Source organism: Bradyrhizobium sp. ARR65, assembly GCF_000472385.1.
Classification (GTDB): Bacteria; Pseudomonadota; Alphaproteobacteria; order Rhizobiales; family Xanthobacteraceae; genus Bradyrhizobium.
Genome location: NZ_AWZU01000055.1, coordinates 1 through 48,221, shown reverse-complemented (window position 1 = coordinate 48,221; position 48,221 = coordinate 1). Strand labels below are relative to the sequence as shown.

General features: G+C 59.0%; 30 protein-coding genes and 6 pseudogenes. 11 read left to right on the top strand and 25 right to left on the bottom strand.

The window, feature by feature from the left end:
- The 4 genes from F758_RS0136745 to dctA form a co-directional block, all read right to left on the bottom strand.
- On the bottom strand, positions 1 to 526 hold a 526-nt coding region (locus F758_RS0136745; protein WP_198026650.1), incomplete at its 3' end, for an LptA/OstA family protein.
- Positions 527 to 1,867: 1,341 nt separating this feature from the next.
- Positions 1,868 to 2,791 (bottom strand): hypothetical protein, encoded by a 924-nt coding sequence (locus F758_RS0136735; protein ID WP_024512524.1) that lies wholly within the window; start codon positions 2,789 to 2,791, stop codon positions 1,868 to 1,870.
- 208 nt (positions 2,792 to 2,999) lie between these two features.
- A complete protein-coding gene (locus F758_RS0136730) occupies positions 3,000 to 4,343 on the bottom strand; it encodes a TlpA disulfide reductase family protein (RefSeq protein WP_502689206.1) in 1,344 nt (447 codons plus the stop codon).
- A gap of 547 nt (positions 4,344 to 4,890) precedes the next feature.
- A complete protein-coding gene (gene dctA / locus F758_RS0136725) occupies positions 4,891 to 6,243 on the bottom strand; it encodes a C4-dicarboxylate transporter DctA (protein ID WP_024512522.1) in 1,353 nt (450 codons plus the stop codon).
- Between the two features lie 1,736 nt (positions 6,244 to 7,979).
- Between dctA and modB the strand changes: the two genes are divergently transcribed.
- From modB to F758_RS45410, 4 genes and pseudogenes are all read left to right on the top strand, one after another.
- Positions 7,980 to 8,666 carry a molybdate ABC transporter permease subunit gene (modB, locus tag F758_RS0136715; protein WP_024512520.1) on the top strand — a complete coding sequence of 229 codons (687 nt, stop codon included), beginning with the start codon at positions 7,980 to 7,982 and terminating at the stop codon, positions 8,664 to 8,666.
- Positions 8,642 to 9,826, top strand: coding sequence for a molybdenum ABC transporter ATP-binding protein (modC, locus tag F758_RS0136710; RefSeq protein ID WP_063614989.1), 1,185 nt, complete (start codon positions 8,642 to 8,644; stop codon positions 9,824 to 9,826). The genes modB and modC overlap by 25 nt, the downstream gene beginning before the upstream one ends.
- 353 nt (positions 9,827 to 10,179) lie before the next feature.
- The gene (locus F758_RS0136705; RefSeq protein ID WP_024512518.1) at positions 10,180 to 10,734 is read left to right on the top strand and encodes a peroxiredoxin; all 555 of its coding nucleotides are present in this window, start codon (positions 10,180 to 10,182) and stop codon (positions 10,732 to 10,734) included.
- 6 nt (positions 10,735 to 10,740) lie between these two features.
- Positions 10,741 to 11,288, top strand: a pseudogene (locus tag F758_RS45410) (carboxymuconolactone decarboxylase family protein).
- A gap of 899 nt (positions 11,289 to 12,187) precedes the next feature.
- Here the strand turns inward: F758_RS45410 and F758_RS0136690 are convergent.
- The 3 genes from F758_RS0136690 to F758_RS0136680 all read right to left on the bottom strand — a co-directional run bounded on the left by F758_RS0136690 (position 12,188) and on the right by F758_RS0136680 (position 21,569).
- Entirely contained in the window at positions 12,188 to 12,916 is a 729-nt protein-coding gene (locus F758_RS0136690; RefSeq protein ID WP_024512517.1) for a metallophosphoesterase family protein, read from the bottom strand.
- A 750-nt stretch (positions 12,917 to 13,666) separates the two neighbouring features.
- The gene (locus F758_RS0136685; protein WP_024512516.1) at positions 13,667 to 15,097 is read right to left on the bottom strand and encodes an MATE family efflux transporter; all 1,431 of its coding nucleotides are present in this window, start codon (positions 15,095 to 15,097) and stop codon (positions 13,667 to 13,669) included.
- Positions 15,090 to 21,569: a non-ribosomal peptide synthetase gene (locus F758_RS0136680; protein WP_024512515.1), complete on the bottom strand. Its 6,480-nt coding sequence runs from the start codon at positions 21,567 to 21,569 to the stop codon at positions 15,090 to 15,092. Before F758_RS0136680 ends, F758_RS0136685 begins: the two co-directional genes overlap by 8 nt.
- A gap of 1,778 nt (positions 21,570 to 23,347) precedes the next feature.
- Here F758_RS0136680 and F758_RS52345 point away from each other — a divergent pair.
- The 3 genes and pseudogenes from F758_RS52345 to F758_RS52890 all read left to right on the top strand — a co-directional run.
- Positions 23,348 to 23,881 (top strand): annotated as a pseudogene (locus tag F758_RS52345) (transposase); the annotation flags it as partial.
- A gap of 67 nt (positions 23,882 to 23,948) precedes the next feature.
- Positions 23,949 to 24,341, top strand: a complete 393-nt coding sequence (gene speD / locus F758_RS0136660) for an adenosylmethionine decarboxylase (protein ID WP_024512511.1) — start codon at positions 23,949 to 23,951, stop codon at positions 24,339 to 24,341.
- A 75-nt stretch (positions 24,342 to 24,416) separates the two neighbouring features.
- Positions 24,417 to 25,160, top strand: a complete 744-nt coding sequence (locus tag F758_RS52890) for a 4'-phosphopantetheinyl transferase family protein (protein ID WP_084305954.1) — start codon at positions 24,417 to 24,419, stop codon at positions 25,158 to 25,160.
- 381 nt (positions 25,161 to 25,541) lie between these two features.
- Here the strand turns inward: F758_RS52890 and F758_RS45405 are convergent.
- From F758_RS45405 to F758_RS0136625, 4 genes and pseudogenes are all read right to left on the bottom strand, one after another.
- Positions 25,542 to 26,655, bottom strand: a pseudogene (locus F758_RS45405) (IS110 family RNA-guided transposase).
- Positions 26,656 to 27,008: 353 nt separating this feature from the next.
- Positions 27,009 to 27,971, bottom strand: a complete 963-nt coding sequence (gene noeE, locus F758_RS45400) for a nodulation protein NoeE (protein ID WP_283805898.1) — start codon at positions 27,969 to 27,971, stop codon at positions 27,009 to 27,011.
- A 302-nt stretch (positions 27,972 to 28,273) separates the two neighbouring features.
- Positions 28,274 to 28,720, bottom strand: a complete 447-nt coding sequence (locus F758_RS0136630; protein ID WP_024512507.1) for a hypothetical protein — start codon at positions 28,718 to 28,720, stop codon at positions 28,274 to 28,276.
- Between the two features lie 29 nt (positions 28,721 to 28,749).
- A complete protein-coding gene (locus tag F758_RS0136625; RefSeq protein WP_245286699.1) occupies positions 28,750 to 29,118 on the bottom strand; it encodes an antibiotic biosynthesis monooxygenase family protein in 369 nt (122 codons plus the stop codon).
- Positions 29,119 to 29,215: 97 nt separating this feature from the next.
- Here F758_RS0136625 and F758_RS0136620 point away from each other — a divergent pair, with 97 nt between their 5' ends.
- On the top strand, positions 29,216 to 29,686 hold the full coding sequence (locus tag F758_RS0136620) for a MarR family winged helix-turn-helix transcriptional regulator (RefSeq protein ID WP_024512505.1): 471 nt from the start codon (positions 29,216 to 29,218) through the stop codon (positions 29,684 to 29,686).
- A gap of 71 nt (positions 29,687 to 29,757) precedes the next feature.
- Positions 29,758 to 30,084: pseudogene (locus F758_RS48635) on the top strand (IS5 family transposase); the annotation flags it as partial.
- Here F758_RS48635 and F758_RS0136615 read toward each other — a convergent pair.
- From F758_RS0136615 to F758_RS51190, 4 genes are read right to left on the bottom strand one after another with little or no spacing between them, the layout of a single operon-like run.
- Entirely contained in the window at positions 30,068 to 31,291 is a 1,224-nt protein-coding gene (locus tag F758_RS0136615; protein ID WP_024512504.1) for a Wadjet anti-phage system protein JetD domain-containing protein, read from the bottom strand. The pseudogene F758_RS48635 and the gene F758_RS0136615 sit on opposite strands and share 17 nt — an antisense overlap.
- The gene (locus F758_RS0136610) at positions 31,288 to 34,788 is read right to left on the bottom strand and encodes an SbcC/MukB-like Walker B domain-containing protein (RefSeq protein ID WP_024512503.1); all 3,501 of its coding nucleotides are present in this window, start codon (positions 34,786 to 34,788) and stop codon (positions 31,288 to 31,290) included. The genes F758_RS0136615 and F758_RS0136610 overlap by 4 nt, the downstream gene beginning before the upstream one ends.
- The gene (locus F758_RS0136605; RefSeq protein WP_024512502.1) at positions 34,785 to 35,426 is read right to left on the bottom strand and encodes a DUF4194 domain-containing protein; all 642 of its coding nucleotides are present in this window, start codon (positions 35,424 to 35,426) and stop codon (positions 34,785 to 34,787) included. Before F758_RS0136605 ends, F758_RS0136610 begins: the two co-directional genes overlap by 4 nt.
- A 36-nt stretch (positions 35,427 to 35,462) precedes the next feature.
- Complete coding sequence (locus F758_RS51190) at positions 35,463 to 36,830, bottom strand: Wadjet anti-phage system protein JetA family protein (protein ID WP_024512501.1); 1,368 nt, start codon at positions 36,828 to 36,830, stop codon at positions 35,463 to 35,465.
- Between the two features lie 1,191 nt (positions 36,831 to 38,021).
- Here F758_RS51190 and F758_RS0136585 point away from each other — a divergent pair.
- Both F758_RS0136585 and F758_RS0136580 read left to right on the top strand, forming a co-directional pair.
- Positions 38,022 to 38,249: pseudogene (locus F758_RS0136585) on the top strand (ATP-binding protein); the annotation flags it as partial.
- A 93-nt stretch (positions 38,250 to 38,342) separates the two neighbouring features.
- Positions 38,343 to 38,687, top strand: a complete 345-nt coding sequence (locus F758_RS0136580; RefSeq protein ID WP_024512497.1) for a hypothetical protein — start codon at positions 38,343 to 38,345, stop codon at positions 38,685 to 38,687.
- 680 nt (positions 38,688 to 39,367) lie between these two features.
- Here the strand turns inward: F758_RS0136580 and F758_RS45395 are convergent.
- The 10 genes and pseudogenes from F758_RS45395 to F758_RS0136525 form a co-directional block, all read right to left on the bottom strand.
- Complete coding sequence (locus F758_RS45395; protein ID WP_245286700.1) at positions 39,368 to 40,678, bottom strand: M16 family metallopeptidase; 1,311 nt, start codon at positions 40,676 to 40,678, stop codon at positions 39,368 to 39,370.
- A gap of 45 nt (positions 40,679 to 40,723) precedes the next feature.
- Positions 40,724 to 42,022, bottom strand: a pseudogene (locus F758_RS48625) (M16 family metallopeptidase); the annotation flags it as partial.
- A 363-nt stretch (positions 42,023 to 42,385) separates the two neighbouring features.
- On the bottom strand, positions 42,386 to 42,682 hold the full coding sequence (locus F758_RS0136560; protein ID WP_024512496.1) for a ferredoxin family protein: 297 nt from the start codon (positions 42,680 to 42,682) through the stop codon (positions 42,386 to 42,388).
- A 35-nt stretch (positions 42,683 to 42,717) separates the two neighbouring features.
- Entirely contained in the window at positions 42,718 to 44,025 is a 1,308-nt protein-coding gene (locus tag F758_RS0136555) for an FAD-dependent oxidoreductase (protein ID WP_024512495.1), read from the bottom strand.
- 11 nt (positions 44,026 to 44,036) lie between these two features.
- A complete protein-coding gene (locus F758_RS0136550; protein WP_024512494.1) occupies positions 44,037 to 44,231 on the bottom strand; it encodes a hypothetical protein in 195 nt (64 codons plus the stop codon).
- Complete coding sequence (locus F758_RS52885) at positions 44,221 to 44,355, bottom strand: hypothetical protein (protein ID WP_283805897.1); 135 nt, start codon at positions 44,353 to 44,355, stop codon at positions 44,221 to 44,223. The genes F758_RS0136550 and F758_RS52885 overlap by 11 nt, the downstream gene beginning before the upstream one ends.
- A 258-nt stretch (positions 44,356 to 44,613) precedes the next feature.
- Positions 44,614 to 44,955: a nitrogenase stabilizing/protective protein NifW gene (nifW, locus tag F758_RS0136540; protein ID WP_024512492.1), complete on the bottom strand. Its 342-nt coding sequence runs from the start codon at positions 44,953 to 44,955 to the stop codon at positions 44,614 to 44,616.
- A 181-nt stretch (positions 44,956 to 45,136) separates the two neighbouring features.
- Positions 45,137 to 46,258: a homocitrate synthase gene (nifV, locus tag F758_RS0136535; protein WP_024512491.1), complete on the bottom strand. Its 1,122-nt coding sequence runs from the start codon at positions 46,256 to 46,258 to the stop codon at positions 45,137 to 45,139.
- A gap of 687 nt (positions 46,259 to 46,945) precedes the next feature.
- Positions 46,946 to 47,611: a nitrogen fixation protein NifQ gene (locus tag F758_RS45385; RefSeq protein WP_245286698.1), complete on the bottom strand. Its 666-nt coding sequence runs from the start codon at positions 47,609 to 47,611 to the stop codon at positions 46,946 to 46,948.
- 152 nt (positions 47,612 to 47,763) lie between these two features.
- Positions 47,764 to 48,221, bottom strand: a 458-nt coding sequence (locus F758_RS0136525; RefSeq protein WP_024512490.1) for a nitrogenase reductase, incomplete at its 5' end; no start/stop codon positions are given.

Below are 48,221 nucleotides of genomic sequence, written 5' to 3'. Positions count from 1 at the left end.
GATCGGCGCGGGTCGCCGCCATCCGGGTCTGGTCCGCGGTGTCGACGCGCAGCGAATCGACAAAGCCGTCGCGATAGTCGTCGCTCAGATCCATGATGTTGGCATAGGTGATCTTGCCGTCGGCATCCGTCATGCGGATGTTGCCTTCGGCATGCAGCCGCTTGGTCTTCTGATCGTAGATGACCTTGTCGGCCTCGACGCTGGTGCCGTTGTAGAACAACTGCACGTTGCCGACCGCCGACACCCGCGAATTGTTGTAGTCGTAGTCCACCTCGTTGGCCTGGACCAGCATCTGGTTGTCGTTGGCAATGCGCGGCGGCACGGGCCGCGCCGGGCGCGGATTGTAGGTGAAGCTTTGCGCGGCGGCAGCCGTGGTGAGGCCGAGCCCGATCGCTCCGGTGAGAATGAACCCCAAGATCAGTCTGGCGAGGAGGCTGCAGCGGGCCATGCGGACCGGATGACGGAGCACGCGACTGCGCCGCCTGAGCGCAGGCGACCTCAACTGGCGGGCGGCAACAACGGCCACTAGCCGTTCTCCTGATACAGCAAGGCCAAAAGCCGGCGAGACCGCCCACCAATGCCGGCAGCAACATCGCAACTATGAGACCTAACGACGGCCACGCACGACCTACGCGACAGCACCAGTATGGCACTGATTGGAGTTGATCGAGCAAGTTTCATCTAAACTCTTAGACGGGGCTGCGAGACCCGTCATCGACATAACGAAAGGCCAGCATCTCAAGCAGCCGACGTGCCAATGGCGTTTACCTGCTTTCCTTAAGAAACACTGTGGCTCTCGCGCTGGAATACAGCCGTCGTACTGTCCGGTCTGGGACATTGACGTCTCAGACCGGACACGGCTCAACGCAACAACATGGACGGCCAATGGCGACGATCCCCCAAACAGCAACCGAGAAATCAGCGTTGCTGGCCCGCATGCTCTCGTGCAGATGCCCGACCGCAACGCGACGTGCCTGCACAGCCACATACGCCAACGCAACTGAGGTCTTCAGAGATTGACGCCTCTCCTTATGATCATGAGCTTCAGAGCGATGGCCGCATGTATGACTCAGACCGTACAACCTGACGCTACGTAGAGTTCAAGCCCCCATGACCGTCGCGTCGGGCCTGGTTGGCTTCCACACACCCCGTTTCAGGTACGGCAAATCCTCGCAGTTTGGGATCTAGCGCCGCTCCAAGGGTATTAATGCGCGAGGCGCCACCGCCCATCATTACCAACGATGTATTTGGCAGTGGCGACGATCTGTGGCCTTATTCCAGCGCGATCAAGATCGTCACGGCAACGGCCGCTCTGGATTGCGCCAGATTCCTCAAAACTCCGCGGCTTCGTCAGGTTCTGTTTCCCCATAGAGGACCAGCGTAGGAACCCAACGGCAAGCGGAGTCCGCATAAGGCTGTCCACCATTCAAGCTCCGGAGGGAGGCCCTGGCTGCAGATCTTCCAGAACTTGGCGTGATCGACTGCCCCAAGCGCGCGAGCATCGCTCCCATACACGCAGCCTGATTGGACAGGAGATTCAATCGAACGATGGATCTGCAGCCAAGCCGCTGGGTGTCGTAGCTAGGACAATCGGCATCCGGCTTGTTTCACCAGTGGGGTGTAGGCGGTTCTCTGTCCGACCTTGTCGGATGCGAGCTGACCGGCAAGATACGAGCCGTGACATACAGTACGGCTCGCGCATATGGTTGACGATATAGTTGACGCTTCAAAGCCGTGGGCGCGGGTGGATATCCAGGTCGGTGGGCGACATTGCTTGAAGACTCTCGCTGGAACTGGCTGTTCCGGATGGCGGCCCGAGCCGATGAATATTGAGACCTTCTCGTTCGGGTGGTGAGGTCGATCGTTACTATACTGCTGGATCCCTCCTATCATTGTTCACAACCATACAACGGGCCATAATGCTATTCATTGCGCTAACGGCCCAGTCGTCCGCGATCGATTGGTCGACGTTCACGCTAGGAAGTCCTCGACCGGGATCCGCAGCCTCTTGAATGAAAGCGTCAGCTAATGAGTTCCGGAATGCGGAGATTGTTTCGGTGTCCGTCTGCGAAATCGCGCACACCATTCCTTGGTTGTGCACGTCCATATACACGCGAGGACCAAAGGCCTTGCCGCTGGCATTTGGCGCCATGATTAGCGTGTATGTAATTGTCCTGCGCTTCGATGATGTAAAACTACGGAGGCCCACAGAAAGTAGTTTGGGGATCAGGACCGAGTTGACAAGCCCATCCATATGGAGCTCCGGACGACCCTGCCTGAAAGCTCCAGCCGCAGTGAACGCGGCAACTTGATCTGCTCGGTTGTCCGCCCCCTTTTGCGAGATGTGCTTGACGTAACTTGGCTGCTCATCGCTGCTCCGCCCCGTTCGACAGCGGAGACGCGACAGAGCTGGAAAGGTCGCGGTGGCCAGATGAGGATTGGCCGTTCCATCAGCCTTGGCCCGATTGACACAGAACAAGTCCACAACCCGTTCGGTCAGCACAGGACCTCGTTGCGACTGTTCGACACCCAAAAGATAGAGCGCACGGAACTTCACTCGAAAATCATCGGCACGAATCTTAGGATGAGCAATTAAACCGTCCAAATAATCAGGCCGATCATTCGAATCGTCTGCCGTGGCTCCAGGTATGCCGACCACCAATACAGACGAGGCCGCGAGCAACATGAATCCCATGAGATACAAGTGCCGCAAACATTCGGCTAGTTGACTCGGTCGACGTGTCACGATGGAAATGGCTCCACAAAGGGCAATCGCCGAGTAGCTGATCATGCCCTCGTCAGTGGCTCATATATCAGTATCGCCAATACTCATGCCAACGGTCTCTGTTTGTGTCAGAGGCAAACGGCGACACTCGCGCGAAACGCCCAACATCAATGGCTCCTGAACGCAGCAATTTTGCGTTCGAACCAACAATCCGGTTGGTGTCGCTTATTCGCCAGTCGCATCCATAGATGCTCGGACGGGCCCGAGGAAAACCTCAGTGCGTCTTCTGTTTCCTCTTGCGGCCAATCGGGTTTGAGACCGTCTGATTCTTTGTTTCCGAAAGCGCACACTGCATGCCATGGCACGCCTTCTGCCCCTTGTAGTCGGCAAGAGCCTGGAGCAATCCCGACCGCGCGTGATGTTTCAATTCGTCGGGAATAGGTTGCGCGCCATCCAGCGACTTCAGCGCCACCTCGACCAAGGCGATCGCACGCCCCTTCTGTCCGATCTCGTGGTGATACTGAGCAACCGCACCATATGACAGGAACTTGGGGCCGTCGCAGCGTTCTGGAGGATCCAGTTTCAGAATGTGTTCGGACAATTCTTTGCCGATCGCAAACCGCTCGGCCTGCGGGAACTGGGAATTGTCATTCGCCGGATCGAAGAGTTGACGCATAGCTCCGGCCATCCACACCTCGGAGTTTCGCTCGATTGCGTCCCGAACGAGTTGTCGCATCACCGGCACGCCGTTCTGGATATCACCTATCTTGTGAAGCAGAAGATCCGCCTGGACTACACGGAAATTGATTTCTCCCGGCATGACGGCGACGAGCTCCTTGACCGCCGAAAGAGCCGCCGCCCAGTCCTCGGCCTTCATGGCCGGCCGCAGTTTGGCCAAGATCGGTTCAATCAATGCTCGCTTACGCTTCAGTTCACCCGTCTTGCGTTCACTTTCCGCAATCCGCTCACTATCAGCGGTTTTCCCTTCATCGCTGGTTCGCCAGCTACCGTCTAATACTTTCGGCAAAACGTCATTGAGTTGTTCCGGATGACCGATGAAGGCGATACGACCGTCACGATCGAGCACAAATGAGGTAGGAATCCCGACAGAAAAGCTGGCCTCCATCCAAAGCCTGTTCATCTCGCCAGTCGAGTCGAATCCGATTCTATAATTCAGATTCGAGAACTTCTCGTTTAACCACGTCTCCAACTTGGTTCGGGCCTCTTGCACCGTTTCAGCTCGCTCAGCCGCCGCAATTCCGATAACCTCCACTCCGCTGTCTTTGTAGGTCTCTTGTAGCCGGATCAGATGAGGCATTGCCGCGACGCATGGTCGGCACCAGGTTGCCCAAAATTCGACGATATAGATTTTACCCGACTCAAAAGTCGTCAGGGGCTGCCCACGCAGCCAGTTCTCCACCTTTATGGGCGGAGCTGGGGAGTCCATGCGCAGCACCATCTGTTCGTTCTCCCAATCGATCGTCGAAGCGCTCGAGCTACGCGAGTGTCCCGAAGTGTTGAGACACGGGATCTGGCAGGTTGCCCGCAAACTGCGCTCGGTGTTCTTTTCATCAATAGCAAGCGCCATGCCAAGAACGTGTTCGAGCGTTAAGGGCATGAGCACGCTTAAACAAGCTCGCTAAAGGTACCGATGTTGCGTTGGTGTCCGAGACAGCACACAACTGGGCGCTTCGCGCAGTGGAGGAGCCTGCACTGCGATCGTTATGCGCAGTCTGTCACTACCCCTGCCTTCGCCAGTACCGACGCGCGCTCGCCCAATGCATCAGCGGCGACAAACAAAATGCCTTACCCCGCCCGAGGCTATTCGTATTTGAGAGACGCTGCGGCCGCATGATCAAGTTGAAAACCTGAATTGAAGAGTGAATAGATGACGAGGGGCACATGCGCGCTGCATTTGCTGATTTCCGCGCGGGTTGGAAAGATTTTTAAGCTGAAATCTGTTGTTCGCAGTCACACGCCCTGAACATCAGCCAACCGCCCCAAGACCGAGGGCAGCTTTGCTGGCAGCGGGATCAAGGCCCCGTTTCCGGCGCTTCCCCGAGCGAGTCCGCTGCCCGATCGCGGGGCAATTCCAATTGACCGTCGACGTTGCTGCCAGCCTGCTTGACTCACCGTGACCGTCGAGTTTGCGCCGCACCCATTTTCTATTCGCCCTGAGCAACAGAACGCGGAATCCTATTTTCTCTTCTTGGCGTCTCGAAGTCGCTCGGATCGATTCGCCGCTTCAGCGCCGTCTGCAGCGTGGCGTGGTCGAGTTCGCCCTCCCACCACGACACGAACACCGCGGCGACGCCATTGCCGGTGATGTTGGTGAGCGCGCGCACTTCGCTCATGAACTTGTCGATCGAGAACACGATGGCCATGCCCGCCACCAGCGCCGGATTGACGACCGAGAGCGTCGCCGCGAGCGTGATGAACCCCGCGCCCGTGACGCCGCTCGCACCCTTCGAGGTCAGCATCGCCACCACGAGGATGGTCAGCTGCTGGCTGAAGGTGAGATCGATGCCGAGCGCCTGTGCGATGAACAGGGTCGCCAAAGTCATATAGATGTTGGTGCCATCGAGATTGAAGGAATAGCCCGTGGGCACCACAAGGCCGACCACCGATTTGGAGCAGCCGAGCCGCTCCAGCTTCTCCATCAGCTGCGGCAGTGCGCTTTCCGACGAGCTCGTGCCGACCACGATCAGGAGCTCGTCCTTGAGATAGGCGATGAACTTGAAGATGGAAAACCCGACAAAGCGCGCGATCAGGCCGAGCACGATCACCACGAACAGCCCGGCGGTCGCATAGAACAGGGCAATGAGCCCGATCAGGTTGCCGAGCGCGGCGGGACCGTATTTGCCGATCGTGAAGGCCATCGCGCCGAAGGCGCCGAGAGGCGCCGCTTTCATGACGATGCCGATCACGCCGAACACCGCGTGCGCGGTATCGTCGATAAGCGAGCGCAGCCGATCGGCTTTCTCGCCCATTGCCATCAACGCGAAGCCAAACAGGATCGCGAACAAGAGCACCTGCAGAATGTCGCCCCGCGCGAGCGCGCCGACCACGCTATCGGGAATGATGTTGAGGACGAAATCGACGGACTTCGTCGCCTTGGCCTGATCGACATAGGTCTGGACCGCGGCGGCGTCCGGCTTGGCGGCGAGGCCATGGCCGATCTGGAACAGGTTGCCCATGATCAGGCCGATGACCAGCGCAAAGGTCGAGACGATCTCGAAATAGACCAGGGCCTTGATGCCGACACGGCCAACCTTGCGCGCATCCTGGATGTGCGCAATGCCCGAGACCACCGTGCAGAAGATGATCGGCGCGATCACCATCTTGATCAGCTTGATGAAGCCGTCGCCGAGCGCCTTGATCCAGTCATTGGTCGCAAGATGGGGCCAGACCCAGCCGACCACTACACCGAGCACGATCGCGAACAGAACCTGGACGTACAAGATATTGTACCAGGGTTGATACGCCCGCCCGGGGCTCGCAGTTGTAATGGCTCTCATGACGCTTCCTCGCCCATATGAATTGAATTGCGACGGTCACCGGATGAACGGGACCGCCCTCACACACCTATCTCATTGTCCTCTTGGCAGCTTTGTCCGGCTGGATGTCGGAAGTCCGACAATCAGCAGCCTCCTTGAAAGCTATCCGCAGAGTTGGTGCTTGTTTTTCTCCTAAAGCAAGGAATGCACCATCATTCCCCAGTCCGTCGATTGCCCTGATCAGCAGAGACTGCGCCATATGCTTCATCGCGGCCGGCATAACTGTCCCTTGAATGACCATGAGCAGTAGCGCCCGATGCTTGGTTCAAGTAATCAGCGTTCAACCTGATCGTTGAATTTGCGCCAGGGCGTCTGGTTCAACCAGCTTGCGTGCAATGGAGGAGCCCTTCACCTCGGTGTAAGTTTTCGGTCGTGTAGCGCTCCCCCCGAATCAAATAGATCATTGGGACCTCCTCGTTTCAGGAGAGGTTCTGGAGTATGTCGATCACACACGAGAAGGCCTCTTGAAGACGGTCGGTCCAGACGTCTTCCGATGAACTCCCCGATATTGAGTAGCGAAGGCCTGGTAATCCCTCGCTTCCGGCTCGACAAATGGCTGAAGGTCAGGCGCCGGATAGAAGGATTGTTTTCCACTCAAAGCATGAGCTGGACTCAAGTTATAGGCCAATCTCAAGTTTGGCTCGGATCTGCCTACGAAAAGGCGGCAGACCGACGGAGATTCGGAGTTCAGCTCAGCATCGCCCTTCTCGAGGTCTCCGGCGTCACAGCACAAACCACTCTACGTCCCCAATAGGCCGCCCCGCCCTCCCACAAGGCGATGACCGACTTAGCCATGTTCTTCTGGTGCGATCAGCGGCCATCCCGCACCATGGATATACGTGTTTGCTAGCTGGGCTAGCTGTCGAGAACCTGACGAACCGGCGGCTGTCCCGGGAATCAGTCCTGGTCAAGGCTCGCGGAGCGAGTGCGAATCGAGAATCGAACGGCGCGGCCGCCAAGAGCGGCTCAAGGCCGCTCAGTCCCTAAAATGCGGCACGATTGGTGCGAGGCGAGCCAGATTGGGTTCTGGCGGTGGCGCGCTGATGCAAGCTCATCAAGCGGACGCATTGGAGGTCGCTTTCCATGGGGTCGGATACTCGTTCTTGGCTTCCTCTTTGCCGGCTTCCTTGAGACGTCCGTTCAAGTCTTTATTGGTAGCTCTCAACCTGACCTGATTTCAAAGTCGCCATCTTGGCGTGCCATTCGCGTGTCGTTTCGGACGCGTCACTGTGGGAAACCTGACAAAGGACCCCCGCTCACTGGCATGATCTGTGTCCTTAAGGCGCCATCAGTCGACGTTCAGTGAGCGGCACGCCGATTGCTCTGATGAGGTGGTGGAAAGCCCCGTGCAGCCCAAGCGCTCGCTAGCCTCGTAGCCCAGGAGTACCCCATGATATCCGCGCAACCGATTTCAAAGATTTTGATCCGGCTTTTGCTAGGACGAGCTGCAATCGGAGAGCGTCAAGCTCACGGTCCCTACCACCCTCCGCTCGGCGACGAACCAGGACCTAGCATCGTTCACCCGATAGCTTTCGCGCCGGCCGGTGCGACATCGGCCGTACGAGGCCATCCAGCAATCCGCCGTTCGGTCGAACATTGGCCCCGACCAAAAGGCAAGGCCCCCGACTTTCGCAGAACGGGAAGCCAGTGATCACTGCGCTTTGTGAGCGGGCGCACAAGAGCTAGAGTTGATGTGCATGGATGGTTTTTCCGCCGAGCTGTGTGAGTCCATCAGACTCACTATCGAGCTCGCGATCTTGACGACCACGATTCTCTTGATCGTAGGCACGCCGCTTGCGTGGTGGCTGGCACGCTCGAAGACAATGTTGGCCCAGGTGGTTGGCACCGTTGTCATGCTGCCGCTGGTGCTACCGCAGACTGCACTCGGCTTCTGCCTACTCATGTTGCTTGGGCCTCACGGGCCTGGCGGCGCCCTCGCATCTTTCTGGGGCGCGCGAAGCCTCGCCTTCACCTTTGCGGGCATCGTGGTCGGATCGGTCCTTTCCGGGCTGCCCCTCGTGGTCCAACAGATCCAGAACGCCTTTATTGCGATGGGCGACCGTCCGCTGGAGGTTGCGGCCACTCTGCGCGCCTCTCCCTTGCGTGCCTTCTTCACAGTCGCCCTGCCCTTGGCGCGTCCCAACTTTATCACTGCTGGCCTGCTTGGCTTTGCGAATACGATCGGCACCTTCGGAGCCGTTCTGATAATCGGCGGCAACATTCCTGGACGCACCAAGGTGGTGTCGGCATTTCTCATCGATTATGTGCAGGCCTCGCGCTGGCGCGAAGCAAGCTGGCTTGCTGGTGGCATGCTGGTATTTTCTCTTGCTGTCATCCTCACCGTGACCACAATCAACACATGCAGCCGAAGGAGCAGCAGGTGAGGCTCGCGATGCCAGGCCGCATTGAAATCGCCTTTAAGGGCCAGCTCGGCTGCCTTGCGCTCGATACGCAGTTCAGCGTGCCCACGAAAGGCGTGACCGCGATTTTTGGGCCGCCCGAGTGTGGCAAGTCGACAATTGCGCGCTGCATCGCAGGCCTCGAGCATTTGCCGACGGGTTTCTGCGCCATCGATGGCGAGGTGTGGCAGGATGAGACCACGTTCCGCCGACCGCATTTGCGCGCTATTGGCTATGTGTCGCACGAGGCGAGCCTTTTTCCGCATTTGTCGGTCAAGCGCAACTTGCTTTACGGAGCGCCCAAACCCGAACCGACACCCATCTCGTTTGAACAAGTCGTGGAATGCCTTAGTTTAGCGCCGCTGCTCGATCACTCTCCTTCGTATATCTCGAGCGGCGAACGGCAGCGAGTGGCCATTGGCCGCGCGCTGTTGTCGCAACCCAGGCTGCTTGTGTTGGATGAGCCACTAGCTTTGCTTGACCGGTGGGCCAAGCAGGACATGGTGGCGGCCATAGAGCGCCTGCGTGAGAGGCTCGCTCTACCAATGATCTACATCAGCCATGACATGGCCGATATAGACCGCTTTGCCGACCATCTCGTGCTGATGGAGCGAGGGGTCGTGACCGCGGCCGGACCTCTGTATTCGTTGCAGACTGATCCAGCCTCGCCGCTCGTCGTGAGCCGCGAAGCCGCCGTCAGCCTTGATGCGGCTGTCGGGGGCTATGACGGCCGCTATGGCTTGCTCATCCTGCGCGTGAAAGGTGCAAGGCTATTGGTGCCGGCGCCTCCCCTTGCCCCCGGCTTTCGGCAACGGCTGCGTATCGCGGCCCTCGACGTTAGCGTCTCACGTGATGCACCGCGTGCAAGCTCAGTCCTCAACGTCTTCCCAGCGCGCATTAAAGCTTGTTTGTCGCTCGCGACGTCAGAGGTCACGTTAGTACTTGCGCTCGGTACCGGGGGCTCGGGTGCGGAGATTTTGGCGCGCATCACGCGCTTCTCCTTTGATTCACTAGGGCTCAAGGAAGGAATGGACGTATTCGCGCAGCTCAAACACGTTTCGCTCGTCTCGGCTGAACCGATACTGCCGCCGACGCACGCTTGCACGCCAGCTGCAGATTCTGCAGAGGCAAGCGCCGCCGCCTGAAACGAGAATTCAGCTACGCCGCTGATTGCAAAACATTACCGAGATCGCCCCAAAGGCGTCGCCGTGTCAGCAGGAGCGACTCTCACCCTGCGGCATCTACGAACGCGTTATGCGGGCCCGACGTACCGTTGAGCACACCCGTGCCAATGGTTGATCGGCCTCAATCCGCTTCGGCCAACCATTCAAAGATGGGCAACGTACGACGAACTAATCGGAACCTTTCGTTCGGATGCCTTCAATAAGCGTCCGATTGTTGCGTTTCCGCCAATGCAAGAACGGGGCCTAGTGGCACATCGCTTGCCTGCTCAGATTCGCGAAATCACCAGCGCGCCAAGCGGCCTTGTGAGGATACTATGGTTGGAATTGGAACTAGATTGCCTTCGTTCGAAATCACGGGCGTGAAGCCCGGCTTTCACGTGCAGGAGGAAGAGGGGCAAAGCGCCTTCGAGACGCTCACGGAGGACAGCTTCCCCGGGAAATGGAAAATCATCTTCTTCTACCCGAAGGATTTCACGTTCGTCTGCCCGACCGAGATTGCCGAGTTCGCCCGCCTATCGAAGGATTTTGCCGACCGTGATGCGGTCGTGCTGGGCGGATCGACCGACAACGAGTTCTGCAAACTCGCCTGGCGGCGCGAACACAAGGACCTGCACCGTCTGCCGATCTGGCAGTTTGCAGATACGAACGGCGCGCTGGTCGATGGTCTTGAGGTCCGCTCGCCTGATGGCGTCGCCTACCGCTACACGTTCATCGTCGATCCCGATAACGTGATCCAACACGTCTATGCCACAAATCTGAATGTCGGCCGCAGCCCTGCGGACACTTTACGCGTTCTGGATGCATTGCAAACGGGCGAGCTCTGCGCCTGCAACCGCGAGATCGGCGGCGAAACGCTGAAAGTTGCCTGACGTATGATGTCGATCGAGCAGTTGCACGATCGGACTCCCGCGTTTGCAAAAGGCGTCACATTAAATCTGACGTCTTTGCTCGCGGATGAGACGCTCTCGACCCAGAGCAAATATAGGTTATTGCCGGCCGCCCCGATCCGACCCGCAACCAACAGGTGATTGCCGCAATAGATCAGCTGCTGCCGTCGTGATGACCCCGGCGGCTATCCAGCGGCGCAAATCGGCAGCGTCAGTGATGGCAATGAATAATGTCTCTTAACGCTTCGTTCACGTCATTTCTAATCCGGAATACAAGATGACGCCGGCGCGGCTGCGCATGAACGTGATCGGAAATCCGGCCGTGGACAAGGCCGATTTCGAGCTGTAGTCGCTGCCAGGAAGTGCCATTAACGGGTGCAGCGCCTGCGTGGAGGCCTATGACAAGACGCTGCGAAAAGCAGGCGTCAGTTCGACCGCGATCCAGACGCGGTACGCTTGCAGCGATCGTGCAGTCGGTCGTGGTCACGATCGAGGCGACGGGCAGTCGGCCATCATCAGCTGCCCAACTGATCTGACTTCTTCTATCGTTGTCGAGGAATTCCAGTAATTCTCGCCTGAGCCGTCCTTGGCAGCCCCTTGTATCTAGGGAGCTTGGCAGGGGTGCACTCTTGTGATCTCCCGGACCGCTTGCGTCCAGCTTATCGCGATGGTCATGACACGCGTACTCTCTTGTACCGGTCCCACGACGAAATGACTCCACATATTTGACGAGGCTATGAGCCATCAGAAAGCGTTACATTCGGGTCAGCGCCCCGCACCACGAGCAAACGAGGCCGATCTCGGATAGAGCGCGCGATGCGCGGCATGGGTTCATAAGAGTCGAGGGGAAGGATAGTGTGTTCTTGAGCATACGCCTCCCCTACGAATCTGGAATCGCCCTCCGAAGTAATCGGCTGATGGCCATTGGCAGGTGATCTCGGCCTTCTCGAGCTCTTTCCATCGGCTCTCGGCTCAGTAAGCGACCGATCTTGCGTGCGTTTCCCACACTACCGCTCGCCAGCAAATCCGAGATTTGCTCCAGTTCGCTGTCCGTCAAACGTGACATCCTGATTCCTCGTCTTGTAGGGCTCGAGCGCGAAGTTCATATACATATACAGTGCACCAGCCTTATGTCGGTCGCATCACTCCAAAATGAATCAAAGCCAAGCATTGCGCGTTTCCTTGCGCATGAATGGCGCTCGTCTATTGTATTTGATCGCTTCGCGATACAATCCCTTTCCCTCTCACACCTTCCACACTGTTCCCGCAGTTCGCGATCGCGTTCAAGAACGTCGCGCAATTTCGGCCGGCCAGGTCACGCCGCACTGGTCTAGGAGGTTGAATTGTTCGTTTTGGACAGGCAAATTCGGCGCAGTGGGGATTGCACGACGGCAGGGCCATGGTTGGCGTGGCCATAGGCAATACCGTTTTTGCCCTAGCTCGCCTGCAGACACCTCCGAGCGTCCCCCTCCAACACAAGGCAGCTCAAGCGACCGCTCGCAAATGCACCCGTATCCAAGTTAATTCGGTTGGGAAGTATCTCGGGCTCCTCGACAGGTGAGTGCCCGTGAATGATGATCTTACCAAAGTTGATTTTACTGCTAAGGAACTCGTCTCGAATCCAGAGCAGATCGGTTGGCCGCTGCTGGTCGAGCGGGATACCAGGCCGCACACCGGCGTGGCATAGAAAGTATCTGCCAGCGGAAATCGAGAGCTTCAGCGATGAGAGAAACGCAACATGCTCGTCGGGGACTGCGGCGCGAAAGGCTCTAGACGCCTCCTCGATCCCTCTTCCGACCATGAGCGTGCTGACTGCTACGCCATAGGACTGAATAGTCTCGAGCCCACCCCAGCGTCTCCAGTCGGCGCCGATTTCCGGGTCCATCAGGAACAGCTGGAGCATCTCCTCGTGGTTGCCTTTGAGCGGGACATACGGCGTGGGGAACGCGTTTCGCGTAAGCCGGTCGAGGACGCCCCGCGAATCCGGGCCCCGGTCAACGTAATCTCCCAACGTCACCGTGAGTGCCTCCGCGGCAGGGCGGTCGGCAAGATCCTGTTTGATGAGATCGGCAATTTTATCGAGCAAATCCGAGCGACCGTGGATGTCGCCGATTACATAAATCCTGATATCATCTGTTAGTGTAAGAGAAGAATCGTCTACCATCGTTCTCTCGGAATTTTCCGAGCCCTCTGCCGCAACGAAGAAAACCCAAACTCCTCAGGCCTGAGATTAGAAGACACGCCTGCCTGCGGCGATGAGTAAACACTTAAGAGTTCTGACTAGAAATCAGGAACGCCCATACAGAGGAGACGTGGTCAGCCCGCGCTGGAAACGGGAAGCCACGCTGCCGATAGGCACGCGTGACTATGCAACGTTCGTTTTCCGCGGATTTGTGATTCGCCGGGTCGCTTAGAGACCCACGGGCGTTCCGATTTTAATTCTCGACGCTCTCTATGACGGTGCGTAGGACAACAGAAAGGCACATAAGCAGCTGTTCAGGCGCGCACTCTCTTGCTTACGGGCGCTCCTGCTCTCGCTATTCGTCTGTCACCAGAAATGCTTCATGCAGTTTCCTACTTGCCGTCATTGTTCATGTAGGACCTTTGTCCAACAGAGGAGGCCTGAGTTGGGCGCGCGCGCCCGGGCAGACATTATGGCAAGATGGAGGGCTTTGCTCCGACAGATACGGTACGTAACGAACGAAAACTCTTGTTTCTTGCCCCACTGTGCCCCTTTGACTTCAGATTTGATCGTTTCGTACAGAAAATTTCAAAAAGGGGCCCTATGATGGACCATAATGGCGGCTCCGGTCGAATTAGAGGGGCCGTGACCGCCTGCCGCGTTCTTTACCAACGACAAGTTCGTGCGGTGGCGTTCCTTGCTGCAGCGGGAGCATTTGTGAGCGCCGCGGGTCTAGGTCTGATCGTGCGGATGCATACTCCCCTGAGGGTGCCGGAGCGCTCGTCTGAGCTCTGCGAACTGGTGGAACATCACAAACAGCGCGATCATTCCGGCGCCCAGCTCAGCGATTGCTTGACTTGCCAACAGTCCGTTGAAACCCCATACGACCGGAAACAACAGTACGGCCGGTATGAAGAGATAGCCCTGCCTCGCCCAGCACACAATCACACTAAGGCGTGCTCTCCCGAACGACTGAAGCATCGCCGCCACGAAACTCTCAACGCCAAAAAGGCCAAAAAAGAGATGGAAGACGATGCAGGTCGATACGGCGATTTCCGTGACCTTTTCGCTATCGCTGAACAGCCTGACCAAAGGTTTGGCAAAAATCACAACGGCCGCAGAATACGCAACTGCAAGGGCGACAGTCATGGAGAGCATGAACTTCGCGGCCTTCACTACGCGAGCAAAGGCGCGTGCGCCCCAACCGAAACCCAGGACAGCTTGAGAGCCTATACAAAAGCCAATGACAGGCAGTGCGCCGATCGTCAGCAATCGCACAGCTATTCCCACGGCCGCGATGGAATCGTCGCCGAACGGAGCAGCAGCACCGTACAAGAGCATAAAGGCAATGGCAGATAAAATACTGGTCATGGTCGCTGGCGCTCCTATGGACGCGATCTGTCTGATGCGATCTGCTCGCAATGAGACGTGAGATATATTGACGAGGACTATCCCGCGCAGCCTCGAAAAATACGCTATATAGAGGCTAATAGCGGTGATCTGAGATACCAGCGTTGCGAGGGCTGCGCCTCGCACACCGAGGTTCAGTAAGAAGATGAAGGCCGGATCGAGCACAGCGTTCAGCATGAAGGCGGTAATCATCGTCCACATGCTGAATCGTGTATTGCCCTCGGCTCTGACGATGAAGCCATTGACGATGTTTAGAAGCATCAGGGTGTACCCGAACAAAAGCGTCGACGCATAGTCGAGCGCCACGGGCATGATGGTTGGAGTCGCCCCGAGCGTTACGAAGATCCCTCGCAGGTTTGGAAGCAGAGCAGCCGTAGACATGACACCGATCGGAGCGGCGAGCGCGAGTGCAGTACTCGCGCCTCGACTCGCCTCCAGGTACTCACCTGCACCAAGATGACGAGATATGAACGACGCTGTTCCAACACCGATCCCCTGACCGACTGCCGTAAGCAGGATCACGACAGGCAAGGTCATGCTAACAGCTGCGATCGCCTGGGAGCCAAGTGCGCCAACAAAGATCGCGTTGACAACCTGCTGGAACGAGTTGATCGATAAGCCAACAATTGACGGAATGGCGAGCCGCAGGATAAGGCTCGTCAGATTGGGATCCGATAGATCGATCTGCTGTTTCTCCTTTGCCATCACATCGCGATCGCTCTCGACGGCGAATTCCGCATCCGGCTCATTCATGGATGACAGTGTCGCCAGCGCTTCCGAATTCGCTGATCGTCTGCAAAAGCTCCTGTTGCAACACCGTGCAAAGCTTACGGGTCGCCTCATAACCGACCTGGGTTGGATCGTACCTCGTCTCGATCTGTAGATGGCCGGCTTGATATCCGACATCGAACCAGAATAGGTGACTCACGGCCGCCTCATCCATGTCTTCGCCGATCCAGAGTGGAGAAGGATCCTTGGCTAAGAGACGGCGTGGAAAATGGCGCTGCAAACCCGCTCGATAATTCAATCCTATTTTGGGTAAGGGCAGACAATCGATCCGGCTCCGCACCGATGGATCTCGGTTCAGGAACTTCATGGCCCGAAAGCCGATTCCCCTGCGCGGCATGGCATTGCGCTGGCGGTAGATTAAACGAGCACGATCGAGGCGCGGCTCCGTTCCGGTGAGACTCAAGGGAAGCGGAACGAGTTCGCTGATATGACCGATGATCTGCGATGGATCGACATCGCCAAACAGCCGACCTCGGGTCGAGGTAAGGCTATCGATCCAGAGCGAATAGTTGCCGAAAACGCGTCCGCAGGCGCCAGATATGGCAGCAAGAAACACGTCAATGTCCTGACAACGCGCCGATCCGGCTACAATATTGAAGAGATCAGCTGTCGCTTCTTTGTCAATCTCAAGGTGGTACCTGGCCTGATCTTCCCAAAGGGATCGGCAATTCGCTTCATCCATGCGACCTTCAAGTCGCGCGTAGTGAAGCTCCCTCGCGGTCACTTTCGAAAAGCTCGCGGCGCCCGGTGATGGGTCGCTGAGGTGCAAATTGAACTGATGGTAGTCAATGCTCTCCCAGTAGTCGAGCTCGGCTGGCGCTTCGCTGTTCGCGTAGTGCTCAAGGCGCTTCAGCCATGGAGAGAGCATTTGTATGCTCTCGGGACTACTCGCGGCGTGGCCTGAGGCAAGGGCGTTGTACGCCGCATCCAATGCTTCCAAGAACAGTCGATAGCCTATCCCGTCCGCTACGAAATGATGCATCAGGACCAGCAGATAGTAATCGCCGCTCTCTGACGTACGGAATACCGTGACGTTAACAAGAGGCGTCCGGCCGTCAAACCGAAACATATGTTGACGTTTTGCTGAGATGCTCTCGATGGCCCTACGCTGCCGCAGGCTGGTCATTCCGATAAGATTGATCTCCTCTACCAGACGTTCGGCCACGGAAGCTCCGATCGTCAGACGTAGACCATCGTCGGCTCGGGCAACACGGAGCCTGAGGCCTTCGTGCCTATCCATGACATGGGCAAGGGCGCGCTCCAGAATCTGGATATTCAGGACCCCGCCTGGCAAGAAGAACAGATCGCCTATGTTGTAGTGTTCATCGGAGCCGACAAGAGGATTCCAAGATGCGATAGCGGGGGTAACTGGCAATGAGCCATCCGCAGAAGGGACGGTATCGAGTGTAACCGCCGCTCCGTCTGCCGCCAATTCCCTAATGGTCGGCGTTCGGTAGAGTTGGTCAACCGTAAAATTCAGCCCCGCGTTGCGCGCCAGCGTGACGCAGCGCACGCTCAGAAGCGAGTGTCCACCGATATCAAAGAAGCTCTGATCAATTCCGACCCATTTGACGCCTAACAGATCCTGCCAGATCCCAGCAAGAACGCGCTCCTTCCTCGTGCGGGGCTCAGCAGACGGCGCAGGCCCGACCTCGCGGTAAGAAATGGACGACAGGCGAGCACGATCTATCTTCCCGTTCGTCGTAAGGGGGATACTATCAACAAAACGGAAGACGGCGGGAATCATGTAGGACGGCAATGTGTGGCGCAGGTGGGCGACAATATCTCCAGAGCTTAGACCGTCGCGAGCGGGAATCACGCTGGCGGTCAAGCGACGATTGTCATCCATGTCTTCTGCGACGACCGCGGCCTTTGCGATTGCCGGATGAGATTCAAGGGCCTTTTCGACCTCCTCCAGCTCAATACGATAGCCCCGTACCTTGATCTGGTTGTCCGATCGACCGCAAATCTCGAGAAGTCCGCTGGTTGAGATGCGTGCGATATCGCCACTTCGATAAAGAACGCTGTATTGGCCGTCACCATAAGGATTCGGTACGAAACACCGATTTGTCCGCTCCTGATCCCGCCAGTACCCAGCGCTCACGCAGCGGCCCGCGATGCAGAGTTCGCCGGCGGCTCCGACGGGAACTCTCTTCAACCGGGCATCGAGCACGTAGAGTTTGACGTTATCGATTGGACGCCCAACGGGGACGAGCGACGAGCCGTTGTCGGCATCCGACGTTTTGTAGGCTGCGGCGTTGGATGCACATTCCGTAGCCCCATAGAAGTTCCACAACGGCACGTTCGGGAAATGCGCACGCCAGCGAACGGGGAGCGAGGAAGGCATCGGTTCGGCGCTGCTTGTGACCAAACGCAAGGCAGTCGATCGCGGCTGCCGTTCTTGGGCAGCAATGAGGCCGGAGAGGAGTGACGGCGAGGCAAACAAGTGTGTCACGCGATGTCTCGCCAACGTGCTCAACAACAGATCTGGATCCAGCAACTCCTTTCGGGTCAGGATCAGCGTGGACACGCCTCTCAGAAGCCCCCCAAAGTACTCCCAAGCGGACGCAACAAGTGATGCGGACTTCTGGACAACCATCACATCGGCACGGTCGAAGGGAGCGCTTCGCCACATCCAGTTCAGTCGATTGAGAATTGCCGATTCCGGTATAAGAACCCCCTTCGCCTTCCCGGTTGAGGACGAGGTGTATATAAGGCTTGCAATTTCCTGATCTGATGGTTTGTCGCTGCACGCAAGCTCGTGCGCGGGCGCGCCGCGCAATTCTAGGGTCAATAGGCAAATCGATGGAATGTCAAAACCAAGGTCAGCGGTACTTGCGTGAACCAAAAGCTTTGCCTGACTATCTCGCAGGATATGTTCGATCCGATCACGCGGATAATCCGGCGATATGGGGACAATGATGGACTGCAAGGCTCGCGCCGCAAGAATAACAGCGGCCACGTCAGGCGACCGATCGACCAGCATGGCGACCATATCGCCAGCCCCCATGTCAGAAGCTCGCAGTAACGACTTAATTGCCGTTACGCGCTCACGCAGGTGGCCAAATGTGATCTCGCCGAAATCACCAAAATATGCCACCTGGTTGCGATGAGAGGCGCTGATTTGCTCGAACGCCTCGAGAAGCGGACACTCAGTCTCATATCGCGGCGCCCAGCCATCCAGCGAGTCCAGGATAGCGACGTCCGTCGCGCTGAGGCAGCTCAGATCTTTGATGGGCCCAAGCGGCTTCTCAACGCAGGCTGCAATCAGACAGCGCAGATTGTCGGCCATGCGGACAATCAGATCGCTGGAAAATATGTCTTCCGCATACGCTAGCTGGAGGGCAATTTCATCGCCCTGATCTTGCGCGTACAAGGTCAGATCGAATTTTACATAGCCGGTATCGTATTCGCGGAATGTCAGATCCAACTCATGTTGGCCAAGCGGCTCCGCGGCCTCGGAGTACATGTTGAACATGACCTGAAAGATCGGCGATCGTCCCGCGTCGCGATAAAGCCGGGTATCCCTTACCATCCAGCCGAACGGATATGCCGAATTTGCGATGGCATCGCTGACCAGGCCCTGGATGCGCAAGGCATGAACAGCAAAGGACTGGTCGACATCGATCGCCGTGCGGATTGGCAGCATATTCAGGAAGAAGCCAACAATGTCGGCGCTGCCAGGTTGATCCCGTACGACGTGCGGTATGCCAACGATAATATCGTCCTGACCGCTATACATCCGCAGCAGCAGCTTGAAACATGCCAGAAGGGTTGTCGACGTGGTGCACCTATGTCGGCGCGCAAACTCCCGTACTTGATCGGAGAGCTCGCCGCCAAGCAGCATCGCATGCGAGGCGCCGCGGTAGGAATTTGCCTGCGGCCGCGCTCGTCCCATTACCAGCGAAAGCACCGGCGGATCATCACCGATCTGGCGGCGCCAATAGCTACGTTGGTTGGCCAGCGCCTCTGGAGTCGCGTGTTGCGTTTCCCAGACCGCGTAGGTCGAGAGCGACGCGCGGCTCTCTGGCAGAAACGCCGCAGCATCTCCGTACGCTTGTCGAAGGTCCCTGAGCAGAACAGAGATCGACCAGGCATCGATAATAATTTCATGAGCTGTGATCAGTATGAGATGGTTGTCAGGGCCAAAACGGATCATGCGCGCGCGAAACAGATGGCCTTGACTGAGATCAAAGCTGCCGTTCAGCTCGGTTCGCCGTAACTCCGCGATCAGTTCCTCAGCTTCCTGCGGCGTCAGATGAGATGCATCAGTCAATTCAAGAGTTGCGCATGGCGGGGCATCAAAAAGCTGAACCGGACCGTCCTCGTCGATAAAGCGTGCCGAAAGTGCCTGATGGAAATGAACGACATCGGACCAGGCGCGATTGAACGCGGCCAGATCGAGGATGCCTCTTATTCGCAGGCCGCCTTGAATGATATAGTTCCTTGCAGACGGATCGAGCTGGGAGAGAAACCACAGGTGCTCCTGAACTCGCGTCAGCGGCGATCGCGTGAGCTTTCCGTACGTCGGGGCCGTGCACGGTTTCAATTCGGCTCGGGCCGAGATCGAAGCCGCAAGCGATCGTATCGTTCCATTCAGAACCAGCCTGAAATCCGTTCTCACTCCGAGCTGGGTCTGCAGTTGGCCCAATATGAGCATTGCCCGGAGCGAGTCTCCGCCGAGGCTTATGAACTGGTCGTCCACGCCGATGTTCTCAATACGCAGAACGCCGGACCAAATTTGACACAGCTGGGCTTCGAGCTCTGTTTGCGGCCCCTCGAATGGCGTCGGCAATGGAGGGCGAACACTGGTCGGGTCTGGCAATGCGCCAAAATCGACCTTTCCGTTTCTGGTCCGTGGAATACCGCCGACGTGGATGATCCTTTCTGGGAGCATGTAGGTGGGAAGCGCTTCGGCAAGAAAGCTCTGAAGCTCGCCTTCCGTCACTTCAGCCGGAGCTGACACATAGGCGATGAGGCGCCCTGATCCAGTTTCCCCCTCGGCACTGGTTATGTCTCGCGCCGTAAGCTTGACGCCTGCGCCGACGGAGGCGACTGCGACGGCGCCATGTACCGAATGATGAGCGGAGAGGCGGGCCTCGATTTCCCCCAGCTCAATTCTGTGCCCGCGGATTTTGACCTGACGGTCCTGTCGACCGAGACATTCCAAAAGGCCATCGGAACGAACGCGCCCGAGATCACCTGTCCTGTATAGGCGCCGGAACGACGGGTCGTTCGAGAACGGGTTTGGCCCAAAGGCATCCTTGGTGCGGACATCGTCATTGACGTAACCAGCAGCGACACCGACGCCGCTAACACAGATTTCGCCAACCTCTCCCGTGTTGCACAGCCGCGATCCGTCGGCGATATAAACCTCAAGGTTAGCAATCGGCTTGCCGATCGGCACATAAGTGTCAGCCACCGCGGGCGGTACGGAAACCAGATTATGCGTAACGCCGTCCGCGCACTCGGTCGGCCCGTAGTGGTTGAGAATGGGGACCCGCGGATATAAGGCAAGCCACGCGCGCGCCAGTCCGGGTGTTAGAGGTTCTCCAACCGTAGAAATAATTCGCAAACTGTCCAGAGCTCGCTCAGCCGCCGCAAGCGGCTGCAGGCATTCAACAAATATCGCAAGCATCGACGGAACGAATTGGACAACCGTCACGCCGTATTCTTGAATTGCTTTGAGAAGGGATACTGGCGATTTTAGTGTCGCATCATCAATGATCGCGATACGGCCTCCGACGCAAAGCCCTGCCAGAAGCTGCCACAGCGAGATGTCAAAGCCGTGTGATGCCGTCTGCGCGATGCAATCCGTCCGAGTGAGGGTTAGGGCATCAATCTTTGCCGCCAAATGATTGTTGAGGGCTGCGCGCGCGATCATTGCGCCCTTAGGCTGGCCCGTCGAACCAGACGTAAACAGAATGTAGGCGAGTGCATCCGCGCTCGATGATGGCACGAAAGACGAAGTCCGGCTCTCACGAGGCGCCGCCGCTATCGGCACAAATTGCGTGCTGCCTTTGCCGCTCGCCTGGAACAGGCTGAGCGAATCCTGCTGGCCTGGGCCAATAATCAGAGCACTGCGACTCTGCTCAATCATGAAGGATATACGCGAAGCCGGTAACGATGGATCGAGTGGTAGGTACGTTGATCCGGCCTTCAAAATGGCAACGACCGCCGTCGCCCAGTCGAGGTCCCGCTCACCCCAATAGCCGACGACCACGCCGTGAGCGCCATGCGCTCGTAACCTCCTTGCGAGGGCATCCGATCTTAATCTCAGCGCCTTGTAGGTGAGTTCGGCTGCGCCGCACCTCAGCGCAATTCTCTCCGGATCCGATCTTGCAAGGCTATCGATCGCCGTGATCGCGTCGATCGGTTGATGTTCCACAAACTGGTTTTTGCCGGATAGATGTCCCGTAGGCACACGCGCCCCCATTCACCGCCTTCTGGGGCCCTCAAATCAGAACACTGATGATCCTGATTGAGGGTATGCATTGCGTAGCCACCCTGGTGTCTGCCAGTCATAGTGTGCCGTTTTGCCGGCTGTCAGCTTCCCGTCTTTTGGGTTCACTGCTGCTTCCTCGAAGATCGGTATGGGAACGTGGCCGGACGCTAGGGCCTCAAGTCGGCGTTGGCACCTACCGGATCTTGTAGTAGACACGCGAAAGTCTGCATGGCACCCACAACCAACGCGCCCAGAGACTCGTTCCGGCTTGTGATTTCCTGCATTTGTGGGCGTCTGGACTATGGTTTGGTGCTCTCCTCATGAAAGCGCAGTTGGCGCTCGGGCTGCAGATGCCTACGGCGCCGAAGCGGTGACATCGACTGTGCGAGAAGCAACACAGACGCGTGTTACCGTTTCCACGAGCCCGGCAGTGTTTGCACAGGCGCTGAAGGGCAGTCGTTAAGTGTTCAAACGTTTTGACGCTTTTGGCTATAACGAGATCGCTATGGGCGGCGTAACGAGTCGTGGGCACGCAGAACCATTCGCAGTCGTCCGCCTTGGTGCACACGAAAACGCGCTCAGAAACGTTTGGTGTGGACGCGCAGACGACGTCCAGTCCACCCGAAAGGGCGTACCTATGCGACTTTCCAAGCCGGAATTGAGTTGTGAGTAGCGCTTTCGCTTAGCCTCCACGAGATGCTTGCTCGGCAACTCCTTTTCGCGCGTCAAGGAGGCTTTCGTCTCACCGCCTAGAGCAGAACCGGTACGAATAATGTTGCGGCAAAGCCGCTTAGCACTATGAAGAAGCCGGAGCCGGACTATTACTATCGTTAGCTGGAAGACGCTGATGACGAGCTTTTCCTGCGGGTGCTGGGTTGCGTGACTGATCGCTCGTGACGATTTTCCAATGAACCGGACTTCGATAACGGCGGCGTAGCCGGTGCGATCCCTGTGCGGGTAGACGGGCCCAGCATCGGGCCCGGCTCCGCTCGTCGGTAATATCCATTGGCTTTCACCATTTCGCATGACCATCGATAGGTTAGATCAAAATTCTGTCCAGACCAACAAAAGTCTCTTTACTGCTGCAGCCGGAAAGGCGGCTTTCTGCTGCGCAGCATACTGTCGGACGCTACAGCGTGATTGTCAGCTTCAAGACAACTGTCGACAACTTGACGCATGCACCGGGTACAAAGTAACGGGAGACGCCCTCAATTTCCAAGCGGCACGCTGCTTGCTTCATGCGCAGTGCGATCACCGATGCCAGCTCGAAGACGCTCGGTTGTGGATCTGGAAAGCGCTGCGGAGTGTTTGATGCGATCTTGGGGAGCGACAACGATTGCGCTGGTCGCAAGCGGTGCAGCCAATTCGGCAGACCTTGAGCCAGCAGTACAATTGCCACCCGCCCTGTGGAGCTGGTCCGGAGGATATATAGGCGGGCACGTCGGCGGTGGTTACGTGCGACAATCCTTCAGTAGTCCCTACGGTCCGTCAGTCTACAGCGGCGGCATCGATAGTCCTGTGTTCCCGGCAAGCGGCCAGATCGGCAACAACTGGCAGAAAAATAGCTGGTTGTTTGGCCTCACACTCGGTGTTGTCTCCAACAGCGCAAATACCTACCCGGCCGCCTGCGGCATAGTACTGAGCGCAAACGGGGCCGGTCGCCTCGGTTACGCTTTTGGCGCAGGGCCACACGGTGGCCTACGTCAAGGGAGGCGTGGTTTGGCAAAACAATCGAGGCGACGTCATCAACAACAACGTGTTTGGCCAATGTGGGCGGCGGCGCGCTCGACTTCTACAAAGCGTTCGACGAGGTCTTTCCCGGCGCGCGCCACCGGCGATGCTGGTGCACAAAACCGTGAACGTCCTGGACAAGGTCCCACTCTCGGTGCAGGTCACCATGGATTTGCGCGAAGTCTATTGGGCGCGAACCGAGCATCAGCAGAAGGGGCGATCGACGTCTTCCGAGAAGTATTGCTTCAAGTTCGGCCGGGCCGTCGAATGCCTGGTCAAGGATCGCCACGCACTGTTGGCCTTCTACGATTTTCTTGCCGAACATTGGATCACCTGCGCACCACGGATCCCATCGAGAGCGTGTTCGCCACCGGGCGTCGCAGGACCGTGCGGACGAAGGGCTCCTGGTCGCCAATCACCACCAGGCCGAGGGTGTTCAAGCTGCTGATCGCCGCATCAAGGACCCTGGCGGCGGATCAAGGGCACAAATCAGTTGCCCAAAGTCGCCGCAGTTTTCGGATTCAACGGCGGCATTGACGTCATGCAAGTTGCCGGCAAACCAAGCCGCCTGATCACCTCGTCACCCTAAATCCCGAATAGCTCATCTTGTTGGGCCGATAATTCAATGGAGATTGCTTAATGATTATTGATAACGAGAAGGCAGCCCCGCCGGCTCTGTCCACGGGTGCGATGCATGTGCTCATCGAGCTATGGGGAGCGAAAAACCTTGACGATCCGGCCATTGCGGAAGGCGCAATCCGAAAAGCCATCCGTGCGGCGAGTGCGACATTACTCCACCTTCATGTTCATAAGTTTTGTCCGGGTCACGGCGTCTCCGCAATAGCCTTGTTGGCTGAATCGCACATTACCTTACATACTTGGCCTGAGAGGTCCTACGCGGCCGCTGATGTTTTCGTATGTGGCGACAGCAATCCTGCGAGCGCCGTGCCAGTTCTAGTTGAGGCCTTTCAGCCCGAACGGTCTGACGTTCGCAGCTTCCGGAGAGGTGCGTCAATCAAGCCAACCCCTTGAAGCAGATACGGCGCCCTCAGTTCTGGCGGAGATGTTGTATTCCGACTGCTCGCCCGCACCATTCAAGTCTGGCTGATGGAGGTGAATGCACCTCCGCCTGCCCTAATGGATAATTGCCGGAGATGTCTTGATGCCGACGAACTCGCCCGCGCCGGCCGCTTCTATTTCGAGCCAGACAGCATCATCTACACTGCGGCGCACTGGTTGTTACGCAATGCGCTTGCTGAGGCTGGCGACTTGCCGGCGGCCGCTTGGAGATTCGCAACGGGCCCGCATGGCAAGCCACGCATTGATCCTGCGCTTCGTCGTGATGCCCTCAGTTTCAACCTCTCGCACACGAAGGGTCTCGTCGCCTGCGCGGTCACGCTTGGAGCTGAGATCGGGATTGACGTCGAGCTGATGGATCCGCGCCGCTCCAGCCCCGAAATTGCGGAGCACTTCTTCAGCGCCGCTGAGAATAAGCTGTTGCGCGCCGCACCAGCCGAGCGACGGATGCGGACCTTTTTTCGGCTATGGACCCTGAAGGAGACGCTGATTAAGACCACCGGCGAAGGCCTGCAACGCGCGCTCGACAGCTTCTCGTTTGAGCTCGACCCGGTCGCGGTGACGTTCCGCCCGGCTGATGTCGAAGAAGCGGCCCGCTGGACTTTCTGGGAGCTGGCTCCGACAGCACATCATGCGGCGGCGCTCGCGATCCGGCAGGACATGCCGCGGCCGCTAAGGTTGGTGATCAAAACACTGCGCATCGATGGCGATGGCGGGATCACAATCAAGCAGCAGCATGAGGGAGATGCTGTTCCTGGCTGCAGGCCAAAATAGGGCGTCACGACGGTGTCGCGAAACGAAAACCCGCTTATTGGTCTGGAAGTATAAGCAGAGCCGCGTCTTGTCGCGGCGAAGTCTGGCGCTCGTTGGACACCACCGGTCCACGTCAAGTAACTTGACCAAGCGGGCTCCCGGCTCAGCGCCCGGGCGCTGGACTTTGAAGGTGTCCACGGTAGGAGGCAGGGCCAAAGACGACGGTTGATCAAGCTCTCATGCGCGGGTTGGCTACCGCATGACCGTGGTTTCGTCTTGGGGCTGCCTCGGTCTAGGGGGCGAGCGTCGGCAATGCCGGCTCATAACAGGCCGCGAGGATTCCCCACCGCGCCCTGCCTCCTGCCCTGGGCACCGATATTGATATGGTGGTGCAGCCTTCTTTCAGGCGCCCGACCCGAGTTGTACTTGACGAGTGATCGCCCACAGGAAGCCGACCATCTCGCGTGCAATGGCGGTAGTGACGATCACCTTGGGTTTGCCGGCGGCCGACAAGCGGCGATAGCGGGCGCACAGCCTGACCTGCGCCTTCCAGGCGATATCGCGGCTAGTTTGAGGCAAGCGCTCGTTACGGTCATGGAGTTTGCGACTGACGCGGGCTTGCATGCGCTAGGTCCATGCCCCCTCGATCAGAGCCCGCCTGGCCAGAGCGTTGCCGGCCTTGGTGACGCCGCCAGGTCGGATGGTGGCGCCGCTCGAATGCTCCGACGGCACGAGGCCGAGATCGGCCATCAGTTGGCGGGGATTGTCGAAACGGGAGAAGTCGCCGACCTCAGCAACCACAGTCACGGCAACGATGAAGGCGACGCCGCGCATGGCCTGCACGGCCTCTACGAATGGCGTCATCGACCATTGTGGCGCCAGCTCTTCGATCCGCTTGGTCAAGCAGTTCACACGGGCCTCAGCGTCGGTCACGGCATAAATGTAGTCCTGCAGAACGATTTGGCTCGCCGGGTGATCGAAGCGCACCGTGGTGAGCCAGCGATGGTAAGCCAGGGTCCAGCCCTTCTTGCCGGCATAGATCCGCCCATGTCGCAGCAGGAAGCCTTGGAGATGTTGCCGCGCCTTGCCGAGCACACGCATTGCCGTGGCGCGGGCTCTCACTAACTCGCGCATGGCCTCATGCGGCGCATCCGGAACCCACACCGTTGTCAGCTCGCCGCTCCGGTGCAGCTTGGCCAGCATCGCCGCGTCGCGCCGGTCGGTTATTAACTCGATTGCCGGCCTTCACCGGAATCAGCGAGGGTGCCACCACGATGCAGTTGTGCCCCAGTCCCGTCAGTTGTCGATGCAGGCCATATCCACACGGACCGGCTTCGTAGCAAAAGCTTACCTGCCGGTCGCCCTTGCCAAGTTTCTTCGCCAGCTTGACGACCTGATCGGCGCGATTGGGGATGATCCCCAAGTTACGAACTTCCCCGCCGCGGATCCCTTCGGCCACTGCAACCGAAATCGTCGCCTTGTGCACATCCAGTTCCACGAAAATGCTATCGTTCATCAGGCCCGCTCCCCATGCTTGAGGCTCGNCNCCNNNCCNNCCNGCNCNACCCNCNNNAGGAGCTTGCCGCGGGGCGGGCCGCCCGTCACCTCAGGGGGCGAACATAGGGTCTAGAGCCTGCACGATATGCATCACGCAGGTGTGCCGTAAGGCGTGCGGACTGACGCCCTCGCTGGCGATCATCGGCGCAGGACGGGAGGTCTTCACTCACACCGCGCTGCCGGCATTTGACTCGGGGAGACGGTGCGCCTCCCTCCTGATGGAGGGGCGAAAGCCGAGGAGGAGTTCTCTTCAGCTTGCCAAACAATACTGTTTGGCGCACCCGCTACCGGAGATACAGCACGAGGTCCTCGCTAGGGGCGGCGCGAATCCCACCAGGTTCGAAATACCTGACGATACTCTTCGGTTACGGCCCGACCTCTATCCACGATCCCGGCTTGCTTAACGTGCCGAAGTTCCTGCTCATAACCGAGCTCTATCAAAAGCTCGGCGCCGACTGCGTCCGTTATTGCTTGCATCTCTTGGATGCTCAGTTCGGTTTGCCAAGTATGGACTGAGCGGTCATCGACCGCCGTTCTCTCCAGGATTTTTCGATCCCCGAAGCGACTCGACCGAAGATATTCCGCCTGCTCCATTGTCGCCGATGCAATGCAGGTTGGATCGTAGCCGAGGCCCGCGATCACGCGCCGGATTTCCTCGTCGGGGCGCGCCACCAAAAGTTCGTATCTCACCACCTGCGTTTGCCGCCGATCGCGGTACGCGGCGAGCGTAGGCAGGCCCAGAACGAGATCGGCGAGAGAAGATGCGATGTCGGGAGGCAGCCTGAGCACGAGATCGTAGAGACAAGATAGGCTGGCGGGCGGCCAGCTTTCTGGCACGAGCGGGATGCCCCATGTCGATTTCAGTGAAGCGGCAACAGCGTAGGGATTACGTAACAGAAGGATGTGTGGCGCTTCTGGATAAAGAGAATCCAAAAAGTCGAGCACCATCCAATAACGCGGCGTCTTATCTATGAAGGTACGCTTGCCCGCTGCTGCCAGATATTGGCCGTAAGCCGCATCGGCAAAAGCGCGACTGACAATATTACGATCTATTCGGCCCAAAAACTCGGAGGTGGCGTCCTGAATCAGTGATGCGCCCGCTGGGTGACGGTGGTCCACCCTGCCAAATGCCTCAACTGCCAGCATTAACCAGGGCTCAGGCGGCGCCACAATATCTGGGTGCTGCTGGAGCAAATGCGACAGCAGGGTCGTCCCCGACCGGGGAAGGCCGAGAAGAAAGCAGACTGCAGGCAAATCGTTGGCATCTCGACTCATGATTCCACCCCATTATGCCTGGACAAGCGAGCGCCCGCCCGAGACTCCCTTTATCCGTTAAAAAAATATCGGCAGCCGTGCTGTTCCACTTGTGACCGCGTGCGCAGCATCGTCATATGAGCAGGACTTCGCCTGCATCTTCGGCATGATCTGAGTGCTATGGAATTCAATCCATTTGGCCGGATCGCAGAAGCATTTGGCACCTGCAATCGGCAGCTCCCGATTGCTAGGGCGCGTACTCATAAAGTCATGACTGTAAATGGCCGTTAGGTGAGTTGTTCGCGCTGTTCCGGTCTAGTTGATCAAACGGGTGCGCGGCGCAACCGTCCTCTCATTTTAAGGCCGTCCCGCATGTTGAGGGCGAGAAGTGTGATGTTTGTTGCGCCCGCGACCAGTTCGAGCACCTGCACAGCGTAGAACGTGACATCAAATTCCGCCGCCTGAGCCTTGGACGCAAGGAAGAGCGCAGACGGGATAAGAATCAGTATGCCGTTTCCAGCAATGAATGGCATGCGCTTGAATTTGGTCCCGATCAAGCCGGCCCGGCGGTCTTTCGCCATGCTGATAGCTGTACCACCGGCGGCGGCGAGTGCTGGAATCAACAACAGGAAGCCCCACGGAATCGTGCCCTTAGCCGCTGCGACAGTAGCATGGGACGCGAACAGCTCGCTAAGTACCGTCGATAGCCGAAATGTGCCGATCGTTGCGATAGCCAGTGCGCCCGCGACGGGATGGATCAACCTGATCATGAGTGTCTTCCCTTCCGAAAACAGCAGAGCTAGGTAACGCAGATGCCGGGCACAGCAACTTTCTGGAACAGATGAGGTGAAGCGATCGCTGAGGCCGGATAGCGGGCGATTTTTGCCAGGAAGTCAGGATGGGTGAACGCCGCTCGAAAGTGCGCGGTGGATTCCCAGATGGCGTAGTTCAGATAGGTCGGGCTCTCGCCCAGAGCTCTGTGGAGCTGAGTGGAAATGAAGCCGGGCTGTTGCTTCATGAATTCCGCGTCATCCTGCCAAGTCTTGAGAAACGCCGTCTCATCGGCTTTGTCGAGAGTGAAGGGGTTCACCAGAACGACCGAATTTGCCTCGATCGCGATCTGGCGGTCGATCGGAAAGGAAGGGTCAAGTGGGCGTAGCAGGGACATGAGAAGCTCCATCGCTATTTGATATGTGGTGCCTAATTGGTATTATGATTACATAACCAATTGACAACATGATGTCAAGATAAAATAATGGTGACATATGAAAAGAGCCAAGCGAACCCCCGAAGGTGACGCCCTGACCGACCTTGTTCTCGATCTATTCAGGCTCGACAGCCTGCTTTTGACGGCCGGCGACCGGCTGGTCGCCTCGCTTGGCCTGACAAGCGCACGCTGGCAGGTGCTTGGCGCCATTGTGTCCGCCGAACGTCCCCAACCGGTCGCGTGGCTTGCGCGCGACCTCGGCGGCAATCGTCAAAATGTGCAGCGAATTATCAACGATCTGCACAGAGATGACCTCGTGTCTTTTGAGATCAATCCGCATCACCGACGGGCGCAGCTCGTCGTGCTGACTGAAATTGGACGACGCACCTTCGAAGCCGCAATGGAATTGCAAGCTCCCTGGATCAACGATCTTTCAGAAGGATTGTCGGTCAAGGAAATACGCACGGTCCATCGCGTAATCACGGCCTTGCGAGACAAGCTTGAGAGCAGCCAGGACAAGTCGGCCTAAATGCACGCATGGTAGAAGCATTGTGCTCGGCCGGCCGCCCGTGATTCAACCCCCCAACTGGGGCTCGAATCATGCGCTACGAACTCGCCGAACATGAATGGACTGCCATCAAGCCTATGCTGCCGAAGAAGCCGCGTGGCGTTCCTCGGGTTAACGACCGCCGTGTCCTCGATGGTATCTTCTGGGTCTTGCGATTTGGAGCCCCCTGGCGTGATCTGCCGGCGGAGTTTGGGCCGTACACCACTTGCTACAACCGCTTTGTTCGCTGGCGGCGAGCTGGTGTCTGGGGCCGCATCATAGACGCACTTGCCGCTGCCCATGATGCCACTGTTCAGATGATCGATACTTCCATCGTCCGGGTGCATCAACAGGGAGCTTGCGTCACCAGGAATCAGCGCCAATCAATGGGCCAACTGCGAGCGAGGGCGTCGCCGGATCCAGCGCCTCCTGCTCCAAGTGGCGCACGTCCGAACCGAATGCCAACCATTCGGCGAGATCACGGACGGCGCTGTCGGACTTCGCGATCGACGCCAAGCTCGGATCTACATCTGCCGGCTGACCTGATTTCAAGGCCAGCTCCCTCGTCATTAGGTGCGGTCGCGGCCTGCGAGGCAGGTTTTCCTCCAGGTACCTGAAAATGCGCACACCACCGACATCGACGTCCCCCCAGTGAAGGAACGGGACCTCGGCCGGCACGATCGTCAGAACCTTCGACAGAAGTTCGATGACCCCGGCCGCGGGGAAGCCGCCGGTGTACACGACAAGGCTGCCGTCCTCGATCTCGCGAACCTGACGATTGAAGCTCGCGTAGTTCTCGATTGTCAGGATGGCCGTGGGCTGTTCCAAGATTCTCAATTGCGAAAGCATCTCCGGATGAATGGACGCAAACGGCTTGGCGCGGCCATCGACCAGGCGACCGCCTGCCCCCTCCACGCTAATGGGGCCCTTCAGGTGAACAGGATGACCGAAACGCTCCAGTCCGATGTGCGTCCAGACCACGTCGGCCGCAGCGCCAGGCTGACCGATCTGGACGGCGATGACGGCAGCAAGCCGCGAACCGTGGCGGTCGAACGCCTTCGTGTCGTCCGTCGCCTTGGAGGAGAAGGTCCGCGCGTCCAGCCCGCGCGCCTCTCCTCGCGAGATGGACGCCAACAGCGTGAAGAACTCCTTGGCGGCATCGGCCTGGTCCGCCGTCAGGCGATAAGCGGCCTCGCCGCGCGCCCACCTTGCCGTCATCTCGTCCAACAGGACGGCGACCCACGGTTCTGCGGTCGCCGTGACCGGAAGCAATTCTGCTCTGACGCGCTGCGCCATCGCCGGCGCGGTAGGGCGACCGAGGTGTCTGGCAAGAAGTTCAGCGTCGCGAACGCGGACCCGCTCGATCAGGTGGCTGCGGTCCCTCTTGCCCCACTGCACCTCGACGGCACCGAACCTCTCCGCCGCAGCCATCAATGCGTGAAAGCGGCTGACCTGCTGCGCGGTCGAGAGTCTGTCGTACTCCGGAGCCGCGGAAGCCGGCCGCGAGCGATCGGGATTGCGCTCGCTCCGCTCCAGCAGCCGATCGAGGAATTCGACGCCGGCATCCGTTGTACGAATGTCGGTCATTCAGCGGCCTGATCCCGCGGGACAGCCTCGGCCTTTTCGGCCGCGATCAGCTCAGATTTGAACACGTCGAAGCCCTTGCGGTATGGGTCGATCGCAACGATCGCGTCGCGGGCCTTATCGGTCAGGAATTCAGTGTCGATCATCACCTGGTTGCCCAAGCGGTTCACGTTCACGACGGTGTCGACCACTTCCATGAACACATGGCGTTTTTCGTCGGGGGTCGCCAGCATGACCTGAAGCCCCAGATCCCGCATGAATTCCGAGCACTGACCGATGGCCTTGGTGTCCAGGCGGTTGAAGGCCTCGTCGAAGATTGCAAGCGACAGTCCACTCTCGCCGGTGCGACGGTTCTGATAGGTCGCGGCCAGCGAGGCGCCGATGGCAATGTAAAAGGGCAGTTGGCCTTCACCGCCGGATCCCGTGCCCGCACGGCTCGTCAGCGACGATCGGATCACGCCGGCAGCATCCTGGATATAGAGCTCGAAATTGAAATACTTGCGCGGGTCTTCGATGTCCTCGGTCCGCGCCTCCGGATTCGACAGAATCTCCTCGATCTGGCGCACCGCGCGCATCATCGGCGAACCCGCGTCTCCGCTGCGATCCTCAAAGAGAGGCAGATTGAAATCCGGCTTCCTTGATTCCTCCACAAGGTCAATCATGTCGACATGGGTCGGGGCCTCCAGCGCCTTGAACGAGTAGTAGTCGCGCCCGTGGAACTGGCGATCCTTCAGGTGACGGTTGAGCTCGTTCAGGGTGGCCTTGATGCCGGTGAAGGCGTCGTCCAGGCGGTGCAGGAGGTCGTTGCGGAATGCCGATGTCATCTCGGTCGCGGCGTTCCGGCACTGCTCTTCGTACTGGACGAGTTCATGCGTATCGAGACGTTGCTTTTCAGCCGCGGCCCACTGCTCGACCGCTGCCGGCGTCGCTTCTTCGGCCGTGAAAGGCGGCACGACATGGAATTCCTGGCCATGCTTGTTCATCGCCCCTGTCATTTCGCGCATGAGGCTAGAGCGCCGCTCGGTCGAACGGCGGTCCCGATCCGCGGCAAAGCCCGATACGAGGTTCTGGATGGATTCGGTAGCGATAGCGCCGACCTGGACTCGGTAATCCCGCATGGCCGTCGATTGCGGAAAGCCTTCCCGCAGCTGTCGCGCGCGGCCGCGCCGGGCCGATGACAAGGTGTCGCGGTTCTCGCGCACGTAGATTTCGTACGCGCCCTCGGCGCGGTCGCGAGCTCTTTGCGCCCCCTTGAAGGTCTCTTGTGTCGTGTTTTTGAGGCTGGCGGTGGCCACGACTTCAGTTCTCAACCGGTCCCGCTCCGCGATGAGCTTAGGATCGCGATTGCGCCTAGCATCCTCGATATTCTTTTCGACATCCGAGATCCTGCGATCGAATTCGACCAGCGCGGCGCCGCACGCCAGGCAGCTCAACCCTGCAGCTTGCACCTTTTGGAATTGCGCGAACATGTCCCCGAAGAGACTGGCATCTTCTTCCAGTCGCAAAACCTCGTTGGCCTGCTCGGCGAGTTTCTGCGCAAGCTCGGCGCGCTCGCGCTCGAGCTGCTGACGCATTTGGCCCTGTGTGGCGCGTCCGAGCTTGAGGTGCTCAGGCTTCGGAAGTCGTCGGACCGTCCGCCCGCCCTGCATCATGCGGTCGGGCGTGATGGCGTTCTCGGCGGCCACCATCCTGTCCATGGTCTCCACCATCATCAACCGGCCAAGCCGATAGTTTAGGAATGCCCGAGCATGCCTGTTTTCCGTGCTGATGATCTGCGCCAGCGACCCCTTTTCGGCCGGCCGCGTGGTGTCGGTCTTGGTCGTATTGATGACCTCGGCGTGTTGGAACGAGTACTCCCCGCCCTCCCGGTAGATTTCCAGGGCACGGACCGCTCGGCCGGGCTCGACGATCAACGCCTCGCGGGAGCGACCCAGGACAGCCTCGGCCGCCATTCGCCACTTATCGTCGCGGATCTCGACCAGATCGCACAAAGGTTCGGCCTCGATACCATGCGAGCGAAGCTGATCCATCAGATCGCGGGTGCCGCGCTCGATCGGGCTCAGCCCCTGGTCCATGCGCTTCAGGTTGCTGTCGATCTGATCGATACGATCCTGAAGCTCCTTGGCCGCCATGCGGGCATTGAAATGGACATCCGAGAACGTCTTCCGGACCGCCGCAAGTCGCTCCTGGTCGACGGCGACAAGAGCCGCATCGAGATGGGAGGCGCTGTCCTTCCAGTCCTCTGGGAGCGTCTTGTCCCACTCGGAAAGCGGCGCCCTTCCCCGAGCAACGACGACCGCGCTCAGCAGCGCATGCAACAGATCGTCCCGGCGGACCAGCAGATTGCGGTCGACTGCCTTCCTGATCGAAGCGATCAGTCCATCGATCTCCTTGACCGGAGCCATCGCATTGGCACGCTGGCCCACGGTGAGGTTCTTGTCCGATTCATACATCAGGGCGAGTTGTTCGCCGTCGCTGGTGTTGATCGACAACTCGACGGCCTTCAGCTCCGTCTCGATCGTCGAGTGCCGGGTCGACGCGGCGACGGCCTCCACTTCCGCCTTGGCGGCGGCGCTCTTGAGCTGCGCGATATTCTCTTCCTGCCGTCGCGCATCTCGCAGGAACTTCTCCCATTCCAGGCGGGCGATCTGCCAGTTGGCGACCGCGATGACCCGTTCGTTTTCAACGGCGCGGGCTACAATGCGGAGGATACCGGCGAGGCTTGCGCTCTGAGCCTTCAGCTCCTCGATGCGTCGGGTCAGCGAACGCCAATGCTCGATACCACGCCGGAGCCTGTCGACCTGGATCGGCTGGACGTCGAGAACATAGTTCCGGACGAACTCGGTGGGATTGTCCACCGGCTTCAGCAGCAGGGCGTTCCGAAACGCCCTCTGGAAGCGCCTCGGGTCGAGCGGGAAGCCGGCAGGCGACAAGGCCCTAAGCGATTCCGCCACGAAGTCGGTCGCGCTCGAGAAGGCGTCGTCGACCTCGATGTTCCGGGCGCGCAAGGCGTTGCGCACGGCATGCCACTGCAGCGTCTCGACCTCATCATCGCCGACCGAAGCGAGGATATCGTCCTTGTTAAGCGCATCCTTGGCGATGAAGCGCGCCTCGCAGGACTCGTCGCTTCTCGATGCCGATGCCGAAAAGGCCACGCCCAAGCTCACCGCCGAGCCGTCGTCGAGGTCCTCGAAGACCAGGATGATGTAGGTGTAGGCATGCTGGCGCGTCGGCTCCGACCGCTCACCCTTCTCGTCGAGGGAGACCACGCCGAGGCAGTAGTCGCGCAGCGTCCGCTTGCTCCTGACGTTGCTCTGGGCGCTTGGATTGAACCGGATGCTGGCCATGCTCGCCCCAGAGAGCACAGTCTGCACGGCGTCGATGATCGCCGATTTCCCAGCGCCGTTCGGACCGATGATGGCGGTCATGCCACGCATATCGACCTGCTGCGCCCGGAACAGATACCAGTCGACCAGGATGATGCGACGCAGTTCGATCACGCCTGCACCTCGTTCTCGGCGTCGGCCTTTGCCGTCGCCGCGGTGGCGCGCGACACGAACTCCTCCAGAGAGCCGAGCGTGTCCTTGGAGACCACGATCGGCAGGGCGGGCCGCAGGAACAGGGTAAAGTTCCTGTCGTCAAGATCCTCGATCCGGACGAGCCCGCGCTGCCTGAAGCCGGCCAGGATTTCCTTCACCCGTCCGAAATTCGGCCGCTCCCGATGGGTCCGGTCCTCGTAGATCTGCAGGATCTGCTCGCTCTCGACCTCCACCTCGCCGAATTCCTTGACCTCGAACCGCTCGAACGCCTCTTCGTAATGGAGCCGCAGCACCAGCAGGAGCAGACTCTCGTCGAGCTTCATGCTCTGACGGGGAGGCAATTCGTTCGCCACTAGGCCGACATAGCCGTCGTTCGGCCTGCCCACGACCCGATAACCCAGGGCGTCGAAAAGGTTCTCGAAGTAGCCTGTGTAACGGCGGAGCAGCTCGTAGGAGGTCTTCACGCCCCAGTCGTTCTCGTAGATGAACTGCGCGCGCCAGAGCGTCTGCGCGGCCTGACGCAGTTCCTTATGCAACTGGTCGCCGTCTTGCCCTTCGGAGTCCGCGTCGTCGATGATTTTGGAAAGATCACGCAGCATCGGCCGTGGTCCTCGTTCTCTCGATCCGGAAGGCAGTCACGTCGATCCAGTCGTTGGCGGTGACCCCTCCTCGAGCGTGATCGTGAATTCGCCCAACCGTACAGAGCGACCGACCGCAGCCAGGTTCGGGATAGCCCGGTAGGCGAAGAGGTCCGGAATGCTTCCGATCTCGATATCTTCGGATGAAACGCGGTCACGTCCCTGCATCTGCCGCCGAACGAACTCGAGTAGTTTCTGGTCTGTCACGCGCACCATCCGGTCGAATTCCGTCGTGGCCTGGACGTAGGCGCGCAGATAGGGATCCTGCTTCGGCACTTTGAAGCGCGTCCTTTCGGGCGGTGCCTTCGGCGGCGGCGGAGTGTAAAGCGCGAGCGACGTGATCGGCAGACCGACATCGGGCGACCTCAGACGGATCTCCACCTCGTCAGTGCCGATGTTCGAGAGTTGGTCGATCAACCGGACGATCCGCTCGGCTGAGCCTTCTCCCATAACGTCCATGTAGTGGACCGTGGTGCGGATGCGGCGTTCGAGGCGATCCCGGAAGTCCTCGATCTTGTCCATGAACGGTCCGACATCCTCGAACACGCTCTTGATCTTCTCTAGCTCCGCGATGATGCGTTCCTCGGCCGTGGCGATCGTGGCGCCTGCAGCCATGACACCCTGCTCGATGTAGGCGCGCGCGATCTTGCCGAGGCGATCCGCGTCCGCGAGCATGTCGCCGGCCAGCGACGCGATCGTGCGACGATGACGATATGGATTGTTGGACGTCTTGAGCTGCTTGTAGTCGGCGATAAGCAGCCCGTCGACGAAGTCTTGAAAGAACGTGCGAAGGATGGCTGCCGCGTTCGGATTGCCGAGAATGCGGTCCTCGATCTCGCGCATGCCGGCTAGGATGCGGCGCATGCTGCGAGCGAACCGCAAGGCCGTGTCGTGCGCGTTGGCGAGACCTTGGGCCATCGTCTCGGGCTCGCGGAAGGCGGCTTCGAGGTTGTTTTTGACATCGACCACGGCGCCGGCGACTCGCACGCGGCTATTGCCGAAGTCGGTGATCGCGCCCAGCACCATGAACGCGTCGGGGTTCATGTCGACATAGGTGCGCCATTTCTCGGTTTCTTCCGTGAGCCACCCGGTATCGCGCAGCCGATAGTAAGCAAGGTAGTGAGCCTGGCTTGTGGTCTGGTCCTCATCCGGATCGCCCTCCGAAAGGTCGCCCATCGACCCGATGCCAAAATCCGAGAGCCCGATCTCGATCTGCTTCACGACCTCTTCCCTGAGCGGCGTCTCGAGGATGCGGGCCGAGTAGACCCGTTCGTAGAGGCGCATCAGGAGCCGGGCATAGACGTGCTTCTTCGGCCCCGACAGGGGCTTGAAAAGCGTCTCCGGAAGATAACCAAACAGCTTCATGTATTCGGTCCCTCAGCCGGCCGATTGAACCGTCCCGCCCGCGCAACCGCAAGAATAAACAGAGGAGTTTCAGGGTGTTCTCCTTGATTTCCTCCGCTTCAAAAATTCCTTCGCGGCCTGCTCCATGATGTCCCAGGCGGCCCGATGCTCATCGATGGCAACCTGCTTGATGTCCGCGATCACGTCCGGGTGCATCATCGTCAGAAACTGAACCCTGTCCCCGATGGGGGTTCGCTTCCCCCGTTTCGGCGCCTTCCTTTTCCCGACCATCCGTCAGTCCGCTGCGCGAGAAGCTTTCGTTAACCACGCCGCCAGCCTCAGTCGAGATCTTCTTATATAACAAGGAGATCGCCTCTTATATAAGAAGGAGGCGCTAAGCCCTTGACTCCAGCTGACCTTCCTGCTTTGACTGTTCTCGTTTCGTTCACGGTAGCGTTCGAGGTCACCGATATCCCACTGGCCTTCGCCATGCCGCGCCTCAGGGGCAACCGTTAGGACGCCATATGGCGACGTTCCTAATCTTCCTCATCATCTTCGGGCCCGTCTGGTTATCTGCCAGATTGTGGCCGGCGCTTGCGCTTTCATCCAGGGTTTGTGGGCCGGCCTTGCCGCACGTAGACATAGGCCAACTTGGCTCGGTGTGCGGTCGTGAGCCGCTCGTCAGCGACGTTCGAGCTGATCAGCACGACCCAGTCCCCTTCCGGGCGTGCCGGGGACCGCTTGCATTCGCCGCAGCAGCGCGGCGACCGTTTGAGCAATCTGGGTTTGCGTCGCGGTCGACAGATTCGGCCACAGGCGGGGAATGCCAGCCGCCGGGTGGCCGGGTGGATTTGCCAACGTTGGCAGGGGTCGATACGCAACGCGACCTGGAAGCGGTCGGTGGGTCATCGCGAATCACCTTCTCGTCGAGAAGCCTCAGATTCGCGCTCAAATGTTGCATCAATGGGATGAGCGTGCGCGCGCTGATGCGCGGCAGATCGGCAATGCTGGCGCAGTTTGGCGGCTCAGCGAGATCTGTCGACGCGATCCGAACCCCCCGCCGCCGTCCATCCGGCAGTGCGACAACGATGTAGGCGGGACCGCGCCCAGATCGTTCCTTCAAGATGGCAAGCCGCTGTCCAAACAGAAAGTGATGCGGGTCGGTAATCGTGACGTGAGATACGACCCGATCAACAATAGGGGTACCTTGCCGTGTTCGGTGACCTAGTGGTGGCCACAGCGCTGCTCGATCGGCTCCTTCACCACGCCGTCGTCATCCAGATCGAAGGATCAAGCTACCCGCTGCGACAACACGCGGATCTCACGCCCGAGCACGTCCGCTCCAAAGCCTCCATCAACTCGCCAATCCCGGCACAGCCGCCGCGCCGCCGCGGTCGACCATCCAAAAACGGAGCCAACGATCACCACCCAGCCGGCTGATCACCGACATACCGCCCACCTGGGGAATTTTACTTCGGCACATCTTCGGATATTTGAAGCGGCATTGACAAAACTGATCGCGGAGACCGGCTGATGGCCAAGGTGCCCGGCTTCGCCAAGGCCTTTGTCGGCCGCTGGCGCATCGTCGAGATGGACGTCTGGGACAGCGACTTCCTCGATCTTGTCGAAGAGGCGCATCTCACCTTCCAGGGCAAGTCCGATGGCGAGATCGCCTTTGGGGCTCTCAAGGGCTTCCTGGACGTGCGCTACGGCACCCGCGACGGATCGGCCTGCGCCGAATTCTCATGGGAAGGGCACGACGAGAATGATCCGTCCTGCGGTCGCGGATGGGCTATGATCGGCACTGCGGGCAGGCTCGTCGGCCACTTCTACATCCACAATGGCGACGATTCAGGCTTCGTTTGCGAACGCGGCTGAGTTCTTCAACAGCCTGCAGCTGTCGATACAGGTCATATCCACACGGACCGGCTTCGTAGCAAAAGCTTACCTGCCGGTCGCCCTTGCCAAGTTTCTTCGCCAGCTTGACGACCTGACCGGCGCGATTGGGGATGATCCCCAAGTATTACCAACTTCCCCGCCGCGCATCCCTTCGGCCACCGCGACCGAAATCGTCGCCTTATGCACATCCAGTCCCACGAAAATGCTATCATTCATCAGGCCCGCTCCCCATGCTTGAGGCTCGGCACCGGCTCATCCGGCGCAACCCTCGATAGGAGCTTGCCGCGGAGCGGGCTGCCCGTCACCTCAGGGCGCGAACATAGGGTCTAGGTCTGATCGCGCGGATGCATACTCCCCCTGTTTGAGCCGCGATCTGTCCAAAGGCAGCGTCATTGCAATTTTGCATCAGGGCCAGGATTTGCCGACACCGCTGAAGATGCTCTGAGCCATCTCCCACAATTCTTTGTTCTGCGCGGAAGCGGCCTTCAACACTTTCCGCGCCTGACCAGCGCCAGCGGGAACGTCGTTCAGTAGCTATGATCAGAACGGCCAAAAGGCGCTTATCGCACTTGCGAGCATTTGCTTGCATCACGCAGGTGTGCCGTAAGCGTGCGGACTGACGCGCTCGCTGGCGATCATCGGCGCAGGGCGCGAGGTCGTCACTCACACCGCGCTGCCGGTAACGGAGCGCGGCCGACGATAGTCGTGAGCAGGCCCTGGCCCCACAGCCGCTGCGCGGCTCTCTTGGCGTCCTCAAGCCTCACCGCATCGATGAGAGCGTTGTGCTCCTCGATATACTCGATCGGCAGCTTGTCGAGCTGGTGCTCTAGTAGCGCATAGGCCAAGGCTGACGATGTTTCCAACTCTCTCATCTGCAAGCCCTTCAGGTAAGATTTGGTCTCATCCAGCTCCTCCCGCGTAGGGCCTTCCTCAGCTATGCGACGAACCTGCCTTTCCAGCTCTTCAATCGTCTCGCCGATCCGATCGGGGCGGGTGCCGACACTGCCTACGAACAAGGCGGAATGGTCCATGGGCATCAAATTCTGGTGGACAGAATAGGCGAGCCCCCGCTTGTCGCGGATTTCGCGGAAGAGCCGGGAGGATAGACCACTGCCGCCAAAGATCTGGTTTACGACACGGGTTGCCATATAATCCGGCTCGCTGCGGCGGACCGCGGCACCACCAAAGATCAAAACCGTCTGCGGCACGTCGAGCGGAACGAAAATTCGCTGGGGCGGCTTCGCCGGCGCCACATCGGCTACCTCCGTCAAATCCGCCCGCTCGGGCAAGTTGCCAAATGTACTATCGAGCAGGCTGTCGAGCGTCTCCGCATCAATGTCACCTACCACCGCGATCTTCAGCGTGTCCTTGGCGATCACGCGGCGGACATAGACCTTGAGCTCGGCGCTCTCGATCTTTTGCACGCTCTTCAACGTCCCCTCAGGCTGCCGGCCATAGGGATGCGACGTGAAGGCAAGTTCGAAGAACTGGCAATAGGCGATCGATACCGGGTCCGTGGAACGGTGCCGCAAGTTCGCGAGCACCTCGGCCTGGATACGTTCCACATCGGGAGCGTCGAAACGGGGCGAGGTCAGCGCCATCCCGAGGAGCTCGAAGGCCTTATGCTTGGTATGCTTGAGTATGCGCAAGGACCCGTGGAGATAGTCCCGCGTCGAGGCAAAGTTCAGCTCGATCCCGCCTTCGTCGAGCCGCTCGTGAAAACTCTTGGAGTCGAGATCGCCGGATCCTTCTCGGAGAAGCCGGGCTACCATGGAGCCGAGACCCGAGCTTTCGGAAGGGTCCTGAGTTGATCCGCCCGCGAAGGCATATTGCATCGCGATCAGCGGCACGGTTGCATCTTGCACGAACCAGGCCTCGATCCCGCCCCGCGATACCAGCCGCTGGACTTTGGGCGCGCCATGCGATGATGGAGAGCCGACTATCGCGGGCGCGACCGGGGCCACAGTGATGAGCTCGCCACTCTCCGCCGACGAACACGCCGTTGACGAGTCTCCTTGTCTTCCGGGCCCCGAATGTTTGATGAGATAGCCTGTCACGCAGCCCTTTCCGTCGAGCCATTTCTGGGCCGCCTCGCGCACCTGTCCGGCGGTGACGGCACGGATGCGTTCCGGCCACCTTCGGACATCGTCGATGCTGAGGCCTGTGGCGAGCGCCGCGCCATACGATCGCGCAAGCGCGAAAGTACTATCCTGCGCGTACAGTAGGTTCGCAACTAGCTTGGTCTTAACGCGATCAATCTCCTCCGTAGGCGCGGGATTTTTGGTGAGATCGGCTATAACTTTGTCGATGGCTTCCTCGATCTGGGCGAACTCGAGGCCGGTTTTCGGAATGGCAGAGATCACAAATTGCGAGTCATCAAGCGATTCTGTCCCGTAGTACGCGGCCGTGCTGATCGCGAGCTTTTTGTCGATTACCAGGTTTCGATAGAGGCGGGAATTATTCCCGCCGCCCATCAGCTGCGCGAGCACGGAAAGCGCCGCGCTCTCGCCAACGCCTGCGGTAAGAGCCGACGGCACGCGATGATAGCGGTGCAACTGCGGCGGCTCGACCCGCGGATCGGCCAGGGTTACAGCCCGGAGTACCTCAGGCGTTGGCTCCTGCGGTCGGATGCGTTTTGCGGGTATCGAAAGCTGCGCGGGGATGTCACCAAAGCTTTGCTCCACAATCGGGCGGATGTCCTTGGATTCAACGTCGCCGGCGATGACCAAGATCGCGTTGTTCGGCGCATAGAAGCGCTTGTAAAAGGCAAGCGCGTCCTCCCGAGCGAACTTTCCGATCTCGTGCGGCCAGCCAAGCACCGGATGCCCGTAGGGGTGGTTGACGTAAAGCGTCGCCATGATCTGATCGTGGAGCCGCCTCTCTGGACCGTTGGCATGGCGCACATATTCCTCCAGAACGACGTCACGCTCGGACAGTACGCTCTCGTCTTCGAGAGCGAGACCAGTCATCCGGTCGGCCTCAAATGCCATTATGGTGCCAAGGTGTTCACGCGGCACGCGCTGGAAATAGCAAGTGTAATCGGTCGAAGTGAACGCGTTCTGATCGCCTCCAACCCGCCGAACGGTCTGGAAAAATTCCCCGGCGGGATGCTTGGCGGTACCCTTGAACATCAAGTGCTCGAGGAAATGCGCGAGCCCGGATTTTCCCGGCGGTTCATCGGCGGAGCCGACTTTGTACCAAATCATCTGCGTGACAAGCGCCTTGCGGGGACACGAGATCAGCAGTACCTGGAGCCCGTTCTGAAGGATGAAGCTTGCTACTCGTTCTGGGCTGATTGTGCTCTCGGCAAGGATGCTGCTTTCAGGGGCATCCCGGAGATTGGGATTGCCGCTGCTATCTGAGCTACATCCGATGGCTACCTTACTGCCCGTCATTGCGGCCATGGAAAAGGCCGATGTGCACCCCGCTTTGGTGATAGTTGAAGTCGTACTCTTCATGGCATTACCCCTGTCGCACACAGTCCGTTCTTGTAGCGCACACTCCAAAAGAGCATGGGAGCTGCACGCCACGCGAGCCAACCGAGCAAATGCCGCGCCAGTCTCGTGATGCTTCCGCGCGAGTGACAGTGCTCGTGGTGCAGTGCACGGGCTCTCTGTGCGAAGACGGGGCCTTGCTATTCGTCGCAATTGACGATCGTCGTACCTGCCATTGAGCACCTACCCGAACTTGAAAAGAACCCCATATCCGCCACGCGGATAGCTCCATTCGATGTCGCCAGTGGGTTCGGCAATCACACGACAGGTACCGCACTCGACGCAGCCGTCGACGGTGACCTCGACCTGGCCGCTATCGTTTAGCTCGTAGCAGCGCGCCGGACAGATCTTCAAAAGCGCAAGCAGCTCGCGCGACGGCTTTTTGTGCGCCCGCACCCTGATGTGCGGACGGCCCACGTCGACGAGATAGCGATTGTAGAACAGCTTGTCCTCAACGCGCACTGACGGCTCGGTACTCATGTTTCAGACTCCTTGCTAGGGTTTCGACTGGGTGCTCAACGCCAAGCGCGGGCGAAGCGGACTGCATCACTGAACAGGCCTATCCGGGATCGCGCATTGACAAAGGATTTCACGGTTATCTTCTGTTTCTCGGCTTTTGGTGTGCCATCGACACGCACGTAATTCTGCATTGCTCTGGAGATGAGCTGCGGATACGTGAGGAAGAAATTGTGCGAATTGGTATGCAACAGCGTCGGCATGTCTCTATATTTCTTTAGATCCTTGACTACAAAGGAGCGATCCAGCAACCTCTTGTAGAGCGCAAGATGTTCCGCAGTCATCGGAAGGCCGCGTGATTTCAGCTCGCAGATTGCTTCGGCCGCGATGCGGCCCGAGGTCATCGCCAGATTGGAGCCCTCGCGATGAATGGCGTTATTGAGCTGTGCCGCGTCGCCCACCACCACCCAGCCTTCCCCGTATAGTTTCGGGATCGCTTTGTAGCCACCTTCTGGGATGAGGTGCGCCGCGTATTCTTTCACCTCCGAACCCTCGATCAGCGGTGCGACCGACGGGTGCTGCTTGAAACGATCGAGCAGCCCATATGGCGTATGTGCGGTACGGCGAAAGTCTGCAACCAGACAGCCGATGCCAAGCGAGACGCATTCCTTGTTGGCATAAATGAAGCCCATCCCGGTCATGCCACGCGAAATGGTGCCGGCTGCCTCGATGACGACGCCTTCGTCGCCTTTTATGTTGAAACGCGCCTCAATGGTCTCACGCGGGAGGAAGTGCATTTCCTTGACCGCAAGTGCCACCTTGTCCGGCTTAGGACGTTCGCGCAATCCGGCGCGGGTGCCGAGTACGCCGTTGACGCCCTCAGCCAGGACGACGACATCGGCACGGATTTCACCATCCAGGCGGTCAGTGTGAACCCCGACAACTCGGCCATAGCTGTCCCGCGCCAGTTCCGTCGCGGTAGTCTCGAACAAAACAGTGACGCCGGCCTCGCGCACCTTTGAGGATAGCCATTTGTCGAACTGCGCGCGGATGATGGTGTAGCGGTTCGGACGCTCTTCATTGAAGTCCTCGGAGCGATAGTGGAGACCGACATGGGAGCGATCGTCCATCAACCAGAACCGCTGCTCTACAAGATGGCGTTCAAGCGGCGCGTCCTGCCGGAAATCCGGGATCAGCTTTTCTAGCATGTCTGCATAGAGGATCGCACCCTGCACATTTTTCGATCCCGAGTATTCGCCGCGTTCGAGTTGCAGCACCTTCATACCGCGGTTGGCCATGGTCAACGCCGCGGCATTTCCGGCCATACCGGCGCCGACGACGATGGCGTCGAACCGTTCCTCAATCATCATAAGCTCCTTTAGCTGGCGAACCAGGTACGCGAATGCGAAAGCCGAGCGCGAAGGGCGGTGCTCAGCCTCGGCAGCAGCTCCATCGGATCGGTGACGATCCCGATGTGGGCATAGAGTGCCAGATAGCCGCGCTGTTGCTTGATGCACGTGATGGAGTTGGTGCGTTCACCAGAGCTGAAGTGGACAGGCGAGTTAGTCACCATCGCGAGCCATCTCCCGCTCAATGCCGGCCTCTACGGCCTCAAAGGCGATTTCGAACGGAATTAAGGCAAGCGTGACCCAGAAGATCATCCCGGTGCGCGCGGTCAGCAGTAATGGCAGCATCATCGTCGTACTCCAAATCTCATCTTGCTCCGTGAGAGACTTGGCTGGACAACAGCAAGTGCTGTACCACATGCCGCGCGATCAAAATCAGCTCCACAAAAGAGATTATTAAGGTCATTTACGATCGGCGCCCAAGCCCAATTACGACATAGTCGGGAATACGACAGCGCCGCTTCGAGCGTCGGTTGAAGAGTTATTGAGAGGAAGGCATTGCTCGCCGCACGTCCTGCCGTCAGTCAGACCTGCTCTTGATACAGCAGGCTATTTCAGCGCAGCGAGCGGCACGAACACCGCTGATTTCTTGGGCTCGGCGACCGCATCCTTTAAGACCTTGAACACCCGTTGCTCGATCGGCGAGGATGCAACGAAATCCGCATAGGCTTGCGCGAGCACAGCTTTGCACCGGGCCGCAATATCACTCTCTGCGGCGCCGGCGAGTTGTTCCTTACCGAGATACTGCCCCATTCGCTTTAAAATATGCAATCGTGCGACATTGACGATCTTTGGGTCGTAGTCGACCCCAAGCAGCTCAAAAAACTCCTCTGCCGAGGAAGCCTTGTTGAGCCGGTCCAGGATACCGGGCGCCGTCTGCGTGTTGCTCATCGAAACATCTCCCCTAAGATTAAGCCTGACTCGTCATGCGGACCCGCCACAGGCTGGTTGTCTCGCAACGACACCTTGCAAGGTCTTCATACCGTCGACCCAAACCTTTAAGCTCCCGGGCAGCCACTTCGTGTGCGCTCTGTGATAGCGCCGTTGCAGCGTGATGCCGGATAAGGGCGCCTCACACGCAACGGGTTTCGCGCCAGATGGCCACGACCGTCTCGCGCGCAACCGGCCTCTTGTGTTCCAGCGCATGTTTTTGCACCCGCGACAGAATCTGCCTTGCTTGATCGGCGCTAGCGGCCAGTTGCATTTCGTCGAGCAGCCTGATGATCGCCGAGAGCCCGGAATGCTTGCCGATCACAATACGGTGGGAGCGACCGAGCAAACGGGGATCCAGCGACTGATAGGTCCGTTGATCCTTCAGCAAGCCGTCGACATGAATGCCGGATTCATGGGTGAAGACGTCTTCTCCGACGATCGCCTTGTTCAGTGGTATCGTACGTCTCGCTGCTGCTGCGACCACCACTGCGACATTCTCAAGCTCCGCCAGCTGGATGCCGGCGTCGCGCCCATAGAGCTGTTGGAGTGCGACCGCGACTTCTTCAAGGGGGGCATTGCCAGCACGCTCGCCGAGGCCGATGACGGTCACCGAGGCGTGGCTCGCCCCGCCCTTGATGGCGGCGAGCGTATTGGCGGTTGCGAGCCCGAGATCGTCATGGCCGTGGAATTCGAGCTCCAGATCGGTGGTCGCTCTCAAGCGCGAAACCAGCGCATGGGCCGCCTCAGGGTCGAGCACGCTGAGGGTGTCGGCAATCCGAAAGCGCCGCGCACCCGCGGCTTTCGCGGTTGCGATCAGCCTGACGAGAAATTCGATGTCGGCGCGTGAGGCGTCCTCGCCGCCAACGGCGACCTCAAGCCCCCGCTCGCGCGCGTAAGCTACCACCCGCCTCACCTGCTCTAACGCCCGTTCGCGGTCCCCCCCAAGCTTGGCTGTGATCTGCACGTCTGACGCTGGAACGGACACATTGACCATAGACACCTTCGCCTCAACCGCGGCATCCACATCGGCTTCACGCATCCGGCACCAGCCAATAGCGGTAAGAGGAAGACGGGCTTCAACAATGGCACGGATGGCAGACATCTCTTCACCTCCCATGGCCGGCGTTCCCGCCTCGATCTCCGTAACCCCGGCACGCGCCAAGGCCCGCGCGATTGCCACCTTCTCCCCACTGGTGAAGGCAACACCAGGTGCCTGCTCTCCATCGCGTAGCGTCGTGTCATTGAGCACGATCGGCCTCAACAGGGGCGTCTCGGACCAGGAGTTTCTGGCATCGGCAGCAACGACGGCGTCACGAAAAGCTCCATGTGTACGTGCTCAAAAAATGCCTGAGCAAGCAGCATGCCAGGCGCCTCACCCAGCGCCAATTCATTGGAAGTATGGGCTTGCGCCGTAGTTCGGCTCTCACAGCCGCAACAGGGTGAGACATCTGCCGCGGGCAACTTGCCGTACGCTGCGTCTTCATGAACTCAGGCCGGATCTTAGCTCCTGGTGAGAGACGCAAGAGCGCCTTAAGTCGTCGATTGAGTTCCCGTATGCCGATTTGGAAGTGCGGTGGCACTGGGCGCAAAGCGATCAATAAAGCTGTTTGGCTTGATCGAGAGCGGCCAACGTCGAGCCACGCTGACTCAGCTTGGACGGATCTCCTGGCGACTTGCGGAAAAACGGAAGGCCTCTCATGTCTTACCATTCTTGAACGTCGAATTATTCAAGGTGATGTATGACCACTACAGGGGGAAAGCATTGCCGGCATCGCCGGCTACTGAGCGACAAATGTACAGCTTGGTGTCTCGCCTAAACAGAAAGAGCGAGCCCGTCAGACCTTCATGAAGTCTGCGCAATACACGGCGTCCATGCTCCGGGAGAGCTGCGATCATCTATCGGAACGCCGGCAATGGACTCCGCTCAGAGCGAGCGGCCTCCGGCGGGTCACGAGGAAGCTGCCTGCAAAAGGGCCTCGCGCCGACGCTCAGCCATTCGGCTTTCGCCGCTTTCATCTCCAAAGCAGAGATTGAAGTCTTTGCACTCGGTGCACACGGGCGTCGTGCAAATGACGAGCCCTTCATCCTCACAGAGGGTCCGATAGAAAAAGCGCTTCCAGCGCATATTCTTGGTGTTGCGCCCAGCGAGCGGCGCGAAATGGCGGTTTAGGGCCCTAGATAATTCGCCACGATCGCGCAATCCCAATTCTTCCCACAAATGATTTGGCTCAATCGCACGACGCGCGATCATCGAGGCAAGCCACCGGCCGGTGTCCCCCTCGCTCGAGCGTTGCGCCAGCAAGAGATCACGCAACATTGCGACCTCCTCGCTATCATTGGGCGCGAAGCGCAGAAGCAACTCTTGCGCCCTAATCCGAACGGACGGAAAATACCGTTCGAGCAGAAGGGCCAGGTCCTCGTTGGACAGGCCTACCCTCTCGCAAACCAGACCACCATCCATCGTGCCGACGGCGAGAATGGACGCCAGCACATGGCGATCGAAGTCGCTGTCGCTGCTTGTCTCGGCGTCTGCAGGATTGCCCCCGGTAAGCAGGCAATAACTCGCAATTCCCCTATGCACCTTAGGGCCGCCATCAGTGGTCCTGACGGCCATAAGCGGAAAGAATTGCGCTTCGAACATAACCAGGGCCCTTCCAAGCTAATCCGGCACGGCCGGCCACATCGTGCGCCGGCCCATAAGATCTTTGGCGGGAACGCCGGCCCCCCATCCGGCATCCGGGAGGCTGACGTCCATCCGGACAACTGTTAGGCAGCGAGTTCGGCGGCCGTCTTGCCGATGATGGTCTCGTCAACCGGCTTCATGATGCCGTGCTCCATCAGCATGTCTTCGAGCTCGTCCATGGAGATGGGGGTNGGGATGACGCCCTTGCCGCCATTGTTGTGGACCTTGGTCGCNAGATTGCGATAGTGGTCGGCCTGCTTGGAATCCGGCGCGTATTCCAGTACGGTCATCCGACGCAGCTCCGCATGCTGCACAACGTTGTCGCGCGGCACAAAATAGATCAANTGCGTACCGAGCTTCTTGGCNAGCGCCTCCGCCAGCTCCAGCTCCTTGTCGGTCTGCCGCTCATTGCAGACGAGGCCCCCGAGCCGTACGCCGCCCGAGTTGGCGTATTTCAGAATGCCCTTGGAGATGTTGTTGGCCGCATACATCGCCATCATCTCGCCGGACATGACGATGTAGATCTCCTGGGCCTTGTTCT

Bases quoted from the DNA above. Each gene is read 5' to 3' on its own strand.
- F758_RS0136735 (WP_024512524.1), bottom strand. From the start codon at position 2,791: ATGATCAGCTACTCGGCGATTGCCCTTTGTGGAGCCATTTCCATCGTG.
- F758_RS0136730 (WP_502689206.1), bottom strand. From the start codon at position 4,343: ATGCCCTTAACGCTCGAACACGTTCTTGGCATGGCGCTTGCTATTGAT.
- dctA (WP_024512522.1), bottom strand. From the start codon at position 6,243: ATGAGAGCCATTACAACTGCGAGCCCCGGGCGGGCGTATCAACCCTGG.
- modB (WP_024512520.1), top strand. From the start codon at position 7,980: ATGGATGGTTTTTCCGCCGAGCTGTGTGAGTCCATCAGACTCACTATC.
- modC (WP_063614989.1), top strand. From the start codon at position 8,642: ATGCAGCCGAAGGAGCAGCAGGTGAGGCTCGCGATGCCAGGCCGCATT.
- F758_RS0136705 (WP_024512518.1), top strand. From the start codon at position 10,180: ATGGTTGGAATTGGAACTAGATTGCCTTCGTTCGAAATCACGGGCGTG.
- F758_RS0136690 (WP_024512517.1), bottom strand. From the start codon at position 12,916: ATGGTAGACGATTCTTCTCTTACACTAACAGATGATATCAGGATTTAT.
- F758_RS0136685 (WP_024512516.1), bottom strand. From the start codon at position 15,097: ATGAATGAGCCGGATGCGGAATTCGCCGTCGAGAGCGATCGCGATGTG.
- F758_RS0136680 (WP_024512515.1), bottom strand. From the start codon at position 21,569: ATGGGGGCGCGTGTGCCTACGGGACATCTATCCGGCAAAAACCAGTTT.
- speD (WP_024512511.1), top strand. From the start codon at position 23,949: ATGATTATTGATAACGAGAAGGCAGCCCCGCCGGCTCTGTCCACGGGT.
- F758_RS52890 (WP_084305954.1), top strand. From the start codon at position 24,417: ATGGAGGTGAATGCACCTCCGCCTGCCCTAATGGATAATTGCCGGAGA.
- noeE (WP_283805898.1), bottom strand. From the start codon at position 27,971: ATGAGTCGAGATGCCAACGATTTGCCTGCAGTCTGCTTTCTTCTCGGC.
- F758_RS0136630 (WP_024512507.1), bottom strand. From the start codon at position 28,720: ATGATCAGGTTGATCCATCCCGTCGCGGGCGCACTGGCTATCGCAACG.
- F758_RS0136625 (WP_245286699.1), bottom strand. From the start codon at position 29,118: ATGTCCCTGCTACGCCCACTTGACCCTTCCTTTCCGATCGACCGCCAG.
- F758_RS0136620 (WP_024512505.1), top strand. From the start codon at position 29,216: ATGAAAAGAGCCAAGCGAACCCCCGAAGGTGACGCCCTGACCGACCTT.
- F758_RS0136615 (WP_024512504.1), bottom strand. From the start codon at position 31,291: ATGACCGACATTCGTACAACGGATGCCGGCGTCGAATTCCTCGATCGG.
- F758_RS0136605 (WP_024512502.1), bottom strand. From the start codon at position 35,426: ATGCTGCGTGATCTTTCCAAAATCATCGACGACGCGGACTCCGAAGGG.
- F758_RS51190 (WP_024512501.1), bottom strand. From the start codon at position 36,830: ATGAAGCTGTTTGGTTATCTTCCGGAGACGCTTTTCAAGCCCCTGTCG.
- F758_RS0136580 (WP_024512497.1), top strand. From the start codon at position 38,343: ATGGCCAAGGTGCCCGGCTTCGCCAAGGCCTTTGTCGGCCGCTGGCGC.
- F758_RS0136560 (WP_024512496.1), bottom strand. From the start codon at position 42,682: ATGAGTACCGAGCCGTCAGTGCGCGTTGAGGACAAGCTGTTCTACAAT.
- F758_RS0136555 (WP_024512495.1), bottom strand. From the start codon at position 44,025: ATGATTGAGGAACGGTTCGACGCCATCGTCGTCGGCGCCGGTATGGCC.
- F758_RS0136550 (WP_024512494.1), bottom strand. From the start codon at position 44,231: ATGGTGACTAACTCGCCTGTCCACTTCAGCTCTGGTGAACGCACCAAC.
- F758_RS52885 (WP_283805897.1), bottom strand. From the start codon at position 44,355: ATGATGCTGCCATTACTGCTGACCGCGCGCACCGGGATGATCTTCTGG.
- nifW (WP_024512492.1), bottom strand. From the start codon at position 44,955: ATGAGCAACACGCAGACGGCGCCCGGTATCCTGGACCGGCTCAACAAG.
- F758_RS45385 (WP_245286698.1), bottom strand. From the start codon at position 47,611: ATGGCCGTCAGGACCACTGATGGCGGCCCTAAGGTGCATAGGGGAATT.